Annotated in this window: 59 protein-coding genes and 2 pseudogenes (1 of these 61 cut by a window edge); 51 read left to right on the forward strand and 10 right to left on the reverse strand. The window is 60.3% G+C overall.

Translation table 11 applies throughout. The annotated features are described in order from the left end of the window. The 27 genes from PSCI_RS20410 to PSCI_RS20535 form a co-directional block, all read left to right on the forward strand. Positions 1–172, forward strand: partial view of an HNH endonuclease gene (locus tag PSCI_RS20410; protein ID WP_045490558.1) — the 3' portion only. The gene continues 143 nt to the left of window position 1, outside the view; only the last 172 of its 315 coding nucleotides appear in the window; its start codon lies off the left edge, out of view; it ends in the stop codon at positions 170–172. 162 nt (positions 173–334) lie between these two features. Further along, positions 335–865, forward strand: a complete 531-nt coding sequence (locus PSCI_RS20415; protein ID WP_045490560.1) for a P27 family phage terminase small subunit — start codon at positions 335–337, stop codon at positions 863–865. Continuing rightward, positions 828–2,630, forward strand: a complete 1,803-nt coding sequence (locus PSCI_RS20420; RefSeq protein ID WP_045490561.1) for a terminase large subunit — start codon at positions 828–830, stop codon at positions 2,628–2,630. Before PSCI_RS20415 ends, PSCI_RS20420 begins: the two co-directional genes overlap by 38 nt. Beyond that, positions 2,627–2,815, forward strand: coding sequence for a hypothetical protein (locus PSCI_RS20425; protein WP_045490562.1), 189 nt, complete (start codon positions 2,627–2,629; stop codon positions 2,813–2,815). The genes PSCI_RS20420 and PSCI_RS20425 overlap by 4 nt, the downstream gene beginning before the upstream one ends. Before the next feature lie 2 nt (positions 2,816–2,817). After that, entirely contained in the window at positions 2,818–4,089 is a 1,272-nt protein-coding gene (locus PSCI_RS20430; protein ID WP_045490563.1) for a phage portal protein, read from the forward strand. Continuing rightward, positions 4,086–5,039, forward strand: a complete 954-nt coding sequence (locus PSCI_RS20435; protein ID WP_045490564.1) for a S49 family peptidase — start codon at positions 4,086–4,088, stop codon at positions 5,037–5,039. The genes PSCI_RS20430 and PSCI_RS20435 overlap by 4 nt, the downstream gene beginning before the upstream one ends. Before the next feature lie 61 nt (positions 5,040–5,100). After that, positions 5,101–6,417: a phage major capsid protein gene (locus PSCI_RS20440; protein ID WP_045490565.1), complete on the forward strand. Its 1,317-nt coding sequence runs from the start codon at positions 5,101–5,103 to the stop codon at positions 6,415–6,417. A 49-nt stretch (positions 6,418–6,466) separates the two neighbouring features. Beyond that, positions 6,467–6,700, forward strand: a complete 234-nt coding sequence (locus PSCI_RS20445; protein WP_045490566.1) for a hypothetical protein — start codon at positions 6,467–6,469, stop codon at positions 6,698–6,700. Positions 6,701–6,702: 2 nt separating this feature from the next. After that, positions 6,703–7,254, forward strand: a complete 552-nt coding sequence (locus tag PSCI_RS20450; RefSeq protein WP_045490567.1) for a hypothetical protein — start codon at positions 6,703–6,705, stop codon at positions 7,252–7,254. 1 nt (position 7,255) lies between these two features. Beyond that, positions 7,256–7,576 (forward strand): phage head closure protein, encoded by a 321-nt coding sequence (locus tag PSCI_RS20455; protein WP_052483449.1) that lies wholly within the window; start codon positions 7,256–7,258, stop codon positions 7,574–7,576. Between the two features lie 6 nt (positions 7,577–7,582). Next, a complete protein-coding gene (locus PSCI_RS20460) occupies positions 7,583–8,053 on the forward strand; it encodes an HK97-gp10 family putative phage morphogenesis protein (RefSeq protein WP_045490568.1) in 471 nt (156 codons plus the stop codon). Positions 8,054–8,059: 6 nt separating this feature from the next. Next, on the forward strand, positions 8,060–8,407 hold the full coding sequence (gene gp17 / locus PSCI_RS28265) for a tail completion protein gp17 (RefSeq protein WP_052483451.1): 348 nt from the start codon (positions 8,060–8,062) through the stop codon (positions 8,405–8,407). Between the two features lie 8 nt (positions 8,408–8,415). Next, complete coding sequence (locus PSCI_RS20470; RefSeq protein WP_045490569.1) at positions 8,416–8,901, forward strand: phage tail tube protein; 486 nt, start codon at positions 8,416–8,418, stop codon at positions 8,899–8,901. Next, positions 8,888–9,352, forward strand: a complete 465-nt coding sequence (locus tag PSCI_RS29195) for a phage tail assembly chaperone (protein ID WP_144403293.1) — start codon at positions 8,888–8,890, stop codon at positions 9,350–9,352. The genes PSCI_RS20470 and PSCI_RS29195 overlap by 14 nt, the downstream gene beginning before the upstream one ends. A 50-nt stretch (positions 9,353–9,402) precedes the next feature. After that, on the forward strand, positions 9,403–9,675 hold the full coding sequence (locus tag PSCI_RS20480) for a phage tail assembly protein T (RefSeq protein WP_197540955.1): 273 nt from the start codon (positions 9,403–9,405) through the stop codon (positions 9,673–9,675). A gap of 68 nt (positions 9,676–9,743) precedes the next feature. Further along, on the forward strand, positions 9,744–10,154 hold the full coding sequence (locus PSCI_RS20485; protein WP_045490570.1) for a hypothetical protein: 411 nt from the start codon (positions 9,744–9,746) through the stop codon (positions 10,152–10,154). A 171-nt stretch (positions 10,155–10,325) separates the two neighbouring features. Beyond that, a complete protein-coding gene (locus PSCI_RS28765; protein WP_084710050.1) occupies positions 10,326–11,018 on the forward strand; it encodes an HNH endonuclease in 693 nt (230 codons plus the stop codon). Between the two features lie 57 nt (positions 11,019–11,075). Then, positions 11,076–14,348 (forward strand): tape measure protein, encoded by a 3,273-nt coding sequence (locus PSCI_RS20490; RefSeq protein WP_045490571.1) that lies wholly within the window; start codon positions 11,076–11,078, stop codon positions 14,346–14,348. A gap of 26 nt (positions 14,349–14,374) precedes the next feature. Then, positions 14,375–14,725: a phage tail protein gene (locus PSCI_RS20495; RefSeq protein WP_045490572.1), complete on the forward strand. Its 351-nt coding sequence runs from the start codon at positions 14,375–14,377 to the stop codon at positions 14,723–14,725. Continuing rightward, positions 14,722–15,405: a phage minor tail protein L gene (locus tag PSCI_RS20500; RefSeq protein ID WP_045490574.1), complete on the forward strand. Its 684-nt coding sequence runs from the start codon at positions 14,722–14,724 to the stop codon at positions 15,403–15,405. The genes PSCI_RS20495 and PSCI_RS20500 overlap by 4 nt, the downstream gene beginning before the upstream one ends. 5 nt (positions 15,406–15,410) lie before the next feature. Beyond that, on the forward strand, positions 15,411–16,166 hold the full coding sequence (locus PSCI_RS20505; RefSeq protein WP_045490576.1) for a C40 family peptidase: 756 nt from the start codon (positions 15,411–15,413) through the stop codon (positions 16,164–16,166). Then, positions 16,163–16,750, forward strand: a complete 588-nt coding sequence (locus PSCI_RS20510; protein ID WP_045490578.1) for a tail assembly protein — start codon at positions 16,163–16,165, stop codon at positions 16,748–16,750. The genes PSCI_RS20505 and PSCI_RS20510 overlap by 4 nt, the downstream gene beginning before the upstream one ends. 8 nt (positions 16,751–16,758) lie before the next feature. Next, positions 16,759–20,040, forward strand: coding sequence for a host specificity protein J (locus PSCI_RS20515; RefSeq protein ID WP_045490580.1), 3,282 nt, complete (start codon positions 16,759–16,761; stop codon positions 20,038–20,040). Between the two features lie 8 nt (positions 20,041–20,048). Continuing rightward, positions 20,049–20,363 carry a hypothetical protein gene (locus PSCI_RS20520; RefSeq protein ID WP_045490581.1) on the forward strand — a complete coding sequence of 105 codons (315 nt, stop codon included), beginning with the start codon at positions 20,049–20,051 and terminating at the stop codon, positions 20,361–20,363. Beyond that, complete coding sequence (locus tag PSCI_RS20525) at positions 20,360–21,040, forward strand: hypothetical protein (RefSeq protein WP_045490583.1); 681 nt, start codon at positions 20,360–20,362, stop codon at positions 21,038–21,040. The genes PSCI_RS20520 and PSCI_RS20525 overlap by 4 nt, the downstream gene beginning before the upstream one ends. A 57-nt stretch (positions 21,041–21,097) precedes the next feature. Then, positions 21,098–21,697 (forward strand): hypothetical protein, encoded by a 600-nt coding sequence (locus PSCI_RS20530; protein ID WP_052483453.1) that lies wholly within the window; start codon positions 21,098–21,100, stop codon positions 21,695–21,697. A 1-nt stretch (position 21,698) separates the two neighbouring features. Next, positions 21,699–22,247, forward strand: a complete 549-nt coding sequence (locus PSCI_RS20535; RefSeq protein ID WP_045494665.1) for a tail fiber assembly protein — start codon at positions 21,699–21,701, stop codon at positions 22,245–22,247. A gap of 7 nt (positions 22,248–22,254) precedes the next feature. On the opposite strand, the gene PSCI_RS20540 is transcribed toward PSCI_RS20535, so the two are convergent. Continuing rightward, positions 22,255–22,434 (reverse strand): hypothetical protein, encoded by a 180-nt coding sequence (locus PSCI_RS20540; RefSeq protein WP_045490585.1) that lies wholly within the window; start codon positions 22,432–22,434, stop codon positions 22,255–22,257. A gap of 155 nt (positions 22,435–22,589) precedes the next feature. Between PSCI_RS20540 and PSCI_RS20545 the strand changes: the two genes are divergently transcribed. Together PSCI_RS20545 and PSCI_RS20550 are read left to right on the forward strand one after the other, a co-directional pair. Beyond that, positions 22,590–23,135 carry a glycoside hydrolase family 19 protein gene (locus PSCI_RS20545; protein WP_045490587.1) on the forward strand — a complete coding sequence of 182 codons (546 nt, stop codon included), beginning with the start codon at positions 22,590–22,592 and terminating at the stop codon, positions 23,133–23,135. Continuing rightward, positions 23,132–23,647, forward strand: a complete 516-nt coding sequence (locus tag PSCI_RS20550; protein WP_231906449.1) for a lysis system i-spanin subunit Rz — start codon at positions 23,132–23,134, stop codon at positions 23,645–23,647. The genes PSCI_RS20545 and PSCI_RS20550 overlap by 4 nt, the downstream gene beginning before the upstream one ends. Positions 23,648–23,694: 47 nt before the next feature. Here PSCI_RS20550 and PSCI_RS20555 read toward each other — a convergent pair whose 3' ends face one another. Continuing rightward, the gene (locus PSCI_RS20555) at positions 23,695–24,027 is read right to left on the reverse strand and encodes a type II toxin-antitoxin system RelE/ParE family toxin (RefSeq protein ID WP_045490589.1); all 333 of its coding nucleotides are present in this window, start codon (positions 24,025–24,027) and stop codon (positions 23,695–23,697) included. 2 nt (positions 24,028–24,029) lie between these two features. Further along, on the reverse strand, positions 24,030–24,290 hold the full coding sequence (locus tag PSCI_RS20560; protein ID WP_045490591.1) for a type II toxin-antitoxin system Phd/YefM family antitoxin: 261 nt from the start codon (positions 24,288–24,290) through the stop codon (positions 24,030–24,032). Positions 24,291–24,397: 107 nt separating this feature from the next. Here PSCI_RS20560 and PSCI_RS29850 point away from each other — a divergent pair. From PSCI_RS29850 to PSCI_RS20585, 5 genes and pseudogenes are all read left to right on the forward strand, one after another. Then, positions 24,398–24,742: pseudogene (locus PSCI_RS29850) on the forward strand (glycoside hydrolase family 19 protein); the annotation flags it as partial. A gap of 483 nt (positions 24,743–25,225) precedes the next feature. Next, positions 25,226–25,420: a hypothetical protein gene (locus tag PSCI_RS20575; RefSeq protein WP_045490593.1), complete on the forward strand. Its 195-nt coding sequence runs from the start codon at positions 25,226–25,228 to the stop codon at positions 25,418–25,420. A 111-nt stretch (positions 25,421–25,531) separates the two neighbouring features. Continuing rightward, positions 25,532–25,708, forward strand: coding sequence for a hypothetical protein (locus tag PSCI_RS29455; protein ID WP_158497593.1), 177 nt, complete (start codon positions 25,532–25,534; stop codon positions 25,706–25,708). 50 nt (positions 25,709–25,758) lie between these two features. After that, on the forward strand, positions 25,759–26,070 hold the full coding sequence (locus PSCI_RS20580) for a hypothetical protein (RefSeq protein ID WP_045490595.1): 312 nt from the start codon (positions 25,759–25,761) through the stop codon (positions 26,068–26,070). A 185-nt stretch (positions 26,071–26,255) separates the two neighbouring features. Next, a complete protein-coding gene (locus PSCI_RS20585; protein ID WP_045494673.1) occupies positions 26,256–27,257 on the forward strand; it encodes a GTP pyrophosphokinase in 1,002 nt (333 codons plus the stop codon). A 243-nt stretch (positions 27,258–27,500) separates the two neighbouring features. Here the strand turns inward: PSCI_RS20585 and PSCI_RS20590 are convergent, their stop codons facing one another. Next, positions 27,501–28,460, reverse strand: coding sequence for a hypothetical protein (locus tag PSCI_RS20590; RefSeq protein ID WP_144403296.1), 960 nt, complete (start codon positions 28,458–28,460; stop codon positions 27,501–27,503). 390 nt (positions 28,461–28,850) lie between these two features. After that, positions 28,851–29,537 (reverse strand): annotated as a pseudogene (locus PSCI_RS20595) (SOS response-associated peptidase). Positions 29,538–29,636: 99 nt separating this feature from the next. Here PSCI_RS20595 and PSCI_RS20600 point away from each other — a divergent pair. The 4 genes from PSCI_RS20600 (at position 29,637) to PSCI_RS20615 (ending at position 34,403) form a co-directional block, all read left to right on the forward strand. Beyond that, the gene (locus PSCI_RS20600; protein WP_045490598.1) at positions 29,637–30,068 is read left to right on the forward strand and encodes a LexA family protein; all 432 of its coding nucleotides are present in this window, start codon (positions 29,637–29,639) and stop codon (positions 30,066–30,068) included. Then, positions 30,055–31,335: a Y-family DNA polymerase gene (locus PSCI_RS20605; protein ID WP_045490599.1), complete on the forward strand. Its 1,281-nt coding sequence runs from the start codon at positions 30,055–30,057 to the stop codon at positions 31,333–31,335. Before PSCI_RS20600 ends, PSCI_RS20605 begins: the two co-directional genes overlap by 14 nt. Positions 31,336–31,515: 180 nt before the next feature. Further along, on the forward strand, positions 31,516–33,570 hold the full coding sequence (locus PSCI_RS20610; RefSeq protein ID WP_144403297.1) for a nuclease-related domain-containing protein: 2,055 nt from the start codon (positions 31,516–31,518) through the stop codon (positions 33,568–33,570). Between the two features lie 470 nt (positions 33,571–34,040). Beyond that, complete coding sequence (locus PSCI_RS20615; RefSeq protein ID WP_045490600.1) at positions 34,041–34,403, forward strand: hypothetical protein; 363 nt, start codon at positions 34,041–34,043, stop codon at positions 34,401–34,403. 10 nt (positions 34,404–34,413) lie between these two features. Here the strand turns inward: PSCI_RS20615 and PSCI_RS20620 are convergent, their stop codons facing one another. Next, the gene (locus PSCI_RS20620) at positions 34,414–35,355 is read right to left on the reverse strand and encodes a hypothetical protein (protein ID WP_144403298.1); all 942 of its coding nucleotides are present in this window, start codon (positions 35,353–35,355) and stop codon (positions 34,414–34,416) included. 1,088 nt (positions 35,356–36,443) lie between these two features. On the opposite strand from PSCI_RS20620, the gene PSCI_RS20625 reads away from it, so the two are divergent. From PSCI_RS20625 to PSCI_RS20635, 3 genes are all read left to right on the forward strand, one after another. After that, a complete protein-coding gene (locus PSCI_RS20625) occupies positions 36,444–36,854 on the forward strand; it encodes a DUF2946 domain-containing protein (protein ID WP_045490603.1) in 411 nt (136 codons plus the stop codon). A 66-nt stretch (positions 36,855–36,920) separates the two neighbouring features. Beyond that, entirely contained in the window at positions 36,921–39,080 is a 2,160-nt protein-coding gene (locus tag PSCI_RS20630; RefSeq protein WP_045490604.1) for a TonB-dependent receptor, read from the forward strand. Between the two features lie 59 nt (positions 39,081–39,139). Then, positions 39,140–41,230, forward strand: coding sequence for a TonB-dependent receptor (locus tag PSCI_RS20635; protein WP_084710052.1), 2,091 nt, complete (start codon positions 39,140–39,142; stop codon positions 41,228–41,230). Between the two features lie 86 nt (positions 41,231–41,316). Here PSCI_RS20635 and PSCI_RS20640 read toward each other — a convergent pair whose 3' ends face one another. Further along, positions 41,317–41,865 (reverse strand): cysteine hydrolase family protein, encoded by a 549-nt coding sequence (locus PSCI_RS20640; protein ID WP_045490606.1) that lies wholly within the window; start codon positions 41,863–41,865, stop codon positions 41,317–41,319. A gap of 260 nt (positions 41,866–42,125) precedes the next feature. Between PSCI_RS20640 and PSCI_RS20645 the strand changes: the two genes are divergently transcribed. From PSCI_RS20645 to PSCI_RS20660, 4 genes are all read left to right on the forward strand, one after another. Further along, a complete protein-coding gene (locus PSCI_RS20645; RefSeq protein ID WP_045490608.1) occupies positions 42,126–43,112 on the forward strand; it encodes a GlxA family transcriptional regulator in 987 nt (328 codons plus the stop codon). A gap of 542 nt (positions 43,113–43,654) precedes the next feature. Then, positions 43,655–44,854 carry a tyrosine-type recombinase/integrase gene (locus tag PSCI_RS20650; RefSeq protein ID WP_036193295.1) on the forward strand — a complete coding sequence of 400 codons (1,200 nt, stop codon included), beginning with the start codon at positions 43,655–43,657 and terminating at the stop codon, positions 44,852–44,854. Positions 44,855–44,993: 139 nt separating this feature from the next. After that, complete coding sequence (locus PSCI_RS20655; protein WP_197540956.1) at positions 44,994–45,323, forward strand: type II toxin-antitoxin system RelE/ParE family toxin; 330 nt, start codon at positions 44,994–44,996, stop codon at positions 45,321–45,323. Beyond that, on the forward strand, positions 45,320–45,637 hold the full coding sequence (locus PSCI_RS20660) for a helix-turn-helix domain-containing transcriptional regulator (RefSeq protein WP_036193290.1): 318 nt from the start codon (positions 45,320–45,322) through the stop codon (positions 45,635–45,637). Before PSCI_RS20655 ends, PSCI_RS20660 begins: the two co-directional genes overlap by 4 nt. Positions 45,638–45,872: 235 nt before the next feature. On the opposite strand, the gene PSCI_RS20665 is transcribed toward PSCI_RS20660, so the two are convergent. Together PSCI_RS20665 and PSCI_RS20670 are read right to left on the reverse strand one after the other, a co-directional pair. Continuing rightward, the gene (locus tag PSCI_RS20665; protein ID WP_036193288.1) at positions 45,873–47,618 is read right to left on the reverse strand and encodes an ATP-binding protein; all 1,746 of its coding nucleotides are present in this window, start codon (positions 47,616–47,618) and stop codon (positions 45,873–45,875) included. Next, complete coding sequence (locus PSCI_RS20670; protein ID WP_197540957.1) at positions 47,615–48,988, reverse strand: SIR2 family protein; 1,374 nt, start codon at positions 48,986–48,988, stop codon at positions 47,615–47,617. Before PSCI_RS20670 ends, PSCI_RS20665 begins: the two co-directional genes overlap by 4 nt. Before the next feature lie 339 nt (positions 48,989–49,327). Between PSCI_RS20670 and radC the strand changes: the two genes are divergently transcribed. The 6 genes from radC (at position 49,328) to PSCI_RS20700 (ending at position 54,708) form a co-directional block, all read left to right on the forward strand. Further along, positions 49,328–49,834 (forward strand): RadC family protein, encoded by a 507-nt coding sequence (gene radC / locus PSCI_RS20675; RefSeq protein WP_036193286.1) that lies wholly within the window; start codon positions 49,328–49,330, stop codon positions 49,832–49,834. A 243-nt stretch (positions 49,835–50,077) separates the two neighbouring features. Next, positions 50,078–50,428, forward strand: a complete 351-nt coding sequence (locus tag PSCI_RS20680; RefSeq protein WP_036193284.1) for a DUF2958 domain-containing protein — start codon at positions 50,078–50,080, stop codon at positions 50,426–50,428. A 65-nt stretch (positions 50,429–50,493) separates the two neighbouring features. Beyond that, a complete protein-coding gene (locus PSCI_RS20685) occupies positions 50,494–50,772 on the forward strand; it encodes a hypothetical protein (RefSeq protein ID WP_036193283.1) in 279 nt (92 codons plus the stop codon). 709 nt (positions 50,773–51,481) lie between these two features. Beyond that, positions 51,482–52,306 (forward strand): DUF932 domain-containing protein, encoded by an 825-nt coding sequence (locus PSCI_RS20690; RefSeq protein WP_019396530.1) that lies wholly within the window; start codon positions 51,482–51,484, stop codon positions 52,304–52,306. A 78-nt stretch (positions 52,307–52,384) separates the two neighbouring features. Then, positions 52,385–54,436: a ParB/RepB/Spo0J family partition protein gene (locus PSCI_RS20695; RefSeq protein WP_045490613.1), complete on the forward strand. Its 2,052-nt coding sequence runs from the start codon at positions 52,385–52,387 to the stop codon at positions 54,434–54,436. 62 nt (positions 54,437–54,498) lie between these two features. Next, a complete protein-coding gene (locus PSCI_RS20700; protein ID WP_036193281.1) occupies positions 54,499–54,708 on the forward strand; it encodes a hypothetical protein in 210 nt (69 codons plus the stop codon). 133 nt (positions 54,709–54,841) lie between these two features. On the opposite strand, the gene PSCI_RS20705 is transcribed toward PSCI_RS20700, so the two are convergent. Further along, complete coding sequence (locus tag PSCI_RS20705; protein ID WP_036193280.1) at positions 54,842–55,276, reverse strand: hypothetical protein; 435 nt, start codon at positions 55,274–55,276, stop codon at positions 54,842–54,844. Positions 55,277–55,994: the final 718 nt, after the last annotated feature.

Here is a 55,994-nt window from a genome sequence, read left to right on the forward strand (position 1 = left end):
GCATCGCGGCGATATGGGGCTGTTCTGGGATCGCAACAACTGGCAGCCCTTGTGCGAGACCTGCCACAACTCGTGGAAGCAACGGCTGGAGAAATCCGGGCGGCAGGTCGGTTGCGATGCAGCGGGCCGGCCGCTGGACCCCGGCCACCATTGGAACCGGCCACGGGCCTGATTGGCCGGCCATTTTCCGGCGTGCCGAGGGTAGGGGGGTCATAAAGTTTTTGGCCTTTTTCACATAGACCGAGTCCTCCACTCTCCTTGCAAAATGCGGGAAAAATGGGGGGTGGCCCCTTGAGGCCTGGGGGCTTATTCCGTACAGATAGTGAGGTTTTACATGGCCGGTAATGGCAATTCAGGCCGTCCGGCTAAACCGGCGGTGGTGCACCTGCTGACAGGCAATGCCAGCAAAAAGAACGTCAAATCCCTGCTGGATGAGGTCCAGCATCCGCCAGTGCCCGTAGAGGCGCCTCCAAGGCCTGACTGGCTGAGCGAAGAGGTGCTGCGTGAATGGGATCATCTGATCCCCGATTTGCTCGCCCTGGGCCTTGTATCGCGTGTAGACGGCCAAGCCATCGCCGAGTACTGCCAGGCCAAGGTCGAGTGGCGCAAGTTCAACACCCTGATCGAGCAGATGAACGACAAGATCGCCTCGGGCCACCTGGGCGATGTGCAGGTGTACAAGTCCGGCGCTGCCGACATGTCGATCTGGCGCAAGCTGCGCAACGATGCCCACCAGAAAGCCGACCACATCGGTCGCCAGTTCGGTTTCACGCCCTTGGCTCGCAGGGCGCTGAAGCTGGTTTCCCCGCAAATGGACCTGATCCCCAATGAGCCAAGAGACGCCGCCGCCAAGTACTTCAGCTGAAGTCGACCGGGCGACGGACTTCGCCCTGGCGGTGGTGAAAAAGCAACGGTTGGCCGGTCCAGATGTACGCCGCGCCGCCCGGCGTCATCTGCGCGACCTGCGTCACGGCCACAAGCGCGGTTTGCACTGGGATCTGAGCGCAGCGCAGTTTGCCATCGGTTTTTTTGAAGACGTGCTGGTGCTCAACGGCGGCGAGTTCGAAGGCAAACCCTTCCTGCTCGCGCCCTGGCAAGCGTTCATTGTCGGCAGCCTGTTTGGCTGGAAACGCGCCGACGGCTACCGGCGCTTCCGTACCGCCTTCATCGAAACCGCCAAAGGCTCCGGCAAAAGTCCGCTGGCCGCCGGTATCGGCCTGCTGGGCCTGGTGGCCGACAACGAAGCGCGTGCCGAGGTCTACGCCGCCGCCACCAAGCGCGACCAGGCGATGATCCTGTTTCGCGATGCCGTGGCGATGGTCAAACAGTCGCCATCGCTGTCAGCCCGGATCGAGATGTCCGGGCGCAACGAAAAGATCTGGAACCTGTACTACGGCAACACCGAGTCGTTTTTCAAACCGATCAGCGCCGATGAAGGCCAGTCCGGCCCGCGTCCGCATGTGGCCTTGCTCGATGAGATCCACGAGCACCGCAACGGCAACGTGGTGAACATGGTTCGCGCCGGGACCAAGAGTCGCCGTCAGGCGCTGATCGTGATGATCACCAATAGCGGGTCGGACAAGAACAGTGTGTGTTGGCAGCACCATGAACTGGGCGTGCGGATTTGCAAGGGAGAGGAAGACAACGATGCCTTTTTCGCCTTTATCTGCAGCTTGGACAAGGGCGACGACCCGTTTACCGATGAAAGTTGCTGGTCAAAGGTCAACCCCAGCCTGGATTTCATTCAGGAAGGCCAGACCGACGGCATTCCCGGCCGCCAGTACCTGCGCGAGCAGGTCAGTGATGCCCGTGGCATGCCCAGTAAAGAAGCCATTACTCGCCGGCTGAATTTCTGCGAATGGACCCAGGCCATCTCGCCTTGGATTTCTTGGGAAGTATGGGACCAGGCACGTGAACCCGTACCGATGTCGGTGCTGCGCAACCGGCCGTGCGTCGGCGGCCTGGACCTGGCCAGCACCACCGACCTGACCGCCTTCGTGCTGCTGTTCTACCCGACCTATGAAGACCCGCACTGGCGGTTGCTGCCGTATTTCTGGATTCCCGATCACCAGCTTGAAGAGCGGGAGCGGCGTGACAAAGTGCCGTACTTGGCGTGGATCAAGACTCGCGATATGGAAACCACGCCGGGCCGGGCGATCAGCAAGTTGTACATTCTGCGGCGTCTGCAAACCATCTGCGCTTACTTCGATGTGCGCAAGATCGGCTACGACCGTTGGCGCATCGAGGATTTCATTCAACTGGGCGACGATCACGACTTTCAGTTGCCGCCCATGATCGATTTCGGTCAGGGCTATATGTCGATGGCACCGGCCGTCGACGAATTCGAGCGGCGCCTGCTGGGTGTTGATATGCCTGTCATGCAGAGCAGCAGCGATGCGCAACGTGTCAGCGTCGAAAGCCTGCGCCACGACGGCAACCCGGTGATGACCTGGTGCGCGGGCAACACCGTAATCAAGGCCGACGAAGCCAACAACCGCAAGCCCGACAAAGCCAAGGCCACCGGCCGCATCGACGGCATCGTCGCCGCGCTAATGGCTACCGGTATCAGTGGCTCAATACCCGTAGCCGCCAGCGGCACCTCCATTTACGACCAAGGAATCGGCATATGAACCTCATCGCACTGCTGGCCTGGCTGGCCGGCGGGCTGGGCTTTGGCCTGCTGATCGGCGGCATCGCCCTGATCCACATCCCGGCCGCCTGCATCATCGCCGGGCTGTGCCTGCTGGGCTGGGCGTACCTGGCCGACCGGGCAGCGGCCGGTGTACCGCGCAAAGCTGGCAACGGGAGTGGTTGAGCATGTTCTTCAGCAAGCAACTCAGCCCGGACGACGGGCTGGTGTCGGACGGCAAAAGCCGCTTCTGGCAAAGCCTGATCGGCTCGTCGCGATCCTCGGCCGGGGTCAGAGTCACCGCCGACAGCGCGCTGGCCCTGACCGTGGTGCAAAACTGCGTGACCCTGCTGGCCGAAAGCGTCGCGCAGTTGCCGCTGGAACTCTACCGGCGGCTGGGCGACGGCAAGCGCGAGGCGGCGATTCATCACCCGCTGTACGACGTGCTGCGCTACCAGCCCAACCCGTGGCAAACGCCCTATGAGTACCGCGAGTACAGCCAGCTGGCGGCGGGCATGCGTGGCAATGCATTCAGCTTCATCGAGCGGGCCGACAACGGCGCGGTGAAAGCGCTGTACCCGCTGCACAACGACCAGATTCAAGTGCTCAAGGGCACCGACCTGCTGCCGTGCTACCGCATCGGCGGTCATGCGCCGCTGCCCATGCGCCTGATTCACCATGTGCGCTGGCACACCCGCAACCACTACACCGGCCTGTCACCCATCGAGCTGCATGCCGACGCGGTGGGGCTGGCCCAGGCGGTGCGTCAGTACGCGGGCAAGTCGTTTGCCAACGGCACGGCGGTCAGCGGCGTGATCGAGCGGCCCAAAGAGTCGCCTGCCATCCGCGACATGGAAAGTATCAACCGGATCCTGGATCAATGGGGCGAGAAATTCGCCGGTATCGATAACGCCAAAAAGGTCGCCTTGCTGCAAGAGGGCATGACCTTCAAACCGGTGTCGATGAACAACGTCGACTCCGAACTGCTGGGCATCATGAAAGCCACCGGCCTGGACGTGGCGCGGATCTACAAGATCCCGCCGCACATGGTCAACGACCTCGAAAAAGCCAGCTACAACAGCCTGGAACAGTTGCTGATCCAGTACGTGATCTTCGCCCTGATGCCGTGGGTCAAGCGCCACGAGCAGGCGATGATGCGCGACTTCCTGCTGGGCAGCGAACGCAAGGACTACTTCATTGAATTCAACCTGTCCGGGCTGCTGCGCGGCGACCAGAAAAGCCGCTACGACGCCTACGCGGTCGGCCGCCAGTGGGGCTGGCTGTCGATCAACGACATCCGCCGCCTGGAAAACATGCCGCCGGTGGCCAACGGCGACAGCTACCTGCAACCGCTGAACATGGTCGACGTGACCCACAACCCGGCCAACCCCGATAACCCCGACGTCCGCGCCCGGCTGGAACAGCAGCGCGACGACATCCTGAGGATGCTTGGCGCATGAAACACCACCTCCGGGTGGCCAGCCTGCTGTTCAACCAGCCGCTGCTGACCACCCCTGACTTGCTCGACCTCGCCGTGCGTTGGGCCAACCAGACCCTGAGCCTGAACATCATCAGCCTGCACACCGCAGGCATCAGCCAGGGCGCACAGATGATGTTCGATGACGACGACCGCGAACAGCAGGCCCAGCGCCGTGAAGAACAGCGGCTGAAGGTCATCGCCGAAACCGGCATCGAAGTGATCCCGGTCAGCGGCGTGCTGGTCAGTCGCGGCAGCCATCTGGCGGCCTGCGAAACCATGACCAGCTACGAAGACCTGCGGCGTTCGCTCAGCCGCGCCGTGGCCGATCCGCTGGTCGAACGCATCGTGCTCGACATCGACAGCCCCGGCGGCAGCGCGGTCGGGGCCTTCGAACTGGCGGCGGACATTCGCGCCGCCACGGCGATCAAACCGATCACCGCGCTGGTCAACTTCATGGCCTATTCCGGGGCTTACCTGCTGGCCGCTGCATGCACCGAAATCGTCGTCAGCCAGACCTCCGGGGTCGGTTCCATCGGGGTGATTGCCAGCCACATGGACCGCTCGAAAATGGAAGAGGGCATGGGCGTCAAAGTCACCACGGTCTACGCCGGGGCGCACAAAAACGACCTCAGCCCACACGAGCCGCTTACCGCCCAGTCGCTGCAGGTGCTCAACGAACTGGTGCAAGACAGCTACCAGATGTTCACCCAGCAGGTGGCCGACTACCGCCACCTCGACGTGGCCAAGGTCATCGCCACCGAAGCGGCCTGCTACCGGGGCGCCAAGGCCATCGCCATGGGCCTGGCCGACCGCATGCAGGCACCGCAACAGGCGCTCGACCAACTGAGCCAAGGCATCGCCCTGCACCGGCAGCAACGCCAACGCATCAGCCTGCAAGCCCGCGCCTGCGCCATCGCTGCCCGACTCTGACCGCGTTCACGGCCGCACCATCCACCGCCCTCAGGGCGGTTTTTTTATTCTGGAGAGACCCATGTCCCTGGTTACCCAATTGCGCAGCGAACGCGCCAAACTTAACGAGCAGATCCAGGCGCTGGCGCGCATCGAAGCCGACGGCGGCGTGCTGGATGCCGAACAACTGACATCCTTCGATTCACTCAACAGCGCCTTCAACACGCTGACCGACAAACTCAGCCGCGCCGAGGCCGCCGAACGCACCGCGCTGGCCAGTGCCGTGCCGCTCAGCGAAGGCGCACAAGGCATCACCAGCCCACCGGCCGGTGGCATCAGCGGCCCATTCACAGCCAAGCCGATTCCCGGAGCCAACATGGCGCAAATGGTCCGCTTGCTGGCCGCAACCCGTGGCGATCAACAGGCCGCCGCAAAAATGGCCAGTGACGGCGGCATGAACCCGGAAATCGCCATGGCCCTGAGCACTGTGACCCCCGGTGCGGGCGGCGTGCTGGTGCCGCACAGCTTTTCCAGCGAAGTGATCGAGCTGCTGCGGCCCAAATCGGTGGTGCGCAAACTCGGCGCCGTGTCGTTGCCACTCAATAGCGGCAACCTGACCATTCCGCGCATCAAAGGCGGGGCGATTGTCGGCTACATCGGCAGCGAAGAAGACGTGCCGGTCACCGACCTGAATTTCGACGACCTCAAACTGTCGGCCAAGAAACTGGCCGGCCTGGTGCCGATCAGCAACGACCTGCTGAGCTATTCCGGTACCAACCCCAACGTTGACCGGCTGGTGGTCAACGACCTGACGGCTGCGGTGGGGCTGGCCGAAGACCTGGGCTTCATTCGCGGCGCCGGGACCGGCAACCTGCCCAAAGGCCTGCGCTTCTGGGCACCGGCGTTCAACATCATCACCTGCCCGCCGGACAAAGAGCTGCACATCGTCGAAATGGCCCTGTCGGCGCTGATCCTGCGCCTGGAACAGGCCGACGCGAACATGCTGATGCCGGGCTTCATCATGGCCCCGCGCAGCAAACGCTGGCTGGCCGCGCTGCGTGACGGCAACGGCAACAAGGCCTACCCGGAGCTGGACCAGAACCTGCTCAAAGGCTTCCCGGTGGCGACCACCACCCAGGTGCCGATCAACCTCGGTGAAAACGGTGATGCCTCGGAAATCTACTTTGCCGATTTCGCCGATTGCTTCATCGGCGAAGACGACGACATGGTCATCGACTTCAGCAAAGAGGCCACCTACAAGGACAACGCCGGGAACATCGTCAGCGCTTTCCAGCGCGACCAGACCCTGGTGCGGGTGATCGCCAAGCACGACTTTGGCCCCCGGCACATCGAGTCGGTCGCGATGCTCACCGACGTGGTCTGGGGCGCCGGGCTGTGACGTCATCCACGGCCCGCACTGGCGGGCCGATTCCATTGCGAGGTAACCCATGTCCAAAGTAATCATCACCTTTGCCAAACACTGGCGCGGCTACGCGGCGGGCGAAACCGCCGGTTTCGACGAAGCGGTCGCCCAGACCCTGATCGATGCCGGTGTCGCCACCGAGCATGAGGGCGGCAAGAAACAACGCCGCCCGGCCAAGCCAACGAGCAAACCGGCTGCGGAAACCCGACCTGAACCGGCGACCCCGGCCGCACCTGCCGACAACGACGAGAAACCCTGAGCATGGCCCGGCGCATCGCTTACACCGGCGAGCCGGTGCTAAGCCTGGATGAAGTCGCCCGGCAATGCCGCCTCGATGCTGAAGACATGCAGGCGGCGCTGATCGAGCAGGTGATCATTCCCGGCATCACTCAACAGGCCGAAGCGCTGGCTGGGGCGGCGGTGCGCGAGGCCGAATATCAGGAACACTGGCCCGCGTCATACGCCAGTGGCCGGGTGCTGGAAATCGGTCAGGTCAAAGCCATCGTCAGCGTCTGCCAGGTGCAGGCCGATGGCAGTGAACAGCCGCTGAACGTCGCCACCCGACTGGTACACAGCGCCAAGGAAACCCGGCTGCTGTTTCCCGCCGGGCGTCCAGCAGGTGAATTGTCGATCCGCTACCTGGCTGGCACCGATCTGGATCGTCACCCCGGCGTGCGCTCGTGGTTGCTGATGCACGCGGCCACCGCGTACGAACACCGCGAGACCGTGGTCACCGGCCAGACCCTGGCCAAGCTGCCTGGCACCTTTCTCGACTCGCTGCTCAGCGAAATCACCTTACCCGCGAGGTTCTGACATGGGCGCAGGCCACTACCGGCACCGCTGCCAGCTGTACCGCAACGAGCCGATCCGCGACCCGCTAGGCGGTGACACCGACCGGTGGGTGCTGGTGCGCGCGTTCTGGGGTGATGTGCGTGCTGTCAGCGGCCGCAACTGGCTGGCCGCCGCCCAGCACCAAGCTGAGGTCACCGTGGAAATCCACTGCCGACCGCTGGCGGCGCTGGCCGGCATGCGCGTCGCACACGACACACTGACCTACCAGATCGAACAGCCACTGCTCGACCGGGGCCGCCACCGGCTGCGGCTCATGTGCAAAACGGTGACATCCATAAGGTGAAGGCGGATGGCTGAAATCTCCATGAACATCCTCGGCCTGGGCGATCTGCAGGCCGACTTCGAACGGCTGGCCAAGGCCACTGGCGAGCGGGTCTTGCGTGACGCAGTAATGGCCGGGGCGCGAGTGGTGCGCGACAAAGCCCGCACCTCGGCACCGGTGCGCACCCGCAAACTGAAAAAAAACATCATCGCCAGCCGCGCCGGTCAGGCGCACAACCAAGGTGCTGCCACCGCCGGTATCCGGGTCAGACGGCCCACCGGCAAAACCACCCGAGCGCTCAAGCGCGGCAGCAAGCCGGGCAAACGGCTGAGAACCGAATACGCCTCGCCGTTCTACTGGAAATTTCTGGAGCTGGGCACCTCGAAACTGCGCGCCCGGCCCTTCATCCGCCCGGCCTGGGACGGCAGCCTGCCGCAGATCGAAGGCGCGGTGCGCACCCGGCTGGCCGACGCCATCGACAAGGTCCTTATCAGGTAACCACCCATGATCGAAACCCACATCGCGGCGCGCCTTGGCGCACTGGCGGGCGGTCACGTCTACCCGGAAATCGCCCCGCCTGACGCACCGGTGCCGCGCATCACCTGGCTGGGCGTCGGCGTCGCCACCGGCTGGGTGCTGTCCGGCTGGGACGGCTCGCAAGACGCCACCCTGCAAGTCGATGCCTGGGCGGGCAACAAACTGTTGGCCCTGGAGTTGGCCAATGCCGTGTTCGAGGTCATGACCCGACCCGGCCCGGGCTTCACCGTCGGCCAGGCCCAGCGCTTGCCCGACGATTACGAATCAGACACCCGGCTGTTCCGGGTGAGCTGGGAATTCATGCTGCAACCGTAGGAGGCCCCATGGCCAATCAGGCGACCAAAGCCAAATTCGTCAAAACCCAGGGCACGGGGCTCGGCGTCTCCACCGACACCACCCTGGACCCGAACGACGAACTCATCGAGTGGGCAGACCTGTCCGTCACCGTCAAACAGCCGCAGTACCAGGGCGGCCAGTCCGATGAAATCGAAGTCACCACCCTGGCCAGCGAAGCCAAGGAGTTCACCGTCGGCCTGGCCGACAACGGCACCTTCACCATGAGCGGCAACTGGAAAATCGAAGACAAGGCCCAGACCGTCCTGCGCACCGCCCGCGACGATGGCGAGCCACGCGCCTTCAAGGTCGACTTTGCCGACGGCAGCAAATCACGCTTCCTCGGCCTGGTCACCCAGTTCACCTGGGACGCCGCACCCAACGGCACCGTCAGTGGCTCCTTCAACGTGCGCATCACCGGCAAGGTCAGCTTCACGTCGCCCGCCGCCGCAGGAGCCAACCATGCCGCGCAATAACCCCACCGACGCCAACCTGCGCCGCCTGGCCCTCGACCCGCTGCGCAACTTCAAACACCAAACCCTCACCGTCGAACAATGGGACAACGCCCAGGTCATCGTCCGCGCCCTGAGCGCTGGCGACTGGCTCGACTACCGCAAACGCACCACCGAACTGATCACCCAGGCCCGCCTCGACGCCGGGCTGCCAACGCTGGTCGACGACGAGGAAGACGACTCGCCGCTGCCCGCCGGGTTCTCGGCCACCGCACTGTACGCCTTCGTCCTGATCCGCACCCTGTTCGACGCCACCCACAACCGGGTGTTCGAAGACCAGGACCTCGACGACGTCACCGCCGCCTTCAGCCCGGTCCACGACCGGCTGGTGAGCAAAGCCTTCGAACTCAGCGGCGTAGAAGCGGGCGGCGACAGCCAACCGGCCGACCCGGTGGACCTCGCGGGAAACGCCTGACCCAGGAACCGGGGCTGGCCTTCCTGCTGACCCTGGCACTGCGCCTGGGCATGACCCTACACGACCTGCGCGAGCGGCTGAGTGCTGAGGAATTGTTTCTATGGAAAGCCTACGACCGCGAGTCGCCAATCAGCGACCGGCGTGGGGATGTGCAGGCGGCGATAGTGGCGGCTGCGGCGTTTCAGGCGCAGGGGGCCAAGGTTGTGGCTGCGGATTTGATGCCGGAGTGGCATGTGACCATCGATATGCCAGGTGACACTGAAACTGATCAAGGGGAGTCGGCGTTTAAGACGTTTCTGAAAAGCGCGTCAGAAACGTCCTGAACTGGCCGGGCAGGCTAACAAAGGGGGGATGCCGGGCTATTTTTCGATCTTCATTGAAGGAGGTCACCATGCGTTTCATGTTGCTAGCGTTTGTTTTGATGTTTCTCTCAGGGTGCGCCACTGACCCGATTCCGGCCGAGCAGGCTGACCCGGTGGCCCGCGACCAGATCTTCGCCAATCATCGCCAGCCCTCGGTTCCATACGGGACGCTTTGGGTCACGAGAGACACCGGATTTATCGGCTCTGCCTGCAGGGCTCTCATTTACATCAACGGCACCCATTCGGCCTCGGTCTGGGCGGGCGAGACCGCGCGCTTTTACCTGCCCGTGGGCGCCCATATCATCGGCGCCAACTCGTCTACCTTCTGTGGTGGCGGTCTGAAAGAGCGGCAGGTAGAGGTCAAGGCCTACCAAGAGCACCGCATGCGCATTTCCATCGACACATCCATGAGCATGGATCTGGCGCCGACGGCTTACTGATATGTTTGGGCGCTTTTGTCTGGTGTCGAACATTATGGCTGCGTGTCGCCACCGTTGACTGAGGTGGCGATGTGCAGGCGGCAATAAAGCTTGTGTCCTTGATGTTACTGAGCTTTGGAAACGTGAAGAAGCATCCTATGATCATGTCTTGATCATTACGTAGCTCAATCTATGTCACTAGAAGATGATTTCCACGAAGAAATGCGCGATGTCTATCAGTCTGCTGGTAATGAGCTGAATTATTGGGCAAAGAGGTTCTGGCCCGCAGTAAAAAGAAAAGGAGCTTTACAGTATGTCCGGGAGAAACTCAAATCGCCACAAAGGGTACCTGAGGGTGGCTTGCAAGCCCTAATAGAGGCAGGTCGATCCGATCTCAGCATGGAGGCAAGAGTGCTCAAACCTAAGTACAGGTCACTGTTCAGCGAGGCCGAGCTGGATGAGGCTCGTATGCGCCTGGATGCCATTCCAGACTATGCCAGGCGCAAACCTACGCCGCCAGACGAGATTTATCCTGATGAGCTTAAACCCGGGCTTCCTTACTTTGAAGGGGCTGTGAGACAGCGCATTGTTAACGTGTATGAGCGCAATGAAAAGGCTCGGGACAGTTGTTTGGAAAAGAAGGGGTATGACTGTTCAGTCTGCTCGATGAACTTTGAGAAAATATACGGACAGATCGGACACCAGTTCATGCATGTACATCACTTGATGCCCCTCGCTACGATTAGAGCTAGTTACGAGCTGGATCCGGAAAGACATCTCGTACCTGTATGTCCCAATTGTCACGCTATGCTGCATCGATCTTCGCCACCGCTATCAGTTTCAGAACTCAAAGCACGTATCGCAAAACAGTCGGCTCTGAGGTAGTCATCTTCTGAAAATACTCGCCCGCATCCGCGGGCTTTTTTTCGTCCGGAGAATCCCATGTCCAGCAACACCCTGCGCTCGCTGATCGTCAGCGTCTCTGCCGAGACCGGCGCCTATCAGCGGGAGATGTCGCGGGCGTCGCGGATGGGGCAGAACTACCTGCGCACCATTGCCGACGGCAATCGCCAGGCCGCTGCCGGTTGGCGTTCGCAGCAGTCGGCGATCAATGCCCAGAACACTGCCATGGTGTCGTTGACCGGCAGCGTCGGTGCCTATGTCAGCACCATGGCCGGTGCGTTGGCGTTGGGCAACCTGGCCACTCAGGCCGATGCCTGGAATGCGGTGAATGCGCGGCTCAAGCAGGCGTCGAGCAGTACCGAGGACTTTGCCAATAACCAAAAGGTGTTGTTCGGCATCAGCCAATTGACCGGCACCGCGTTCCGTGACAACGCCACGTTGTTCAGCCGCTCGGCGGCATCGATGCGTGAATACGGCTATGCGTCGACCGATATTCTCAAACTGTCGGAGTCACTGGCGCTGGGCCTGCAACTGTCGGGCAGTACGGCGGGTGAGGCGTCGTCGGTGATCACCCAGTTTTCCCAGGCGCTGGCCCAGGGCGTGCTGCGCGGCAACGACTTTGTCTCGGTGAATGCCAACGGTGACCGGATCATGCGCGCCCTGGCCACCGGCATGGGCGTGGCCCGCCGTGAGCTGAAGGGCATGGCCGATGACGGCCTGCTGACCATCGACAAGATCGTGCCCGCGCTGGTCAGCCAACTGGACGTGCTGCGCAAGGAATACGCCGCCATGCCCAACTCGGTGAGCGGCGCGACCACCGCCATGGGCAACGCCTTCCAGCGCTGGGTCGGCGATGTGGATGGCGCGACCGGCACCACCCAGGGGCTGGTCAAGGTGATCAACTTCGCTTCCGAAAACATCGATACCCTGGTGCGGCTGCTGGCCGGTGCGGCGATCAGTGCGTTCGGGCGCAAGATCGCCGGGCTGGCCCAAGGCATGCTGGAGCAGGCCGCTGCATCGCGGGCGGCGCAGTCGGCAGAAGTCGGGCGGAGCCGGGCGCAGGTCGATGCCACCGCGACCCTGGCCCGTAAGGCCACTGCCGAAGTCGCCGCCGCACGCACCCAGGTGGCCATGACCCGTGGCACCGACCAGCACGCCGCTGCGCTGAGTCGTTTGCGCCTGGCGCGGCTGGCCGACCTGCAGGCGACTCAAGCGCACACGGCGGCGCAGATCGCCAATGCTCGCGCCACGTCGGTGCTCGGCAACGCCACCCGTAGCCTGATGGGCTTTGTCGGCGGGCCGGTGGGCCTGGGCGTGATGGTTGCGGCCACGGCGGCCAGCTTTATGCTGTTTCGCAACACGGCCAGCCAGGCGGCCAGCGCGGTGGTTGATCTGCAGAAGCCGATAGCCGATCTGCGCAAGGAATGGGAAGGGCTGGGCGCCGCGCAACAGCGGCCGATCCTCAGTTCGCTGGAACAGCAGCAAAAGCAGGCCAAACAGAAGGCTGCCGAGATCCTGCGCGAGATGCAGGCGGTTGCCCAAGGGGCATCCGGCAACTATCGCGGCGGGCAAAACTTCGAAGCGTCGATGTACGAGCGTGCCGCAGCGGCGCGCAACTTCGGGCGCGGGATCAAGGGCGGCCTCGATGTCGACACCGCCACCCAGTGGATGGTCGACTCGATCAAGCCCACCGATGCGCTGAAAGAGCGCTTGCAAGGCCTGGCCGGCCAGTACCAGACCACCATCGAGCGGGTGCATGCGGCGCGGGCGCAGATGACCGAACTCAACGGCATCATGGCCCGCGCCCAAGACAACGCTGCGGGCCTCGGCGCCGGGCTCAACAAGATTCAGCCGCCCAGTGCATCGACAGTCGGTGCCTGGAAAAAACGCATCGAGGCGCTGCAAGACCAGACCGACAAACTCAACGACCCCACCGAACTGGGCGCGGTCACTCGTCAGGGCGAGCGCGACAAGCTGGGCCAGACCCCGGAAGGTCGCGCACTGCTGACACAGACCCAGGATGCGGCGCGGCTGCTCGACCTGACCATCGCCCAGCAAAAGGCCCGGGAAGAGGGCGCGCGCAAGGCCCGCGAAGCGGCAGCGACCGCCCAGCGCGAAGCCAAACAACTGGACGATCACTACCGGCGCACCTTGCGCACCCTGCAAGAACAGGCCGAGGTGCATGGCCGCAAGACCGAGCTGGCCAAGGTCGAATACGAAACCCGCCAAGGCGCACTGACCCAGCTCGATCAGGCCAAGAAAGCCGAGTTGGAACGGGCCGCCATCGCCCTGGACCAGCTCAACACCCAGAAGGCCTACAAAGACCTGATGGCCAGCGTGCACAAGCAGGAAGAGGGGCTGTTGCTCACCACCCGCAAGCGCTTCGAAGAACTGCAGAACCTGCGTCGCCAAGGCGGGTTGTCTGCCGATCAGTACCAGCAGGGCGCCGAGGCCATCTCCAAGGGTTCGATCAGCGAGGCACCGCGCTACGCCGGGCTGGATGCCTCGGTGGGCGGTCCAATTGGCGAAATGATCAAGGCGGCTGAAGCCGAAACCGCGCTGAAAGCCTGGCATGAAAAACAACTGGCCCTGCAGGCCGACTTGCATGCCCAGAAGCTCAGCAGCGAACAGCAATACCTGGACCGGGTGTTTGAGATCAACCAGATGAACCAGCAACGCCTTGAAGACATTCAGGGCGCGTACAAGGTGGCGATGTTCAGCACCTTCAGCGAACTGTCCGGGCAGGCGGCCGACATGGTTGGCAAGATCGCCGGTGAACAGTCCGGGGCGTACAAAGTGTTGTTCCTGGCGCAGAAGGCCTTCGCCGTGGCGTCGATCATCATGAACGCGCAGATTGCCGCCGCTAAAGCACCTGCAGAACTGACGCTGGTAGGCGGTATTCCGATTGGCAAGGCGCTACTGGCCGCCGGTTACGCCAATGCCGGCATAGTCGCGGGCATGACCCTGGCCGGCATGGCCCACGACGGCATCGACAACATTCCCAAGGACGGCACCTGGCTGCTGCAGAAGGGGGAGCGAGTAGTCGATGGCCGCACCAACCGCGACCTGAAACAGTTCCTCGACAAGGCGCCGCAGGCCACCAACCAGAGCCAGACGGCGCCGCAGATCCACATCAACATCCGCTCCGATGGCGGCGGTGGCGAGGTGGACTCGACCCAAGGCTACGAAGCGCTGGGCCAGGCGCTGCTGGCCACGGTGCGCAGCGAAATGCCCAAGATCGCCCGTGGCGTGATCATTCAGGAAAAGGGCCAGAACGGCCTGCTGGACCCGCATAACCGACGCAACGGCTGACCGGCCAGCGCTCAGGAGAACCAAACTTGACCGAGCTCTTCACCTGGTCGCCGCGGATCAATTCCAGCGGCGATACCCAGGCCAATCTGCTGTCTTCGCAATTCGGTGACGGCTACAGCCAGCGGCTGTCGGTGGGCATCAACAACCTGGCCGCTGTCTGGTCGGTGTCGTTCACCGGGACCGAGGCGTACCTCAAACCGATTCAGGCGTTCTTCATCCGCCACAAGGGCGCCCGGCATTTCCTGTGGACGCCGCCACTGGCCGAGCAGGGCCGCTTTATCACCAGCGGTGGCTGGCAGTTGCAGCCGCACGGTAAGCAGCGCTTCACCCTGAGCACCACCTTTCAGCAGGTGTTCGTGCCGGAGGACGCGCCATGATTACCGCTGACGACCAGAAGCTGGAGCCGGGCGCGCTGATCCAGTTGATCGAACTGGACGGCGAATCGCGGGGCATGGGCGTGTTGCGTTACCACGCCCATCAGCAGGCCGAGCCGATCCACTGGCAGGGTCAGCAGTACCTGCCGCGCCCGTTCGAGGTGGCCGGCTTTGGCCGGGGTGTCGAGGGCAATACCACTTCGCCGACGCTGAAGATCGGCAACCTCGATGGTCTGGTGACCGCACTGTGTGTGCAGTTCCAGCACCTGTGCGGCATTCGGGTGATCGTTCACCAGACCTACGCCAAATACCTCGACGCCCACAACGTTCCCGGCGGCAACCCGGACGCCAGCACCCATGAACGGCTGGACATCGCTTACATCAATCAGCCGACCCGCATATCCCGCGAAGAGGTGGTGTTTGCCCTGGTACCGCCGACCTCGGTCAAGGGCCAGAAGCTGCCCGGCGGGCAAATCTCCAACCGCTGCGAATGGTGCCTGTGGGGCGAATATCGCGGGCCGGACTGCAACTACACCGGCTTGCGGATGTTCGACCTGGACGGCAACCCGGTCGACGACCCGGCCAAGGATCGCTGCGGCGGCCGGGTCAGCGACTGCGAACTGCGCCACGGCAAAGGCAACCCGCTGCCGTTCGGCGGCACCCCCGGCGCCTCAATGGTATGAACCCGATGAATAAAACCGTGATGCAGCAGATTCACCGTCACGCCGCTGCCTGCTACCCGCAGGAATGCTGCGGCGTGGTGATCCGCGAGCGTGGCCGGGCGGTGTATGTGCCGTGCCGCAACGACGCGCAAACCCCCAGCGAGCATTTCATCCTCAACGCCCAGGACCAGGCCGATGCCGAAGATCGCGGCGCGGTGCTGCTGATCGTGCACAGCCATCCCGACACCCCGGCGCAACCGAGCATGGCCGACCGGGTGAGCTGCGAGCTGCACGAAGTGCCGTGGCTGATCGTCAGTTGGCCGTCGGGCGAGGTCGAGCAGTTTCAGCCCTCGGGATATCAGGCGCCGCTACTGGGCCGCGCCTTTGCCCACGGCCTGCTGGACTGTTACGCGCTGTGCCGGGATTTCTACCAGCGCGAATGGGGCCTGACGCTGCCCAACTACCCGCGCCGCGACGGCTGGTGGAACAACGGCGAGAGCCTGTATGAGCGCTACTACCGCGAGGCCGGTTTCTACCCGGTCAACGAGCTGCGCAAGGGCGACATGCTGGTCATGCAGATCAACGCCCCGGCACCCAACCATGCCGGTATCTACCTGGGCGATGGCCTGCTCAGCAGCCAACCCGAATTGCACCCGGCGCCGGGCACCTTCCTGCATCACCGCTACAACAAGGCTTCCAGCCGTGACGTGTACGGCGGCATGTGGGCCGACTGCACGCGGCTGATCCTGCGCCACGAACGGGCGCCGCAGGTGCTGCCATGAACCGCCGTAGCGACGACCCGCCGGTGATCGAGGTGCGGCTGTACGGCGTGCTCGGTACGCGCTTCGGCCGGGTTCACCGGCTGGCAGTGCGTTCCGGTGCCGAGGCGATCCATGCGCTGTGCGTGATGGTACCGGGCTTCAAACGCTTCCTGCGGCTCTCGGAAGAACGCGGCCTGACCTTCGCGGTGTTTCGCGGGAGGCACAACCTGCAGGAAGACGAACTGCCCATGCACTGCCGCAGCCTGGCGCCGATCCGCATCGCTCCGGTGGTGGTCGGCAGCAAATGGGGCAGCATCCTCTCGGCCGTGGCCGGTGTGGTGCTGATCGCCGTGGGTTTATACACCGGGCAATACCAGTTGGCCGCCATCGGCGCCGGGCTGCTGCTGGGCGGTGTCGCGACCATGATGGCGCCGTCACCGGCCGGCCTGCTCAATCAGGAAGAGGACGGCAACAAACCCTCCTATGCGTTCGGCGGCGCAGTCACCACCACCGCCCAGGGCCGCTGCAAGCCGTTGCTGTATGGCGAGCGCGACATTGGCGGGGCGGTGGTCTCCGCCGGAATTTACGCGGAAGATCAGCAATAGGATCAGTGATGCATAACCACAATACTGCGCCGATCAGCGGCGCCAAAAGCGGGGCCAGCAAGCCCTACCAGCCCTACAAAGCCCCCGACACCGCGTTGTCCATCGCCACCGCCAAGCTGCTGTACATCCTCAGTGAAGGGCCGATTGTCGGGCCGGTCCACAGTCACCGTTCGGTCAAACTCGACGGCACGCCGCTGGTGGCCCCCGATGGCAGCGAGAACTTTCCCGGCAGCCGCTGGGACTTTCGGCCTGGCACCGTGGATCAGGACCACATGCCGGGCTTTCCGGCGATCGAGAACGAAATCACCCAGGGCCTGCCGGTCGAACTGACCTCGGCCACCGCCTGGACCCGGGCGATCAACGACGCTCAGCTGTCAGCGGTGCGCATTCGCTTGTCCTGGCCGCAACTCTGGGAACTGCGCAGCAATGGCGACCAGATCGGTTACCGCATCGAGTACGCCATCGATCTGTCGGTGGATGGCGGCAGCTTCATGCCGTACCTGACCGCTGCGGTGCACGACAAAGGCACCAGCGAATACGAACGCAGCCACCGCATCGAACTGCCGGACGGCTTTAACAGCGCACTGGTCCGCGTGCGGCGCCTGACCCCCAATCGCAACGACAGCAGCTTTGCCGACGTGATGCGCATCAAGGGCTTGACCGAGGTGATCGACGCCAAGCTGCGCTACCCGAACCTGGCCGTCGGTGCCTTGCAGTTCGATGCCTCGCAGTTCCAGAACATCCCGAAATTCAGCGTGCGCGCCCGTGGCCGGATCATCCGCGTGCCGAGCAACTACGACCCGGACAGCCGCGTCTACGTCGGCCCGTGGGACGGCAGTTTCAAGCTGGCCTATTCAAACAACCCGGCCTGGGTCTGGTACGACCTGCTGTTGCACCGCCGCTATGGCCTGGGCCGACGCATCAGCCCCGACATGGTCGACCGCTGGACCCTGTACGAAATCGGCCGCTACTGCGACGTCATGGTGCCCGATGGCAAAGGCGGGCAGGAGCCGCGCATGACCACCAACGTCTACCTGCAGGAGCAGGCCGAGGGTTACGCGCTGCTGTCGGACCTGGCCAGCGTGTTCCATGGCAGCAGTTGCTGGAACGGCTCGATGGTCACCCTGGTGGCCGACATTCCCGGCAGCGAAGACGGCTACGTGTTCAGCCGCTCCAACATCATCGGCGAATTCGAATACGGCGCCGCCGCCTGGCCCGACCGGCACACACGGGCGCGGGTGTCCTGGGACAACCCGGACAACGACTACAAGACCGAACAGACCCCGGTGACCAACGACGAACTGATCGGCGTGCTCGGCCATCGCCAGCTCGACGTCGCCGCGTTTGGCTGCACCTCGGAAGGCCAGGCCATGCGCCATGGCTTGTGGGCGTTGAAGTCCGAACAGTTCGAAAGCTGGTCGGTGACCTTCACCACCGGCATGGAAGGGCGCAACGTCGAGCCGGGGCAGATCATCTGCGTGGCCGATGAGCTGTTTTCCGGGCGGCCCAACGGTGGCCGGATCAGCGCGGCGAGCAACCGGGTGATCACCCTCGACCGCGACGTGCAGATCCAGGCCGAAGACCGGCTGATCGTCAACCTGCCCAGCGGCAAGCCCGAGGGCCGGATTGTGCGGTCGGTGAACGGCCGCAAGGTCACGGTCATGGCCGCCTATTCCGAAGTGCCCGAGGCCGAAAGCAACTGGTCAGTGGAAAGCGCCGACCTTGCCGTGATGCGCTACCGGGTGCAGACCATCGAGCCGCAAGGCCTGCATCAGTACCAGATCAGCGCGGTGCAGCACGAGCCGAAAAAATACGACGCCATCGACAACGGCGCGCGCATCGAGCCGCAGCCGATCACCATCATCCCGCCCGGCGTGATGCCGGTGCCCAAGGGCATCGAGGTCACCGCGAGGGAGGTGATTTCTCAAGGCATCGCGGTCAGCACCCTGCGTATCAGTTGGCAGGCGGTGGAGGGCGCCGTGGCCTACCACGTCGAATGGCGCAAGGACGGCGGCCACTGGATTCGTATGCCGCGCACCGGCAGCCTGGGTGTTGAGGTCGAGAACATCTATGCCGGGCGCTACGTGGCGCGGGTCAGCGCCATCAACGCGCTGGAGGTCGCCTCGCTGTGGGGCACCAGCCTGGAGGTGATGCTGGGCGGCAAGACCACACCGCCGCCAGTGGTCGCGTTTCTGCGCACCACCAGCAAGGTCTACGGCATCGGCCTAGAGTGGGGCTTTCCCGCCGGTGCCGAAGACACCCAACGCACCGAGGTCTGGCACAGCAGCACCCCGAGCCGCGACGATGCCCGCAAACTGGCCGACTTCGCCTACCCGCAGGCGCGCCATGACCTGGACGGGCTGGCGGCCGGGGCGCGCTTCTACTACTGGGCGCGGCTGGTCGACCGCACCGGCAACCTCGGTGGCTGGTATCCGCAGGGCGTCGGCGTGTCTGGCCAATCGAGCACCGACAGCGACGAATACGACGACTACTTTGCGGGCAAGATCGGTGAGTCGGCGTTGGGCGACCACCTCAATGAACGCATCGACCTGATCGACGGCCCGCCAGACCTGCCCGGTTCGGTGAACGGCCGCCTGCAGGTGGTCACCGGCGACGTCGAGGCCATCTCCGAACGGGTCGATGGCGTGTTCGCCAAACTCAACCCGCCACTGGCCGGTGATGAAGGCAGCCGCGCGGGATCCAGCGCCTTCGTCGGCGTGTGGTCCGAACAGTCGGCACGCATCGAAGACGGCATTGCCACCGGCAAGCGGGTCGACACGGTGCAGGCCAAGGTCGACAACAACGCCGCCGTGGTGCAGCAGGTCAGCCAGGCGGTGGTCGACCTGGAAGGCAAGGCGTCGGCCATTTGGTCGGTCAAGTTGCAGGTCAATCAGCACGGCCAGTATGTGGCCGCCGGTATCGGCCTGAGCATCGAGAACACCGACGCCGGTCTGCAGAGTCAGTTCCTGGTCAGTGCCGATCGCTTTGCCGTGGTCAACAGCATCGAGGGCGGGCCGACCATGGCGCCCTTTGTGGTGCAGAACGGCCAGACCTTCATCAGCCAGGCGCTGATCGGCCACGGCTGGATCAACAACGCCATGATCGGCAACTACATCCAGTCCAACGACTACGTGCCCGGCGTGCAGGGCTGGCGGCTGGATAAGGCCGGGGTGCTGGAGTTCAACGGCAGCGTGCCGGGCGGTGGTCGGCTGGCGATCAATAACCGCGCCGTGAAGGTGTTCGATGCCCGCGGCGTTTTACGTGTCCAACTGGGAGACTTGCACGCATGAGTTATGGCATGAGGATCTGGGGCGAGGACGGCCAGCTGCAGATCGATGAAGGCTCGTTCACCCTGCGCGTGGTGCTCTCGGAGGTCGTGACCTTCGGCGCACACCGCGAGGTCCGCGCCTTCCCGGTACCAGGCTGCCATCCGGGCAATGCGGTGGCCATCGTCATCCCCTTGGGACCGTACGATCACGCCCATGCCCGGCAGTTCGAAACCCAGATGAACCACGAACAGGCAGAAGTCGCTAACTACATGCGCTACTGGGGCGAAGGCCCGCACACCGCCAGCGGCTCGATGCGCTTGCTGGTCATGAGGTTCAACGGATGAGCGTTGGCCTGAGCTTCAGAAACGACCACGATGCCGTGGTGCTGGATTCCGAATATTCGCGGCTGTGCGTGATCGCCTCGGGGCGTTATCAGCCCACGGAGGAGCACGGGCTGGGCTCGACCACCTGGTTCCCGCGCATCGTCACCACCGCCGAACCGCCGCTGGTGTTCGTGCGCCCCGACACCGTCGGCGCCATCGCCAGCCTGTGCTTCATGCAAGTGCTGGGCGAGCCTGGTCGCTGGTCCGGGTTCTACGTGCGGGCCACCTCGATCCACACCGCACAACCCAACGGCCGCTATTTTGTCGCTGCCTTTGCAGCCCAGCCCGTAGCGCGTTTCGGCCTGCGCTTGTTCGCTGGCAACGGGCAGTTACTGTTCGACTCCGGGACGCCCTGCGCGGTCTTCACCCGCTCGTTTCAGAACTGGACCTACACCCATTCTGACCGCAGTGAAACCGGCAGCTACCGCAACTATTACCAGATCCCGTTTCACTTTCCCGAGAACGAATACCTGCTGATCAACTCGTTTGGCATGCCGCTGCTGTCCGGCGACAACGTCGGCCGGGTGCTGTCCAGTTGGTGGGACTTTCCGGGGCGGCGGATGCTGGCCATTACTGAGGCCTTCAGCAACCCCTTCGACTTTCACCTGCCGGCAGTCTTTGCACGCATGCACCACTGACCGGTTAACCGCTACCGAGCCCGCCCTGTGCGGGCTTTTTCATTTGCAGGAGCAGATATGCCACAAAAGATCATCGAACTGGGCCAACTGCCTGACGGTATTGGCGGCGACACCAACCGCAGCGCCAATGTGAAGTGCAACGAGAACTTTGCCGAGCTGTACAAGACCGCCACTGAGCAGTCAGCAGCAACGGTAGCGCTACGCACTAAAACCCAGGATCTGGAGAGGACACGAGCCAGAAACGGTGTGAACAAAGACATCAGCGCTTTGGAAGGTCTCACCACCGCGCTGAGCGTCCAGCAGGGCGGCACCGGGGCCAAGGATGGCAAAACGGCCTGCAAGAACATCGGGGCGATGATGCTGTCTGGCGAAAACGTTTCCCGCGGCACGGTCCTGGATAACGGCCACATGCCTGCGATCGCATTGATCGAGGGGGATAACACATTAATAGGCCCGCTGACCATTACCAACGCCGGTAACCAATATGCGAGCTGTGTGCTGACGCTGCACCGCAAGGGCCATTTCGCCTGCTTCGTAGGCCTGGACACCGATAACCAATTCAAGATCGGCGGCTGGTCCATGGGACGTAATTCTTACGTGATCTACCACAAAGGCAACACCACCCGCGCCGCCGACGGCACACTCAAGGCACTCTAAAATGGCAAACGCAGCAATCAACATCATGGGTGACGGCTCAACCTATGACGTCGTGACCATGGGCGGCGACGTCGCGGACATCCAGACCCGCCGGATCAATACCGGCGTGTACGAAGTCACTGGCACCCTCGGCATGGTCCCGCCACCCGACGGCTGGGGCACCGTCACCAACCCCGTCGATCAGATCAACGCCTCCTTGACCTACCAGGACAGCGTACTGACCCTGCACACCGTCGACCACGAGGAGCAACCGATCGATATCCCCAGCAAAGTGACCTTACACATCCTCGTGCCCGACGCACCACCCCCGCAATACGACGCGCCGCCGGCACCCGATCCGCATGACGACCTGGAGCAGGTTTACAGGCAGCGCCGGGCACATGCCGACGCGGTGATCCAGTCGCTGCAGGATCTGATCGATATAGGCGAGGGCACGGCGGAGACTGAAGAGCGAGTGCTGGATTGGAAGCGCTATCGGGTGGGGTTGAACCAGATCGCCCATTTGCTGCCGGGGCAGGGCGATATTCAGTGGCCGGTGCAGCCTGAGTGAACGGGGTTCACTCAGTCGCCGGTTCTGACTCGAGCGGGTAGCGCTTGGCTTCGTAGCGTTCAATCTCGGCACAGAGCCTTTCCAGCTCGTCGCCTTCCGGCGTATGACTTGGCGATCCCCACAGCGCATCCGCCCGGGCGAGTGCCGCCTGCAGATCCGCATCACTGCTGATCGGTTTGATTTCCACCTGCTGAGCTCCTTGCAATGCATGGACTGTGCAAGCGCCTGCCAGACGATTGCGATCACTCAGTCTTGCACGAAAACCCTGCCTGCTCGACCCACGCCTTCACGTTTTAACCGCGACCAAGCCGCCCTGAGCGGCTTTTTCCATTGGAGAACCCTATGGCGATTACCGCGCAACACCTGCTGCAGATCCTGCCCAACGCCCGCCCAGTCGCGGGCATTTTTGTACCTGTGCTAAATGCGGCCATGAACCGCTATGCGATTGTCACGCGCCTGAGAGTGGCTGCGTTCATCGCCCAGATCGGCCACGAGTCTGGCCAGTTGCGCTACCTGCGCGAGCGGGGCGGCGATGCCTACCTGGCCCGCTACGACACCGGCCGACTGGCAGCACGCCTCGGCAACACCCCCGAAGCCGACGGCGACGGCCAGCGCTATGCCGGACGCGGCCTGATTCACCTGACTGGCCTGCGCAACTACCGGGCTTGCTCTGAAGCACTGGGCATCGACTTTGTTGCCGAACCGCAACGCCTTGAAGAACCCGTCCATGCCGCCATGTCGGCCGGCTGGTACTGGGCAACCAACGGCCTGAATACCCTGGCCGATCACCGCGAGTTCGAAACCATCACCCGACGCATCAACGGCGGCCTGAACGGCCAGACCGAACGACTGGCCTATTACGAACGCGCCCTTGAGGTGCTGCCTTGACCCTGCCAGCCATGGCCTACGCTGTGGCCATCACCCTCATCATCACCGCCTCAGCCACCGCGACCTGGCAGATCCAGGACTGGCGTTACGGCCAGCAACTGCAAACCATCGCCCGCCGCCAGGCCGACACGCTGGCCAAGCAGGCGAATACCGCCTTGGATCAACAGCGCAAAAGCCAGCAGCAACGCCTGCAACTGGAGCGGCAGATCCAAGCCCAGGACGACATCCACTACAAGGAACTGACCGATGCAAACACTCGCCAAGCCCGGCTGCGTGATCGCCTGGCTACTGCTGACCTGCGGCTGTCAGTCCTACTCAATACCACCCCCAACCAACCCGCCGGTGTGCCCACCACCCCCCGCACCCCCGAGCTGGCTCATGCAGCCCCAAGAGCCGAACTTGACCCCGCGCATGCTCAACGAATTATCGGCATCACCGAGGATGGTGACCGGGGATTGAGGGCGTTGGCGGCTTGTCAGGCGTATGTCAGGGCGATTGGCGGCGGGGGATAAGATCGCAGGATGGATCGGCCAGGCGAGGCTCCTGGCTCGATGGTGACTCAGATTTTCTGGGTCAGAACCCTTTTCGTCAGGTGCCGACTGAAATCCATTCGGGTGCCGATCAGCATGCGGATATAGACAATCCTGTCATCAAACTCATAAATCACTTTCGTCTGTCGTACCAGCCTGAACTTGATGTTGGTCACGCCGAACTGCTTCAGCTCGTCAATGTCCGCGCCGTGTTCAGGGTTGGCCTGAATGTTCCGGAACGCTTCCTTGTACTCCGCATTCACCGTCTCCCAAACGCCCTTGCCAAACTGGTCGTTCACGTACCTTTTCACATCCCTGAAGTCGTCCTTGGCGCTGTCAAGGATGACGATTTCTCTCACCACGTTCAGTCGTCCATCTCATCCAGAAAAGCATGCGCGTCACTGAACTTGCCTTCCTTGATTTCCTTGCTGCCCAACGCAAGCAGCTTCAGCAGAGCCAGCGTCTCTTGCTGGCTCTCGTACTCGTTGATGTCCATGACCACCATCTTGGCTTCGCCATTCTGAGTAATGATGATTGGTTCAGGATTGACGGCGAACTCCTTGACGATTTCGGCGGCACTGGTCTTCAAATAGGTGATGGGTCTGATGTGGCTGGCCAGGGACATTTTGGGCTCTGCCTTTTGTGGTGGGGTGGAGGACAGAATGAGGTCTGAATTCTGTCCTGTCAAATGGGGTGAGTGTGCTGTGGGGGCCGAAATGGGAGGGTGGTGGAGCTGGCTGCTTAGGCCAGATCGGCCACGAGTCTGGCCAACTGCTTTTTTTGCGCGAACGGGGCGGTTCCAGCTACCTGGCCAAGTACGACACCGGCCGCCTTGCTGCGCGGCTCGGCAACACCCCAGAGGCCGATGGCGACGGCCAGCGTTATGCCGGCCGGGGGCTGATTCACCTCACCGGGCTGCGCAACTACCGCCTTTGCTCAGAGGCGCTGGGGATCGACTTCGTGAGCCAGCCGCAGCTGCTGGAACAACCGAATCACGCGGCCATGTCTGCCGCCTGGTACTGGGCCGTCAATGGCCTGAATACCCTGGCCGACAACCGCGAGTTCGAAACCATCACCCTCATCATCACCGTCTCAGCCACCGCGACCTGGCAGATCCAGGACTGGCGCTACGGCCAGCAACTGCAAACCATCGCCAGCCGCCAGGCCGACACGCTGGCCAAGCAGGCGAATACCGCCTTGGATCAGCAGCGCAAAAGCCAGCAGCAACGCCTGCAACTGGAGCGACAGATCCAAGCCCAGGACGAGATCCACTACAAGGAACTGACCGACGTAAACACTCGCCAAGCCCGGCTGCACTTGACCCCGCGCATGCTCAACGAATTATCGGCATCACCGAGGACGGTGACCGGGGATTGAGGGCGTTGGCGGCTTGTCAGGCTTATGTGAGGGCGGTTGGTGATGGGGAGTGATGCTTTCTGAAGATGCTTTTCGCAGTTACAAATTTAGCTCGAAAAAGCTTCTTGTTTGACCCTTAAAGGGTCATAATTGCACTCAAGGGGGACGCAAAACGCGCCGCCCGACACCCGAAAGGAAGCCCAAATGTTGCATGATGATCGTCAGAATCTGGAGTTGGAAAAGCTGCAGATCGAGAGCCGGAAGCTGCTGATTGAAACTCGCAAGCTAATGGCAGAAGAGAAGAAACTTAAGCGCGAAGCCTTCTGGTATCCATTTCTGGTAGGGGCGGGCTTGATAACCGCAGCCGGTGCACTGATCAAATTGCTGGATTTCACCTAACCCAACGGCCCCGGAAATCGGGGCCATCTCTCTTGAATTTTGACGGTTAAAGGTTCACATTTACCCAAGAGGGTTTGCTACTGGCAATCCCGCCACCCCATGAGGATGACCATGAAAACGCCTAATTCGAAGGATAACGCCCAGCTCAGCGCCGAACTCGCTGATCTTGACGCCCGGATGAATGCCAAGGAGTCGTTTGCGGAGCGTGTCGGCCTGATGCCGTTCGCAGCGGGTGCGTTGGCCGCGCTTATCGCCTTGATCGTTGCGCAGTCCATTTCCCACCTGTAAACCTACCGTTTAGCTCAAGCCCCCGGTCTACGGGGGCTTTTGGACTTCCTATGCAACGTATCGAACACTATGCCCCCCCCACGGCCGAGGATTTGGCGCGCTTGAAATCCGCGTTGGGTTTCACCAGCGCACAAATGGCCGATCTGGCTGGCCTGGCCAAAGGTTCTCAATGGCGCAAGTACACTGGCAGAACTGAAGATAGGGTGATGGGCATGCACATGCACTTCTACATGGCCGCGCTCTTGACCTTGCCTGCGGAAATGCTGGCGCAGATCGTCGAGAAAATGCGTGAGGATGGTGCGGATGTTGATTTGGGGTTGTTGCCAGCAGAGCTAGGCGGTATGGCCGCGAGCGAGGAGTAGGCAACAGTTGGTATTTTGACTCGCAATTGGCTTGGCCTCCAAAATATCGGATTTACTAGGTATACATTTTGTCTGTTTCAGTTATAGTCAGATGAATGTCACTCTTCAATGTGAGTAAGTATAGGCCCCAGGCAGCTCGTATCTGATTTTTAGTTATGGTTTCCATTGTTGGAGTGGTTTTCGTTATGGCTGAGCTTCGTGCCTCTGATTTTATTTTGCAGTATAGAGATATTAAACCAAAGCTTAAGCGGTTAGAAACTAATTTTCTAACCGCTTTGAACGATATGGTTGTTCAGGAAGGTATACCTATTTTTGCAATTGAATCTAGGATTAAAGAGGAAGATTCTCTTTTAGAGAAGGTTGCGAGAAAGGGATACGAGGCGAGGTTTGAAAGTGTAGAAGATCTTTGTGGTATTCGAGTAATCTGCTACTATCAGGCTGATATAGATAAACTTTGCAAGTTGATTGATGACGAGTTTCACGTTATCTCTAAAGAAGACAAACAGGATGAGTTAGGAGATAGTCAGTTTGGCTACAGGTCGTTTCATTATGTCGTAAAGTTAAAGGAGGAATGGTTGGCTCATCCATCGGCCAGAGGTCTTGATGGATTCAAGGCAGAAATTCAGGTAAGAACTATGCTGATGCATACTTGGTCTGCTATTAGCCATAAGTTGCTTTACAAAAGAGTGTCTGACGTGCCACCGCAGTTGCTCAGAAAGCTGAATAGGCTTAGTGCTCTTATTGAGTTGGCAGATGAGCAATTCGACTCTATAAAAGACATGAAGGTAGAGTACAAGAATGACTTTTCTAAGTTGGATCAGGGCTTTGATAATCTTGGTGATCTGAATTCTGACAGTCTGCTGGCTTTGCGAGATATATACTTTAGTAAGCGAGAACATGATGATAAGTATATCCCTGGTTTGTTGGAGGATATAAGAGATGCTGGATTTGACTTGAAGGACTTGGCTAAAAATATTGAATATGCGATGCCAGTTTTGGAGGAGCTGGAGAGGGAGTCTGCAGAGTACAAAGAACTAGAGCTGCCTATGTGGAGCTTTTCAGGTGTGATAAGGGCTGTTTTGGATCTTACTAGTGATCAATTTTTTTATGGGCGCGAGCATATGTTGCCGGATTATATCAAGGCTTCTAGGCATAAATATCGAGACATCCTAAAAGCGCAAAAGTAGGCGGGTGGTACGAGATTTTTCCAGCGCACGTATAGGGGGTAATATTCTCATAAAATGATCTGGTGGGGGTTAGATATCTATTGTTTATTGATGCGGTATCGGTGGCCGGTTTTAGGTGTTTTTAACTAGCGCCTTGTTTTTTTTGGTTTTAAATTCGATGCTCAAAGTTGCTGGGTGCGTTGGTGGATTAAAGTGTAAAAGACTAATTCAGGCGGATTCATATCTACGGCTTAAGTAGCGATATTACACGGCTCTATCTAGGTATGATATGTTTCGGTTAACCCGCTCCATCACTGCTGCATTAATCTGCATGACCTGCGCGGGAGTCGCCCCATCATGATCCCTTATCCACTTCACAAGATGATCCAGGTTAAACGCCATACTGTCGCCCGGTATCGGTGTGAGAACCGGTGTGCCGTCTCCACTCAAGCTCATTAACCAACGCCGATGTCGAATAACCGCTGAGGCGACCTTGTCCGCGATCTGGTTGGCCATTGATACATCCAGCTCCACTGCCTGCGCACCTGCTTCGATCAGTGAACGTCTGCAGCGTGACACGTAGTCTTGGACCAGATCATGGCACTCTTCCCGGACGTAGACGGGCAGTCCCTGCTTAGTGAGCTGGCTGTCCACCTCGGTCAGCCAAGCGCTCAACGCCGTAGCATTCTTGGTGGGTGCGATCAGACAGAGTCGCAGCACATCGTCTGGGCTTATCGCTTGGTAATCACGCCTGCCGAATCGCAGGGTGAGCCTTGATCCATCACTGAGCAGGCCCATCATTGAGCGGGCGTTTCCGAGTTCCAGCGCCTTGGCCACATCGATGGCCACGTACCACCTGATCGCACCGACCTGCTTGAATCTGAAGCTGTTGCCGGCATAGCTCAGGTGCATGTCGTAAGTTGATCGTCTGGCCCCTGTGTATTCACCCCAGATACCCCAGAGCTTTGGAATGGCTTCTGTCCGGAGTCTCTTGAGGTGAGCGCGAGTGATTCTGTGTTTACAAATTGGTTTCAAGTGCGCAAGCCATAGCCCAAGTTGCGCCAGTGGCAAGCAAGGTTCCGGACTGGCGTCATCTGCCAGCAAATTTGAAACGCAAGGGCGCAAGGCAGCGCTGATATAGGCATCGCACCAGACCAACCCCAGCGCATTGGTAACGGCAGGTAATGATAGGTAGGGCGCATTTTGGTGATCGATCAGCGCCAATCTGGAGAACTGGCAGTCAATGTCTGTTGGAATTATTTTGCATCGTCCTGGCATATTCACGACGTCCTTTCAGATGTGGCGGTCTTTTTGTGTTGGCTTTGTCATCGCCTGAGCCCAACTCTAATCCGTGCACCCGAGTCGTAAAAGCTGCCATGAGGGCGGGTCAGACTTCGTTTGGATTCTCCAGCCTCAGAAGTTCGCAGCAGTAGCCACGTCTTATGGATTTGATTCTTCGGGATATTTTCAAACGTCTGATGAGCAGAGCTGATAAATCCGAATGGGTTGTGAGAAATTTCAACTCCGTATGCGCGAATAAACTCGCGCATTTATCAGGCTACTCTGACGGGGGCTGCTGCGGTCTCTGAAGGCTTTCTGAGGCTCTGGAGCCGACTACGCAATCCGCTCGATGAGTTTCGGTCCTTGGTTCTTTATATTCCCAACTGCAGCGCTCACTGGGTACCACTCAAAGTCCTCAATTGGCCTGCTGTTCTTGGTCAGCTCAAGCGCCCGTTCTGCCGACAGATCTTCTTGCAGCCATTTGCGGGCATCCTCCGGGCTGAGTACCACTGGCCGACGGTCGTGAATGTCCAGCATGCCTGCATCGCTTGCATCCGTGATGATCACGAAACCGTCGCTTTCGCGGGGCGGTAACTCGGTGTGCACTTGAGCCAGGGCAGCGAAGAACATTGGTTCTCCGCTCTTAAGCCTGATGAGTTAGGGCTGTTTCTTCTTCGGGTCGTCAGGATGCTTGACCCATTCGAACCAGTTGTTGGCGGGCGCGAGTGCGCGGCCTGTTGGCCATAGCTGTTTGAAAAACTTCCCACCGGCCACTGTTTCAACCCGGGCATTGATCGGGGCGGGTCGTTTCCCGTTCGCCCAGTGCGGTGCCCATCCCCATTTCACCTTGTCCACTCGCAAGCCACCTTCGGCGCCACGAATCAGCTCAACCCGTGTGGTAGGTGCGACGTTGTAGCGGTTGATCGGTTCGTGGTCGTAGCCGTTGATGATCACAAGATCCAACTCAAGCTGGCGCAGATATGTGTCCATGTCTTCGTAGATCGAGTAGCGGCCGCACATGATGTCACCCGTCGAATTTTCCTACATTCAAGATTGACCACGGCCGGCTGACAGAGTTAACTGTATATACATACAGTACCTCACAAAAAAGGCATTATCATGAGTGTGACCATCCTTGGCCCTTTGGCTGAAAAGGGCGCCAAGCTCCCGTATCTCTCGTCTTTGGTGGCTGCCGGGTTTCCCTCACCCGCAGCGGATCACATCGAAAAACACATCTCGCTCGATGAGCTTTTCGACATACGGGCGCCCCACGTGTATTTGGTCAAGATCGAAGGCGACAGCATGGAGGGCGCTGGCATCTACAGCGGTGACCTGGTGATCGTGGATCGCAGCCTGTACGCCGAGCATGACGACATCGTGGTGGCGTCATTGAACTCCGAGCCGGTTTGCAAGCGCCTGCACATGCGGGATGGGGCAGTGGTCCTCAAGTCGGAAAACAGCAAATATCCGCCGCGACATGTCCTAGAGGGTGACGACCTGATCATCTGGGGTGTGGTGAAGTACAGCGTGCGCGACCATGACAACACGTGACAGAACATTCGCCCTGATCGACTGCAACTCGTTTTATGCGAGTTGTGAGCGCGTATTTCGCCCGGACCTGGCTAAGACCCCCATAGTCGTATTGAGCAACAACGATGGTTGTGTGATTGCCAGGTCCTACGATGCCAAGCGCTACGTGAAGATGGGCGCGCCGTACTTTCAGATCAAAGACGACCTGCGCCGTCACGGCATCATCGCTTTCAGCAGTAATTACGCGCTGTATGGCGATATGAGCGAGCGGGTGATGACCATCATCGAGTCGATGGTACCGGCGGTCGAGATTTACAGCATTGACGAGGCGTTTGCGGACCTGACCGGTATCCAAGGTGACCTCACAGCCTTCGGCCGCAAAATCCGCACGGCGGTGCATCGCTGCACGGGCATACCGGTAGGTGTCGGCATCGGGCCAACCAAAACGTTGGCCAAACTCGCCAACAACATGGCCAAGAGGCTTCAAGCCCACACTGGCGGTGTCGTCGACATCAGCGAATTGCATAAAAGGAATTGGGTGCTGCGCAACAGCAAGGTGGGGGAGGTGTGGGGCGTTGGCAAACGCATGCAGGCCCACCTGGAGGCAATGGGCATCATTACCGCCATGGACCTTGCCAACGCGGATGCCTGGAACCTTCGTCAGAAATTCAGCGTTGTGATCGAGAAAACGGCCCGGGAGCTGGCCGGTACCGCCTGCCTGGACCTGGCAGAAGCAGAACCCCCAAAGCAGGAAATCTGCAGCAGCCGCATGTTCGGCACCCGCCTGACCGAGATCCAGCCGGTCAAGGAAGCCGTGGCCACCTACGTATCAAGGGCTGCGGAAAAGCTCCGGGCGCAAGGCTCGGTTTGCAAACGCATGCGGGTCAGCATCAGAACAGGCATGTTCAATCCCGATGAAGCCAGGTACGCGCAAGGCGCGCTTGTAGAACTGCCGTACCCCACCAATGACACTCTGTTACTGACCAGAGCCGGTAGTGAAGCCGTTGAGCGGATCTTTCGGCCGGGCTTTCGCTACAGCAAAGCTGAAGTGTTGTTACTGGATCTGCGCCAGCCGGGAGAGTTTACCGGCGACCTGTTTGCTGCGAGGCAATCTCTTGGCATTGATCGGGTCATGAGTGTGATGGACGAGATTAATGGACGCTGGGGCAGGGGCACCGTGCGTTCTGCAGCAGTGCCCGCAGCACCTGACTGGGCGATGAAGCGGGAGTTGATGAGCGGGTCTTACACGACCCGTCTTGATCAGTTGTGGACGGTGAAGTGCAACTAATTAGTTTGGTATAATGGCGCCTATAAGATTGCTTTCGAATTGGATAGTGTGCGTAATTAGTTGGAGGAGGCTTGAAATTTATCGCTTGTCAATGATGGCTTAAATGTGTTTCTTAATGTCCTTGTTTTTGCGAATGCGATTTGTGGCTTTCTAGGTTTTCTATTGGTTAAGAGGTTGGGTGTGAAATTAAATAAAGGTTTTTTGTTAAATATGGCTCGTAAAAATAAACTTTCGCATCCGACTTCGAAATCGGGCCTGAATAAGAAAGAATGGGCGGAAGCGATTCAGAGCGCTGGGTTAGCCAATCCAATAGATAAGTCGATCGTTGAGACTGCACATTGGTTGGCTCTCCATTTTGAAAAGCTTGAATTAACTAGAAAGCACTATAAGCTTGAGCAAGGATGCTCTGTTGACCTAAAAGAGATTTTAAGTGTTCATTTGGCGGCAGCGAACTACGGGTTTATGCAGGTCTCGAAACAGTGCCAGTTAGCGTTCGACACTGATAGGGCGTCCAGCTTGGAGCAGCTAATAAGCTATAAAACATCTCTTACGCAAGATGGTTCAGAAGTGCTAGCCAGTCAAGTGGTAGCGGTCAGGCTGGATAGCCTATGCCCGGCAATCTACCATGCCCTGCAAAATAAGGACGATCTGAAAGGTGCGTATAGTTCATTGGGTGAGGCAGCTCCCGGATATGATAAAGCAACCTTTTTGATTGCGGAGTTGAAGTGCTCTCAGATATATACAAACTGTGCAAATATTTGGCAGGATGTTTTGTATGGGGATGCGTTTTTCGGACATATGGCTAGGCAGAAAGCGATAATTGTTTCTAAGCTAAATGATTTGGGGAGAATGCGGGCTATATGTGATTTTCGGCGAGAGCACCACAGTGGTGCTGCGTTTATAGAAATGGGACGCGTGGGGCGTAATGAGGTTTTTTTATTTGATGTGAATTTTCCGCTTAAATATATAAGGCTTCAAGATGGGGGGCTGATAAAGACGTGTTTTTTTTGTGAGGCTGATGAAGAATTCCAGAACTATGCCAGAATGCGGTGGTTTGAACCGGCAGCTCGTGTTGAGGCATATATCGTTCAGATGTTTGATTTGAAGGCTCCTAGTGAGCCGAATATTACGCTTGGAAATATTTTGTCGGTTTGGTTTCATCTTGCGATGATAGCGCATCAATTTTATGAGCGCAGTAGGTATGGCGATCTAGAAAAATTTGAAGATATTTCAAACTACTGTTTATGGTTGAATCGAACTGAATTGGAATTGGCGCTCTCTACAGTTACGGATCTACCAAGGTCGACCGTCTCATATTTGATGGAGTTGTTAACTTATCGTGCGAAAGGTTTGCAGGATGACTTGTGGGTAAAACCTCTGGTAGAGATCGATGGTGATATCGCATTGTCAGTCAGTGCGCTTATTTCCTCAAATCTGAAAAGAAATGTAGATGCATGGCTTCCTATAGTGGATCCGAAATCAAATTTACGAGGGAAGTACTTCGAGAAGTACATGGTGAGGGTTATGGAGGAGTGCGCTCAAAGCGACTCGCCGATTGCAGGAGAACTCAGATGGACAGGCTCTGTAAATCTCAAATACGGTCATGCACTGGAAGAGATCGATTTGACGTTTGCTTTTGGGCATACAGTAGTTGTTGTTGAGTTGCGTAGCCGGAGGATGCCTATTACTCCGCTGGATTATCATAATGCAATTCATGAGAAAGAAAGCGGGCTTTATAAAAAAGTAGAGCAGGCACGTCGCAAGGCGGAATATGTCAGGAGTAACCTAGAGCTTTTCTGCAAGGAATATTATCCTCATTTAAGTTCGGACCTTTCAAAGGTTGTAGTTCATTCTCTGGTTGTTATAAATGATACGTTTCATGCGGGATTTCCCTGTGAGGGAGTTCCGGTGCTTGATGAACATCTATTTAAGCACTTTCTGAGGGACGGTAAGGCCAAGTTTTTGGCGAGAAGTCCCGTGGATTTTCGGTTTTCTATTGTGCTTTATCGTGATCTAATTGGTGCGGAGAATTCTTTTCTTCAATATGCGATGAAGCCTACGTTGATTGAAGTGAATGAGCGTATGATTAAAGAGGTTGAGGTAATACACTCCATTTCTGATGGGGAGCCTGAAATGCATTGGTATTCATATGAAGTTGTGGAGCCTGAAAGTGATAGTTTAAAATTGGAGCTTCTTAAAGGTTTGAGTGTCGGAGAGTTGGTCGAACATCCTTGATGTGAGTTTAGATGAATGTCAGATCGTGGTGGTCTGCGGATAAGAGAGTGTTCGTGGGGGGAACTATCCAGCCTGAGAATAGTGAGACACTCTATGACGCCTCTCAACATAAACGATTGATGTGGGCGGGCGTTGATTTTTTATCGGTAGCCACCTTGGGAAGCGAAAAAGCGTTCCAGAACCGCGAATCAGCCCCCCGTATTCATTGGGTTTCGAGGTTGCCGTGCCTACCCCGGTTCGGGAATCCAAGCACGCTGGGAAGCCCGGAAATCAAGGGTTTACATCGAGGATTGCAAATCCGTTAACGCCGGTTCGATTCCGACCTCGGCCTCCACATTCGAAAGCCCCGTAGATCAAGGTCTACGGGGCTTTTTTGTTCGTCTACCGGATTTTTCAAATCGTGCATTTGGGGCAAATTTGGGACGCCGCAAAAAATTGCATGTCCCAGTGCCCACGGCAAAATCCGGTGCATGGCTACTTTCGAACAGCGCCCTAATGGCGTTCGCGCCCTGAGCGCTGGCGACGGGCTCGACTACCGCAAACGCACCACCGAACTGATCACCCAAGCCCGCCTCGACGCCGGGCTGGCGCTGCTGGCCGACGACGATGACGATGATTCACCGCTGCCCGTCGGCTTCTCGGCCGCCGCACTCTACGCCTTCGTCCTGATCCGCATCCTACCTACACAATGCACCGAGATGATCGCTTATCGACGTTGCGCCTTATTGTCTTCAACAGTTGAAGTCATCCGTCGTAATGCCCGTACCCGCGGGCCTTTTTCCGTCCGCGCATGCCCACACACGAGCTCAGCAGGGTGTTACTTGAAGACTTGAAGCTGCTTGCTCAAAACGGCGGTGACTCAGAGTAAGTCTGTTTTGTGAATGCCTCATCGAAGTGATTTTGGGTGGCTTGTTCAATTTCAAAATCCATGGGGTTATTGAGGGTTGAGTCGATGGTTGAGTTGTGACTGGCAAACCACTTGTATGCGATGGGTATGGCTGACCAATTTGTCGTAGAGAAAAATTTTTTCCGGGCATCAATGGCTTGATCTTTGAGCGCTCTGTTGATGTCCCGAGTAAATTCTGCCACTTCACGCTCGAGCTCTACGAGCAAGATGGGTTGAAGGATGGATATACCTTTTTTGTAGTTTTCGGCAGCCTCGGCCAAAGTGTTATGAACTGTTTTTTTCTTTAAGGCAAATGTGTCAAGCATACTTTTCGCAGTATCACAGTAAAGCGTTATGTTCGCTGAGGTTATGCATGGAGTATTTGATGCGTTTGAAAACGTATGGTGGTGCATGTTTCGATGCACTTGGTCAATGACTTTATCAGGGCCAAGGTTGATGGGCTGTGGTAGCCAACGAGTGTCCCGACAAAAACTAACGCATCTTGAGTACAGCTCATTCATGATTGGGTCGTATGTGCCGAGTCTCTCGCACGTACTGGTGAAACCCTTGGCGAGACCTAAATTGTTCATGTGGGCGGCATCCATGCTGTCCCACCCTGTCGCACTTAAATCGTCTGGCTGAACCGAGTCTTTCTCAAATGGGTTGCCAGTCTTCAGCCGGGCACCCGTATCAACCTGATGGGTGGCGTGATCTACGATGGCTGAATTAGGATCGATGAATTCGCCGTGAACCTCTGCCAGATAATCACAGGCAATTTTGATATGAAAGCAGAACATAAAATAATAACGCATGCGGTCTGCAGAGTGTCTTAGCAGAAGCATGTTCAGCGCGCCGCTTTCCATAGGAGCCGTAGGTGAACGATCTGACATCTGTCGCATATTTTTTCTTCCGCTGAATGAGCATGGATATGAGCGCGTGCCTTCAGCAAGGCTATGTCAGCCGCTATTGGAGCGTCAATTTTTTTCAAAGGGTTGGTGGTGCTGGCGCTTTACAGCTCTGGCAGCGCTGGCTCAAGTCGGCATCGCCGGGTCTGGCGACACAAAATTGCTCCGTAACCACACTCAGTATCAGAAGCGTACACTGAGGAATTTAGTCAAACGTTTGTTCAGCTCATTTATCAAAGGTCACTGTGCCTATGTCATAACAGCTTTACGATTTTCTAACCTGTCCCGCGTTTATTTTATCTGCTCTCAACGTGTCGAGAGGCAGCCAATAACCGCAGAAACGCGTTCCCATCAAAAGTTTTCGGATATCTAGCATCCTGCGGACGGAAGATCGGCTATCGAACAAACTTTTCTTGCGCAGGGTAAAGACATACGGCGATGTGCAGTACGCCAGCGGGCTTTGGAAAAGCATAAGAAAGGCAGGCAATGTTCAGGGAGAATTTCAGTTTTTGGTCACGCCGGACGAATCGATATTTGAAGGCTCTTTTATCGGTTCGTCCTACTTACATGTGATGCTGCACACCTCTAATCCGCCGCTTCAATCTTTCCCTGATGCCTCATCAGGCCAAAGAGGTCCTAGGACTACTGCCTCTGAGACTAGGCTTGAGGCTTTCCAGTCGAGGATCGCACGGGCACGACAAGGGGGCTGGCAGAGTTGGCGACCAATCCCTCTTGGGATTTGCCATGGCCATACGACAAAATAACTAGCCGGGGGCAAGCGAAGTGCCGCTTCGGCAGGCCCCCGGAAATGGGCTGCGTATCGATTCCGACCTCGGCCTCCACATTCGAAAGCCCCGTAGACTAACGTTTACGGGGCTGTCTGGTTATCCAGTCGAACAGGCGTCGGGGCTGTTGGTGAAATACCCCGTGTATTGCTTAAAAATCTCCAGCCGTTGTGCAGATTCTTCTTCCTCTAGAACGCCATGGCGCAAGATCGCATCGACACGCTTAACGCAAGACCCTGTCAATTTGCCGCATCAACCCGCTGCAACTTTTTCTCATCTGGTGATAAAGTCGCCGCCATGAAAATGGCCCGCACAGACCGAACCCTGATTGCATGGATGCTTTACGCCAGCGTCCTGTTCAGTCTGTTCGCCTGCAGCATCCACCACGGCCAGATGGCCGGGTTGGCGCTGAGCGGTTTGAGCGGTGGTTACTGCGCCATGGATGCCAGCGGCGGCATGGGGCAGGGCAGTGACGATGCGGGTCAGATGCAGAATGCTGCGGCGCAGTTTTCCTGCCCGCTGTGTTCGACCTCCGGTATGGCCCTGGCGATCAGTTCCATGGGCTGGCAAGTTCCGGTCATGGCGCAAGGAGCGCTGTCGCCGGTCGTGCAGCGCAGTTGGGCGCAGCCACCGCCGCGCTATCTATGGCCCTCACTCAATCCCCGCGCTTCCCCCTCCTTTTTCCCCGCAGTGAATCCAACCGTCTGATTCCGTCAGGCTGCGCGCTTTTGCAGTCGGAATCGGCTTCACTTGTTCGCGTGGAAACCGTTGCACATGAAAATTCGAAACACCTCACTGGTGCTGCTGTTGGGCACCTGCAATTTGTCTTGGGCGCAGGATGCGGCGCTGCAAATCGACCCCCTGACGATCCAGGCCGATCAGGAGCAGCCATCCGGTTTGAGCCTCGACCAGCCGATCAAGACCGCAAGCCAGCTTGGCCTGAGCGCGCGCGAAACGCCCGCCTCGGTGAGCGTGGCCGACCGGCAGGTCATAGAGGCTCGTGGTGCCAGGGACACTCAGGACATCATCAACGGCATGACCGGTGTAAACGCCTCGGCTAACCCCGGCTATGGCGGCTTTGTGGCTTATCGGGGCTTTACCCAGAATCAGGTCACGCAGCTCTACAACGGCATCAATCTGGGTTACAGCAGCGCGACACGCCCGGTGGATGCCTGGTTGGTCGACCGGGTGGAACTGATCGGCGGCCCTTCGAGTTTCCTGTCGGGGGCCGGCGCCGTTGGCGGATCGATCAACACCATCAGCAAACTGGCCAGCCGCGATGCGCAGTTGTTTGAAGGCCGGTTGCGTTACGGCAGCTTCGATGAGTCGGAAGTCGCGCTGGGCTTCAATCAGGCGTTGGGGCGGCCGGGCGCTGATGTCGGGCACTATCTGCGCATGGACTTCAGTCGCGGTGGCAGTAATGGCTATATCGATCGCAATAAACGCGAAACCAATAGTTTTGCGCTGTCCCTGCTCAGTGATCTGAGCCCCGACCTCAGCCATACCCTGGCGCTTGAGTACCTCCAAGACCAGGAAGACAGTCCTTACTGGGGCTCACCGATTCTCAACCCGGTTGGCAGCACCATGAAGATCGACAAGCGCCGCCGTTTTGAGAATTACAACTCGGCCGATGGCCGTTATGAGCAACGGGTGCGTTGGCTGCGCTCGATCCTCGACTACCGGCTCACAGCAGACACCAGCCTGCAGAACACGCTGTATCACTACGACGCGCAACGCGACTACCGCAACCTGGAGAACTACCGCTACAACGCCAGCAATACCCAGGTCATTCGGTCGGCTCCCTACCTGCAGCGCCATGAGCAACAGGTCTTGGGTAACCGCCTGCAATTGCGCCACGACCAGGCGTTGCTTGGCCTGCCGAGCCAGTGGGCAATGGGCCTGGATTATTCGGTGATGCGTCAGGATGTCTACCCTACCAGCGGCTCGGCCTCCGATAGCGTCGATCCGGATCAGTTCGATGCCGGCAGTTTCTACGCGATTGCAGGCATGGGCGCAGGGCTCAAGAAGCAGCGCAAACATGAAATCAGTACGCGTTCGGTGTTTGTCGAAAACCGCCTCGAACTGACCGAAAAACTGGCGCTGCTCACCGGCCTGCGCTACGACCATCTGGACATGGAGGTCACCAACTACGGCGCAGTCTCGGCCACCAGCCCGGCCTGGTTCGAGCGTCGCTGGGAACCGCTCAGCGGCCGGGTAGGGCTGTTATATGCCTTCAGCCCCAGCGCCAATGTGTACCTGCAATACAGCACCAGCGCTGACTTGCCGGCTGGATCACTGGCCGCCGCCACCTATTCCAATGTCGGCTTGTTCGACCTGTCCAAGGGCGAGCAATGGGAGTTGGGCAGCAAGTTTGATTTCCTCGACGGGCGAGGCTCGGCAACGGCGGCGTTGTATCAGATCGTGCGCCGGGATTTTGCCGTACGCGACTCGGTCAACCCCAACCTGACCGTACAGGCCGGGCAGCAAACCTCGCGCGGTATTGAACTGGCAGGCAAGCTGCAAATCACGCCGCAGTTGCTGGCAGAAGCCAATTACACCTACGTGGATGCCAAATACGATGAATTCAACGAAGCGGCAGGTGGCGTTTCGGTTTCCCGCAAGGGCAATAACCCGATCAATGTCCCGGACAGCGTTGCCAACCTGTGGCTGACCTGGAGTCTTGACGAAGGCTGGCAGGTCGGTGCCGACAGTCGCTATGTAGCCTCGGTGTATGCCGATAACGCCAATACCCTCAAGGCTCCGGCCTACACGCTGTTCGGCGCGTTTGTGCGTTATCGGCTGGACCGGCAGACCAGCGTCACCGCACGACTGCGCAACCTGACTGACGAGGTCTACGCCAAGCAGGCTTATTCAAGCCAGTACTACATGGGCGCGCCACGAACCTTCGATGTGACCCTGGACGTACGTTTCTGATCGCCTGCCGCCTGGCAGGTGCCGGGTTGGCTACAGCTGCATTTCTCAAGGACTTTACAATGCCTGTCTACGCTTCTGAATACACGCTCAACACCCGCTTGCGTCTGCTTGACGTGCGCAGTCGCCCGCTGCTGATATCCGCTCTGTTTGCCCTGTCACCCTTGAATCAGGCGCTGGCTGATGCCTCGACTGCCGGTGCGTCACTGGTCACCCTCGGCGCCGTGACGGTGACCGGTGATCAGGCCGGCCCGCTGGCCAGTCGCAGCATCCTCAGCTCGGTGGATGTGGTCGGTGCCGACCTTCTGGAAAAGCAACCCGTGCAATACAGCTGGGAGCTGTTCAACAAGGTGCCGGGGGTGATGCTCACTCAATTCAACCAGGGCACGACCTCAGGCAAGTTGTCGTTCCGTGGTTTCAATGGTGAGGGCGAGGTCAACGCGGCCAAGCTGTTGATCGACGGCATCCCGAGCAACACCAATGATGGCAACATGCCGTTTATCGACATGGTTTTTCCGCTGGAAATCGACAGTATCGAAGTGGTGCGCGGCACCAACGACCCGCGCTACGGCCTGCACAACATTGCCGGCAACGCCACGATCAACACCCGCCAGGGCGGTAACGACGGCAAGCTGCGCGTGCGCTACGGCAGTTTCGACACCCGTGAGGTGCAACTGGTCAAAGGCATCGAGTCCGGTAATTGGAGCCAGAACTACGCCATCAGCTATCAGGGCAGTAATGGCTATCGCAGCCATGCCGATGCTGAACGCATGAGCTTTGCCGGCAAGTGGTTTTACACCGCTGATGACGGTGCCTGGCGTGCGGGCCTGATTGCCCGGCATTACAAGGTCGATGCCGACGAGGCCGGTTACCTGAGCCGCACCGACAGCCGCGACCGGCCGCGCCAGTCCTATGCCAATAACGCCACCGATACCGGCGAGCGGGAAATGAACCAGCTCAGCCTGCACCTGGATGCCAGCCTCACAGAAGACCTGAGTTGGGCAACCAAGGCGTATGTGAACACCTTCGAAGACCGTCGCTGGACTCAGTACTGGCGCACCAGTGCGCAGCAAGAGCGTTATAGCGATGAAACCCAGTACGGCGCCTTGAGCAGCCTGACCTGGCGGCCCCAGATCGATGTGCTGCACGGCTTTGCCCTGGAAGGCGGGGCCGAGGTGCAGCGCCAGGAAAACCAAAGCCTGCGCTATCGTACCTTGCTGCGCAGCCGCACAGCGCAGACCCGTGATCAGCAGTTCGATCTCAACATTTATGGCGCTTATTTACAGGCGGTGATCGAGCCGATCGAATCACTGAAGATCATTCCGGCCTATCGGGTCGACAAACTCTACGGTGGCTACGTCAACGGCCTGAGCGGCGAGCATGCTGACGTCAACGACTATGGCTTGATTCGTCAGCCCAAGATCAGCGTGGTCTGGTCGCCCTGGGAGCAGGCCAGCCTGTACGCCAACTGGGGGCGCAGCTATCAGGTGGGTGTCGGTTCTGCGGCTTATCGTCTGGCGACTCAGGCCGATGACCTCAAACCCTCAATCAACGACGGTTGGGAAACCGGCATCAAATTCCGCCCGGCGGCCTGGATCGACGGGCGTATTGCCTACTGGGAGCAGAAGGCGTCTGATGAGGTGCAGCGCAAACTCAACGACGCGGTGGGCGACGCCGAGAACGTCGGCCAGACCCTGCGTAAAGGCTGGGATGTGCAGGTCAATTTGTATCCCACCGAGACCACCAGCCTGTGGCTGGCGTACTCGCGGCAGTTCTCCGAGATCCTCAAGCCCAACCCGAACCTGCCCGCCAGCAAGGGGCAGGAGATGGACCATGTGCCACATCACCTGTACTCCGCCGGCTCGACCTGGCAGTTCACCCCGAAGCTGCAGCTGTCGGCTTGGGCCAACGGCCAGAGTGACTACTACCTGGAGCGTACCAACAGCACCGGCACGTTCGGCGCCTACACCTTGTTCAACCTGGGTGCGAGCTACCAGATCACGCCAACCCTGAGTGTTGATCTGCAAGCCAAGAATATCACTGATCGCTACTACGAATACGCCTGGTACGACGACAGTGCCGGCGTTCGGCAGTCGCTGCACGCCCCGGGTGATGGTCGTTCACTCTATGCCGGCCTGACGCTGGATTTCTGACCCTGTATGTCCACCGCGCGCTGCGCGGTGGACGACCATGATTCAGATGACCGTAAACTTCATCTGTCAGACATCGGCACTCGCCATCACTGGGCCGCGAGGTAATCGTCCACAGATTTGACCCTGGCGTAACCGAACTCAAAGGCCGCCATCATTGCCGCGTGGGTTTGTGCTGCTGGCACGGTTACACCGCCAAAGGTCAGGTCCAGCGTGGCGCAGGCATCATGCAGCACGGTCACTGGATACCCCATGTCGGCGGCTGCGCGCACCACAGCATCGATGCACATATGACTCATCGCACCGATGACCAGCACTTCCTGCACGTTCGCGGCGTCCAGTTGCTGTTTGAGATTCGTCTCTCTGAAGGCGTTGATGTGGTGTTTAACAATGACCGGTTCATCGCCTTCAGGGGCGACCGCCGACTGGATCTGCACGCCATTGGAGCCCTTGGCGAAGATGGGAGAGGCCTCATCCTCGGACTCGTGCCTTACGTGAAAAATCGCAATACCTATATCACGTGCATGGCTGATGACCCGCCCGGCATTGGCGACAGCGGCTTCGATACCGGTCAAAGGCAACTTGCCGGTGGGCAGGTATTCGTTTTGCAGATCAACGACTATAAGGCCTTTTTTCATGAGCTGGCTCCGGCAGGATGGTCAGGGCGACGCTGTTGTCAGTGGCATCATTGTTGATCAGCCCCTTGGCGGTGCCCAGTGGCCTGAATGACATTAATCGATATAATCGGGCCAATCTGTTACCCGGCATGCCTGTGTAGAAGCGGCTCTAGCCGCAATACATTCACTTAGGTGCTTTATGCCTCGGTGGGAGCGAGCTTGCTCGCGAAGAGGCCGGTAAAGTCACAGCATCTGCTGCCAAGCATCGATGAGAGGAAAACATGCTATCGATCCGTGTTGCCGTTCTGGCATTTGATGGCGTGAGCCTGTTCCATCTCTCAGTGCCGGGAATCGTGCTGGGCACCGCTCAAAGTGCCGTGGGTGAAGCTGGTTACGAGGTTCGTTACTGCGCAGAGAAGCCAGGCATGGTGAATACCGATCAAGGCGTTGGCCTGGCGGTCGCTCATGGTCTGGAGCTGATGGAGACTTCTGAGGTCATTGTGATTCCGGCATGGAGCGATCAAGCGGTCGCAGCCTCGGCAGCACTTGTCAGCGCGCTGCAACGTGCCGATACCGAAGGCAAGCTCATCATCGGACTCTGTCTTGGCGCCTTCCTGCTCGCAGAAGCCGGCCTGCTCGATGGCAAAGAAGCAACCACTCACTGGGCGTGGCGCGACGAGTTTGCGCGGCGTTTTCCTGAGGTTCGGTTCAGGCCCGAAGTGCTATATGTCAGTGCCGACAACATCCTGACCTCCGCAGGAACCGTGGCTGCAATTGACTGCTGCCTGCATTTGATCCGCCAGCGTCTTGGGGCCGATGTGGCTAACCGCACCGCGAAAATGCTGGTCACGCCGCCACACAGGCAGGGCGGCCAGGCGCAGTACGTTGAGCATCCTGTGCCGCAACTGCCCAGCGAGACTCATTTGTCTGACGTATTGGCCTGGGCGCGAACGAACCTGAGCAGTGATCTGTCACTCGATGCGTTGGCCGGGCGGGCGAGAATGAGCCGGCGCACCTTTACTCGCAAGTTCAGGGAGGCGACTGGCAGTACCGTTTCTAAATGGCTGAACGCCGAGCGGGTTGCCAGAGCGCAAGAGCTGCTGGAAACCACTGACTTGTCTATTGAGTGCGTGGCCGGTGACTCTGGCTTTGGAACGCCGTTATCACTGCGACAGCAATTCGCTATTCATCTCGGTACGTCGCCTTCTGAGTATCGGCGTGCGTTTTTTCGCGAAATGCATCCGGGACGTGAGGTTAACGCCGGTTAGTCAGTAAACGGTTAGCGGGCGCTGGCCTTGACGAACGAGGCACGAATTTCAGGCAAAGAAAAGCCCGCGATGGGGGAGCGGGCTTAAAAGAACACACTTGGATTCGCAGTTACTGTAACCGGGGGGTTGTGAAAAACCTGTGAACGCGATGAGGCACTGAGCGATTATTTGGAGCAACGAGCTGGAAGATAGAGATTGGCAGAACGCCAGAGGGAGGGGTAAAAACTGGAATTGCGGCACGATCTCAGAATTGCGGCAATTTTCTTTCCGTTGCAGATCAGAAAATTATGCCTGAAACCCTTGTGTTATCTATGGTGCCCCGAGCCGGGGTCGAACCGGCACGTCCAAAGAACGAGGGATTTTAAGCCAGAGCATGGCATCCGCACCGGGCTACCGATGGGCTTGGATGAGGCTTGCTGTAGCAGGTTTTCCCCCAGGCCAATGCCTTCGATCATATCCCGGTGCGCGATGCAAACCGCCCCGGTTCCCCTCCGCCTGGCTCCTAGCCGGCCCCTGGAATCGGGACCTATCAGGAGCACCTCATGGCGAAAATCAAACTCACCAAGTCCGTCGTTGACACGGCGCAGGCGCAAACCTGCGACGTGGAACTCCGGGATACGCTCGTTCCGGGCTTCTTGTGCAAGGTTACACCAACCGGGCGCAAGGTCTTTATGGTTCAGTACCGCACGAACTCCGGCGTGCGGCGCAAGCCGGCAATCGGCCAGTTCGGCGAGCTGACGGTCGAACAGGCCCGGTCGCTGGCACAAGACTGGCTGGCCGAAGTCCGGCGCGGGGGCGACCCCGGACTCGACAAGGCCGAGGCCCGCAAGGCGCCGACGGTCAAGGAGCTGTGCGGCCGGTTCATGGACGATCACTCCAAGCCGCACAACAAGCCCAGCACGCAGGCCGGCTACCAGTACCAGATCGACAGCTTCGTCATCCCAGCCTTCGGCAGCAAGAAGGCTCACGAGGTTACGCGCAACGACATTACCGCGCTGATGAAGCGCATGGAGAAGTCCCCCACCCAGGCCAACCGCGTGCTGTCGCTCGTCCGCAAGATGTTCAACCTGGCCGAGCTGTGGGGCTATCGGCCCGATGGCTCCAATCCCTGCCGTCACGTCCCCAAGTACCCGGAAAAGGGTTCGACCCGGCTCATCACCGACGACCAGATGACCAAGCTGTTCGCCTATCTGGAGAAGGCCGAGGCAGAAGGCTTGGAGCACCCCATCCACCTGTTGGCCGTCCGGCTGCAATTCGAGTTCGCGGCGCGCATGTCGGAAATCCTGCTGTTGCAATGGGATTGGCTCGACCTGCCCAACGGCCGGGTGGTCTGGCCGGACAGCAAGACCGGTGATATGTCCAAGCCGTTGAGCGAGGAAGCCCGCCGGCGGCTGACCAATGCCCCCCGCTACGGCGATTCGCCCTATGTCTGCCCGGCGATCCTCGACCACAGCAAGCCCCTCAGCACCCATACCTACTATCAGGCTTGGCGGCGCATCCTTGACCGTGCCGGGGTGCCGAAGGTCGGCACCCACGGCATCCGCCACCGCTCGGCGACGGACATTGCCAATTCCGGTGTGCCGCTCAAGGTTGGCATGGCGCTGACGGCGCACAAGACCGTGGCGATGTTCATGCGCTACGTCCATACCGAGGACGATCCGGTGCGGCAAGCGGCCGAACTGGTGGCGGCCCGGCGCAAGACGATCACGGGTGCGCAGCGCCCGGCAGAGCTAGAAGCATGAGAAGGACACTGCCCACTGCGGTTGCGCGGGGAGCTGCCGCAGCCTGCCAACAAGGAAATCCGAGACAGTGTCTCGGAAATGTGGGCGCCGGCTCGCCCCTTCATCCTTGACTTTCATTCGTCTATAAACGAAAATGACCATGTACCGAATCGAGCACTACCTCACGGCCGACGGCCAGAAGGATCTCTACACCGACTGGCTGCGGCGCTTGCGTGATGCCCAAGCCAAGGTGGCGGTCATCCGTCGCGTGGCCCGTGTCGAGCAAGGCAACTTCGGTGACCACAAGTTTTGCCGCGATGGCGTGTGGGAGCTACGCATCGACGTGGGGCCAGGCTATCGGGTGTATTACGGCTTGGCGGGCCAGCGGCTGGTGCTGCTGCTGTGCGGTGGCGACAAGCGCACGCAGGATGCGGACATTGACCGGGCGGTGGACTATTGGCAGGACTGGCAACGGAGAACCGACGAATGAGAAGCAGACCCCATGACGAGGCGATGGCCGAGCTGTACCGCAGCGATCCGGCGCTCGCACTGGAAGTCATCAACAACATCCTGGCCGATGGCGACCAGGCCGAGCTGATGACCGTGCTGCGCCAGCTTGCACAGGCAGTCGGTGGCGTGCAGGCGGTGGCCGAACAGGCTCACCTGAACCCGACTCAGCTTTACCGCACGCTGTCGCCGAAGGGCAATCCCGCCCTGAACAGCCTGACCGCCATCCTCAAGGCGATGGGCCTGCGCTTGGCGGTGCAGCCACTGCCTTCGCCGCCGTCCGCGCACGTGGCTTGACCCTCGGCGGGAAAGCGCCCGCCGATTCTCGTATCACTGATACGACAATTTCTCCCGTTCATGCCCTGGTGTCAGCTTGGGCGTCCCGGCGCGCCGCCGGCGCGCTGTCTTACTGCACATCAGGCCTCGCTGTACGAGTCTCGCCCCCCAGCGGGCTTCTTCATCGTCGGCAAGTTCGACTCACCGCCGTTAATCCTCAAATCATTCGGCAGCCTACTCGAAATTCAGGCGATCCCTATACCTTCCAGTGGGTCTGGTAGTTGGGACCGTCAGAAAAAGGCTTCGCGCTCGGCGGGAAGACTTGAATGGTCAACGGGATGGGGAAATCGGCGCCGATGATCGCAGCCTCGCCGGGCTTCAGATTGGGCAGAAACGACGATGCCGATCGGTCGATTTCGCCGCAGGCGCGTTCGACAACCTCGCGGTCCCGATCATTCGTGAGCCGATGTACCACGAGTGTTCCCATCTGGCTCAGAACACCTTCCGTTATGTCGCGTGGGCGCTGAGTTGACAGACAGATATTGAGTCCGTACTTACGGCCCTCTTTGGCGATCAACTCGAATGCGTCCAGGCGGGCAACCGCGTCATCGGCTCCGATATGCCGCCCGAGAAAGTTGTGTGCCTCATCGACGATGACGACAACAGGGCAACTCTTGAATGCGCCATCGCGTGCCATGTTGAGAAGATGCCGTCCGATCACGTTCGCGATGATCTCGCGCGCCTTGAACTCAAAGGCAACGCCACTCAGGCATATCCGAAGCAACCGATCTTCGTTGGAGACGAAGGATGAGATGCTTTCCGTCAATGCAGGAGCCTTCGACTTGAAGACACAGTCGAAGGACGATGAACTGAGAATGCCGCTAATGCGCGACATCAAGGACAGGCAGTATGAGACCTCGCCCGAGTCGCCACCCCATTTTGTGGTGTCTTTTGATCCCCGGGCCACGCCGAATCCGTCCGGGTAAACGCACTCCTGCTCGATCTGTGAAACGAGCTTCCACACGTCGAACGCTTGCTGTGGATCATCAAGTTTCTCCGCGATGCCAGCCTTGGCTTCTTCGGTCAGGATCGGGACCTTAGACTGATCGATCTTCTTGATAATCCCGCCTGTCGCAACATGAGGAGCGAGAGTGGCGAGTCGAAGGCTGCGAATCGCCGCACGCAGTTTCGGCCCCTGAACCTTGCCAGCAGGCTCGAACAGCGCGATAAAGTCCGACTCCATGAAGGACGTATGCGGCAACGAACAAGAAGCAGAAGACTTCGCAGTGCTGACCGGCGCACCCAGGTGAAGATTTGAGACGTGTTCTCCGTCGAACCCGCGATATTCCCCCGTCGCGTCCAAGAGGATGATCTTGGTCTTGTAGCGCAGGCATTCTTCAATGATCCGAGCGGTCGTCCAACTCTTGCCGCCGCCAGTGGCGCCCAGAATCGCGCAGTGCCGGCCGAACAGTTTCTCCGGCTTGACCGACACGTAGCTTTCAGGCGCGACATCGATCGAGCCCAGCTTGAGAAGGACGTGGCTCGCTTCGGTCTCCGCCGCCTCCATGAACTTCGGTAAGTTGGCGATGAAGCTGTGCGGCGCAGCGTAAACGCGGTCGCCCAAGCGAGGATAGGAGTCAACGCCCGCCGAGATTCGAAGTGAGTCCATTGCGATGGAGCCCAGCAGTTGGATCGTCCCGATGCCGTCCAGATCCGGCACCCTGCCATGCGAGGTGTCGATCAGGCGCCTGTCGGCATCTGGCAAATGGATCTCGACCACCCGTCCAAGCAGGAGGTTGATCTGTCCCTCGATCAGGACGAACTCTCCAACCTCACCTTTTCCGTATCGGCCACCCAGAAAGTGGGAACCGCTGGGCGAGCCCGCCTCGTTGAGGTTGAACTTCACCACCTGGGCGGAAACGGAGCACAACTGGCCAACATACAACTCCGGTCGGAGCAATCCGCGCGGAAAAGCGTCGGTGACGTCGAGCGCGGTACTCATGTCGGTTTGACCAGCGACTTGATGTCGCGCGTGAGCCGCTGCGCGGGCGTCAGCGATTTGAGGTCCGGAATCATCTCGGCGAACTCGCTGAACGTGGCATTGATCAGCCACACATCCTCGCCCTGTTTAGCGAGGCTGTAGAGCGCATCCCAGTATCGGTTGTTTTCCTTGGGCCGGGAGGTCAGGTCGTCCGCCGAGGGATTGACGATGATCAACCGCAAATGCGGGTTGGTGCGGACCGCCGCGACAATAGGTTCAGACAAGTGATCGTCATTGAAGCCGAACCCCGAGACAATGAGGCAGGTATTCGGTTCACGCAGCGCCGCCAGGTACTGGGAGATCAGTTCCAGGTGCGGTTGTACGTAGGACTGTTGGTATTTTCCTTTGGCGGGATAGATGAGACAGGCCGTTTCCGGTGTTGGATCGGTCTTGATCTCGATATCGCCCGAACTGGACTGATCCCAGTTGACCGAACCATGCAATTTGTAGAGGTGAAACACACCCTCCAGCGGATTGCCGACCTCATCGCCGGTCGAAGGTCGGCGGACGATGTCGTATAGGAAGAACCGCGGGTCAAATTGCCTGGGCTGCGTGAACGAGAAACCGTCGAGCAAGACCAGCCCCTGCTTGCCAGCAGCGCGCTCAAAGCACAGATCGTAGTTCGTCGTGAACAACTTCATCCGCGAGTCGCGGACGCGGCGACGAGACAGTCGATGTAGGAACGTGCGATGGCTCGCCAACTTTGAATCGTCGGCTCCATTGAGAAAAGCGGAGCACTTCTTCAGGATCACGGCCTTTGAGGCGGATACGAATTTTTCGACCTGCTCGCTCTTCTTGATCTGAAGGTATGCGTCACACCGTGAAAGAAGGGCCTCGATGTTCTCATGTTCGACGGCAGTCTCATAGCCGATCTCAGAAATGACAGCTTCAGCCTGCTCGGTCGGCTTCCGCTCATCCTTTCCAGTGTCGGGATTCGAGTTCACGCAGTGGTCCCACAGCGTCCACATCGAAGGACCGTTGATCTCTCCCAGAGATGTTCCACTTCCTGCGAGTGCAACCACATGTTGCATCTGAAGCGAGGACAGCAATACCGCCTTCAGTTCTTCGCGCGCTGCGGCGGCCTCCGACAGCATCTGCTGCCTCTTGGCATCATCGGCCTCGCCAGCCGCGTCCGGCCTGAGCGCCTTCCAAGTGCCGGCTTCCGGACTGAAGAAAAGTTGTTGACCGAAGGTGGTCGGCTGTGGCGTCGTCATGTCGTCCCTACAGATGTATTTGGATTCTTCCGGATACCCGATCGCCCCGGACTTGTCCTTTGGAATAGTAACAAAGCGCTTCGCACATTCTGGCCGACCCGCGGCCCCAATATCCATGAAAGCCAAGGCCGTGCGTCCCGGCGCGATGCGCCGTCTGGTTCGCGGGCTGCGCCCCGCGCCTCGTGCCGAGTCGCGGCCATTCGGCTTTGACCCCTGACGCCTCCGGCCCTCTCGGGCCTGCGCGCTCCGCTTGCCCCCAAAGCCGACTGTGTGCAGTGGGCGGGTGTGGGCGGTCTTGCTGTTCCCTTCACCGTATCACGGCGTTCTCGCTGTCAAGGGCGGCGCGCGCCATGCGCGCTTGCGTCCTCGCGGCCGTCTAGCGACCCCTGACTGCTTGCGCTGCGCCGTGCTGGCGCCGGTTCCGGGCAATTCCGCCCGAGCAACCGGAGCACGATCATGTCGCAACTGACCCTCTCACTCGATACCCCGCTGATGGTGCGCGATGGCCGTGGGCGCTATCGGCCGGCGGACGCCGACCAGATTCTGGAAGCCGCACGCCAGGTTATCGAACAGAAGATGCAGCGTGGCGCCGAGTTCACTTCGCCGGTGGTGGTCAAGGACTACCTGCGCGCCAAGCTGGCCGGCTTCGAGCACGAAGTCTTCGCGGTGTTGTTCCTCGACACGCGCCATCGGCTGATCGACTACGTGGAGATGTTCCACGGCACGATCGACGCCGCCGAGGTGCATCCGCGCGAGGTGGTCAAGCTGGCGCTGCGGCTCAATGCGGCGGCGGTCATCGTTTCGCACAACCATCCGAGCGGGAACCCCGAGCCGAGCGCGGCCGACAAGGCGCTGACCTCGCAGCTTCGGCAGGCGCTGGCGCTGGTGGACGTTCGCACGTTGGATCACATCATCGTCGCGGGAAGCCGTACCACGTCATTCGCCGAGCGCGGCCTGCTTTGACCTTTGGGGGCTTCGGCCCCCATTTTTTGCTGCGCCCGGCGGCGCAACTCCGGCCCTCGCGGGCCTGCGCGTGCTGCGCACTTGCCGAAAACCGGGCTGCGTGGAGGTGTGAGGGAGGCGGTCTTGCTGTTCCCTTCATCGTGCCACGGCGTTCTCGCCGTCAAGGGCTGCGCGCCGATGGCGCTTGCGTCCTGGCGGCCGTCGTTGACCCAAATCCGCCCGGCAACCTTTCAGGAGTTCACCATGAACAACGCACTCATCACTGACGAACAGCGCATCGTGCTGCTGGCCAAAGGCCGCGAATCGCTGGAGAACCCGGACTTCGATCCGGCCCCCGTGGTCAAGCTGTTCACGCCGGACGCCGGCGCGACCTGGCTGCTGACCGAGATTGATCCCGACGACCACGACCACGCCTTTGGTCTTTGCGACCTGGGCCTGGGTGCGCCGGAAATCGGCTGGGTCAGCCTGGGCGAACTGACGACTGTGCGCGGCGGGTTGGGCCTGCCGATCGAGCGTGACCTGTCTTTCCGGGCCGAGAAGCGATTGAGCGCCTACGCGCGCGATGCGCGGCTGGTCGGGCGGATTGCTGTCTGACCCGGCCCTGGGAGCGCCGCAAGGCGCTCCTTGCGCTTTCTTGACCATCGAAGGAGATCAATGCCATGAGCAGCCATCACGACTACATCATCGAGATCACCGCGCAGCACGATGCGCTCAAGCCGTTCGCGCCAGAGAACGGCCAGCCCTTGCGCTTCAAGATCGGCGACGCGGTGATCTACACCAACGAATACGGCGCGCGGTTTCGGCGCCGCGTCGCCGGGTTCTACCAGCCCGCCGGGCTGTCTGGTCTGTACGCGCGTGGTGCGCGCTACCTGCTGGACTCGTCATCGCCGTGGATGCCGGTGTCGGAATCCAGCCTGCGTCCTGACGACTCGGCGTGATGCCTTCGCGCCCCTTCCGGGGCGCTGCGCGCTTCGCTTGCCTCCGGGGGAAAGCCCTGCGGGCTATCCCCGCCGCGCAATGCTTCGCGCCCCTCAAAGACCGCCGAACCGGCGGCGCCGGATCGGCCAGATCGCAGCCGCCGCTGTCGAACCTGTTTCCCGATGACTGGCGCATGAGCTTGTGCATCGAGCATTGAAGGCTGTGCGTCCCCGGCCAAGAAACATGGCCGGTCGCGCTGTCGTGCGCGCTGCGCATCGAGCCGCCTGCGGCGTCTCGCCCCTTCCGGGCTTCCATCGTTCCCTCGCTCCGCTCGGCTGACGCCTCCGGCCCGGCTTCCAGATCCGGGCCTGCGCGCTTCGCTTGCCGTGCGGTCGGCGTGTTGAGGGGCCGTTGCCTTGTCCAGCCGTCTCCCCTGACTTCATCACCTTCACCGCGACTGTAGCCCGCGCCCGTGTGCCGTCAAGGCGCGCAGGGCCGTGTCCTCGCTTCGCTGCGGGCCGCACCAACCCTGCGCTTGCCTCCTTGACGGCACCCGTCCGCGCGCTCCTGACCGTCGCGGGCGATGAACTCAGGAAAGACGGTGGCAACAGGGCCAACCGGGTTCCTCGTGCCGACCGCACCAAACAGCCGAAAGGCTGGGCTCCGAATCTAGGAATCCGGTGTGCGGTGTGAACAGCAAACCCTTCTTTCTTTGTCAGGAGAAATGCCATGCAACTCGCATCCCGCTTCGCTTCCCGTTCTCCGGTGCTGCGTTCGGAACGTCCCTTGTCCGATGACCAAATCCGGGCCGTGGCCCCGTCCATCTTCGCGGAGGCACCGCACGAAAGCCGCTCCGAGCGGTACAGCTACATCCCCACCGCGACCGTGCTGCAAGAACTGCGCGGGGAAGGCTTCGAGCCTTTCATGGTGACGCAGACCCGCGTGCGCCACGACGACCGCCGCGACTACACCAAGCACATGATCCGCCTGCGTCACGCCAGCCAGATCAACGGCCGCGAGGCCAACGAAATCATCCTGCTGAACTCCCATGACGGCACCAGCAGCTATCAGATGCTGGCCGGGATGTTCCGCTTCGTTTGCAGCAATGGCCTTGTCTGCGGTGACACCGTGGCCGACGTGCGCGTGCCCCACAAGGGCGACGTAGCCGGGCACGTCATCGAAGGCGCTTACGAAGTCCTGCACGGCTTCGACCGGGCGCAGGAATCCCGCGATGCCATGCGCGCCATCACGCTCGACGCCGGGGAATCGGAAGTGTTCGCCCGCGCTGCGCTGGCGTTGAAGTATGACGAGGACAAGCCCGCGCCCATCACGGAATCGCAAATCCTGATGCCGCGCCGCCATGACGACGACCGCCGCGACCTGTGGAGCGTGTTCAACCGCACGCAGGAGAACTTGACCAAAGGCGGCCTGTCCGCTCGCGCCGCAAATGGCCGCCGCCAGACCACCCGGCCCGTGCAGGGCATCGACCAAAGCGTGCGCCTGAACCGCGCCCTGTGGCTGCTGGCCGATGGCCTGCGCCAGTTGAAAGCCTGAATCCCCACGCGGCAAGGGCAGGCAGCAGCCCTTGCCGCTTCTCTCGCTGCTGCATCCCAACCGCAAGGAGTTATCACCATGAACGCCGTACCCAAAACCGAAACCGTCGCCATCGAAGCCGCCGCACCGCTGGAAATGGCCGACCCGTCCAAGAACCTGATTCTGGTTCCGCTCTCGCAGTTGCTGCCGCGCCGCTCCAAGCGCAACGCCCGCAAGATGCCGCGCCTGTCCATCCCCGAACTGGCCGCGAGCATTGCCCGCATCGGCTTGCTGCAAAACCTGATCGTCATCCTTTCCGCCGATGGCGAGACTTACGAGGTGGTGGCCGGTGATCGTCGCCTGACCGCCTTGAAGCTGCTGGCGAAGAAGAAGCGCATTCCCGCCGACTACGAAGTGCCGTGCCTGCTGGTGCCCGATGCTTCGGCCCGTACCGTCAGCCTCGCGGAAAACCTGATGCGCGAGCAGATGCACCCCGCCGACCAGTTCGAGGCGTTCGCCGCGCTGGTCAAGGAAGGTCGGCCCATCGAGGACATTGCCGCAGACTTCGGCGTGTCCCCGTTGGTGGTGCAGCGCCGCTTGAAGCTCGCCCACATCGCGCCGCGCCTGATGGCCGACTACCGCGCCGGAACCGTCACGCTGGAACAGTTGATGGCCTTGACCATCACCGACGACCACGCCGCGCAGGAAGCCGCGTTCTATGGTGCGCCGGAATGGCAGCGCAGCCCGTCCAAGCTGCGCGAGCGCCTGACCGAGCGCGAAATCGACGCCACGCACGCGCTGGTGCGCTTCGTCGGGCTGGAAACCTACCAGCAGGCAGGCGGCGGCATCCGCCGCGACCTGTTCGCGGAAGGCGATGCCGGAACCTACCTCACCGATACCCCAATGCTGGAAACGCTGGTGCGCGACAAGCTGGCAACGCTGGCCGAGGACGTGCGCGCCGAGGGCTGGGCATGGGTGGAGGCCGTGCCGCATCTGGCCTATGAGGAACGGCAGGCGTTCCAGAACGCCCCGCGCCATCGTCGCGAGCCGACCACCCGCGAGGCCCGCCGCATCGCCTCGCTGGAAACCCGCCTCGAAAAGATCGACGCCGAACTGGAAGAAGCCTGCGACGCCGAAGACGAGGCCAAGGCCGAGAAGCTGGAACAGCGGCGCGATCAGGTGGTCGGGGAACTGCAAGACGCGGAGGAAGCCTTGCAAGGCTACGCCCCCGAGGTGCGCGAGGTGGCCGGTGCCATCGTCACCATCGACCGCAACGGCGAGGCCGTCATTCATCGCGGCCTGCTGCGTGAGGCCGAGGCCAAGGCGCTGCGCACGCTGGAAAAGCTGCGGCGCGGTTTTGGCAGCACCGAAGGCGAAGCCGCCAACGACGAGCACGAGAACGCCGACGACGCGCCCAAGGCTGCGAGCCTGTCCGACCGGCTGGCGCAGCGGCTGAGTGCCCACCGCACGGCGGCGCTGCAAATCGAAGTCGCACGGCATCCGCACGTCGCGCTCGCCGCGCTTGTGCATGGCATGGTGCAGACCGTCTTGCAGCCCGACGCCTACGGCGATGGCCTGCCGCTGGGCGTGCGCCTCACGGTGCAAGACCGGCTGGAAGGCATGGCCCCGGACTGGCCGGAATCGCCCGCCGCCGTGGCGCTGCGCGAACTGCAACAGGTGGCAGGTGTTGCCTTGCCGGAGGACAGCGCCGAACTGTTTGCCGCGCTGCTGGCGAAGCCGCAAGACGAACTGTTGCGGCTGCTGGCCGTGTGCGTGGCTTCCACGGTGGACGTGGTGACGCCCCGCGCCACGACGCACCGGCCCGGCGAGGAACTGGCGCAGGCCGTGGGCCTCGACATGGCCGCATGGTGGAAGCCGACCGCAGAAGGCTACTTCAAGCACGCTTCCAAGGCCGCGATTCTGGATGCCGTAGGCGCGTTTGCACCGGAATCCGTCACCCGGCTGGCGAAGCTCAAGAAGGCCGACATTGCCAGTGAGGCCGAGCGGCTGGCCGATGGCACGGGCTGGATGCCCGCCATCTTCAAGGCCGCTGGCCCGCAGGATGCCGCGCAGGAAGAAAGCCCGAAGCAGGACGCCCCGGAGGATGCCGAAGCAATGGCGGATGAACCCGCCGAGGCGCTGGCCGCTTGAGCCGCGCCGAAGGCAAGCGCCCCGGCCTCGACCGGGGCGCTTCGCTGCAAGGAGAAGCCCCCATGACCCGCACCACCACCAGCCGCCCGCGCATGGCGGCGATCTACGCACCCGGCACCGTACGCGCCCGCCGCTGGCACGGCGCAGACGACGTGCGCGGCTACCGCCCGCCCTCGGGCTGGTCGGCCCGCGCCGACCTCACCGACATTCATCCCATCACGGGCCGCACCTTGCCGCGTGCCGTGTGGTGGCTCATCGAGACGAAGGAATAACCGCGATCAGCACCGCGCCCATGCCGTACCGTCCTGGGCGCGGTGGACGCAAAATCCGGGCGCGGCAGTGGCCGCGCCCGGTGTTCAAGGCCAACAACCGAATCAGAACGCCGCTGCCTTCGCGGCGGCGGCATCAGACGATGCCGTGCTGCCTCAGCAGCGCCTGTTCGTCACCTGATACCCAGCCGAATATCTTGGGTTCGCCGTCAAGCTGCTGCATCAGGTAATGAACGTCGAAGTCGATGGACACGTCCGGGGCTGCGCCCCGGTCATAGGTCGCCGTCCAGGCGACGTGCGCGAGGCAGTGGTGGTCGTCGATGGGGTCGATGCGAACCCCGCGCAGCATCATGTCCTTCGTGCCGAGCTGGCGGTAGCGCTCGAATCCTTGGCGCATGACCTGTTTCAGTTGCTCGTCGTTCTGGCCTGCCATGACCCCGGCTGGCGAGGCCGCGATGAAGGCAGTGGCGTAGGACGAGGCGACCTGCTCCATGTCCGCTTCGTTTTTCAGTCCTTGGCGGAAGAAGTGCTGGTATCGCTTGAAGAACTCATGGATGCGCTTTTCTTCCATCGGTGCTTCCTTGGGCGTGGGCTTCGCTGTTCGTAATCGTCATGTTAGGGCGTGTCGGCGCACAGCGCCGCCGGGCTTTCGGGCTGCGCCCCGTGCCGTCTTTGCCGTCACGGCCATTCGGCTTCAATCCCTCACGCCTTCGCGCCTGCGGCGCTGCGCGCTTCGCTTGCCTCCAGGGGAAAGCCCTGCGGGCTATCCCCGCCGCGCGATGCTTGGCACCCCTCAATGCCGCCGAACCGGCTGCGCCGGATCGGCCCGGCCAGCGCCCCGCCGCGATGGACGGGGCGCTGGCGAACACGCTGGCGCTCGCTGCGGCAGGTTGTGCAGGTGCGTGCCGTCCTCAACGCTGGCGGTTCCTGCCCATCACGTCACGAAGGACGGTTCACGGACGACCCGCCCGGCATCGCTATGGAGCTTCCAAGCCACGCCTCAAGACCGGCGCCGCAAGGTGTGGCGTGGGCATTCTCGCCTGTCGTTTCGGGGTTGACCTGGCCCGCGTCAGCGGGCGAGCCGGAGAAGCCTTCGGGCGGGGATGCCGAGTCGGCCCTATCTCCTTTCGGAGCGGTTCGGCCCAAGGCGTCCTTGTCTCGTTGTGAATCCTGGCGGGGGGCGCGGCTGCGCCTCGGGCTTCATGGCTGCAACCGTCCGGCGAAAACAATTTCCCCGCCGCTGCGCGGCTTCCTCGCGCGGCAAATTCTTTTCGCCTCCCGGCTCTCCA

The sequence above is a fragment of the Pseudomonas sp. StFLB209 genome, assembly GCF_000829415.1.
GTDB lineage: Bacteria > Pseudomonadota > Gammaproteobacteria > Pseudomonadales > Pseudomonadaceae > Aquipseudomonas.

Bases quoted from the DNA above. Each gene is read 5' to 3' on its own strand.
- PSCI_RS29195 (WP_144403293.1), top strand. From the start codon at position 8,888: ATGCCGCGCAATAACCCCACCGACGCCAACCTGCGCCGCCTGGCCCTC.
- PSCI_RS20690 (WP_019396530.1), top strand. From the start codon at position 51,482: ATGCAACTCGCATCCCGCTTCGCTTCCCGTTCTCCGGTGCTGCGTTCG.
- PSCI_RS20490 (WP_045490571.1), top strand. From the start codon at position 11,076: ATGTCCAGCAACACCCTGCGCTCGCTGATCGTCAGCGTCTCTGCCGAG.
- PSCI_RS20415 (WP_045490560.1), top strand. From the start codon at position 335: ATGGCCGGTAATGGCAATTCAGGCCGTCCGGCTAAACCGGCGGTGGTG.
- PSCI_RS20420 (WP_045490561.1), top strand. From the start codon at position 828: ATGAGCCAAGAGACGCCGCCGCCAAGTACTTCAGCTGAAGTCGACCGG.
- PSCI_RS20505 (WP_045490576.1), top strand. From the start codon at position 15,411: ATGAATAAAACCGTGATGCAGCAGATTCACCGTCACGCCGCTGCCTGC.
- PSCI_RS20435 (WP_045490564.1), top strand. From the start codon at position 4,086: ATGAAACACCACCTCCGGGTGGCCAGCCTGCTGTTCAACCAGCCGCTG.
- PSCI_RS20700 (WP_036193281.1), top strand. From the start codon at position 54,499: ATGACCCGCACCACCACCAGCCGCCCGCGCATGGCGGCGATCTACGCA.
- PSCI_RS20620 (WP_144403298.1), bottom strand. From the start codon at position 35,355: ATGCGACAGATGTCAGATCGTTCACCTACGGCTCCTATGGAAAGCGGC.
- PSCI_RS20660 (WP_036193290.1), top strand. From the start codon at position 45,320: ATGAGAAGCAGACCCCATGACGAGGCGATGGCCGAGCTGTACCGCAGC.
- PSCI_RS29455 (WP_158497593.1), top strand. From the start codon at position 25,532: ATGAAAACGCCTAATTCGAAGGATAACGCCCAGCTCAGCGCCGAACTC.
- PSCI_RS20585 (WP_045494673.1), top strand. From the start codon at position 26,256: ATGGCTGAGCTTCGTGCCTCTGATTTTATTTTGCAGTATAGAGATATT.
- PSCI_RS20500 (WP_045490574.1), top strand. From the start codon at position 14,722: ATGATTACCGCTGACGACCAGAAGCTGGAGCCGGGCGCGCTGATCCAG.
- PSCI_RS20680 (WP_036193284.1), top strand. From the start codon at position 50,078: ATGAACAACGCACTCATCACTGACGAACAGCGCATCGTGCTGCTGGCC.
- PSCI_RS20430 (WP_045490563.1), top strand. From the start codon at position 2,818: ATGTTCTTCAGCAAGCAACTCAGCCCGGACGACGGGCTGGTGTCGGAC.
- PSCI_RS20510 (WP_045490578.1), top strand. From the start codon at position 16,163: ATGAACCGCCGTAGCGACGACCCGCCGGTGATCGAGGTGCGGCTGTAC.
- PSCI_RS20450 (WP_045490567.1), top strand. From the start codon at position 6,703: ATGGCCCGGCGCATCGCTTACACCGGCGAGCCGGTGCTAAGCCTGGAT.
- PSCI_RS20650 (WP_036193295.1), top strand. From the start codon at position 43,655: ATGGCGAAAATCAAACTCACCAAGTCCGTCGTTGACACGGCGCAGGCG.
- PSCI_RS20635 (WP_084710052.1), top strand. From the start codon at position 39,140: ATGCCTGTCTACGCTTCTGAATACACGCTCAACACCCGCTTGCGTCTG.
- PSCI_RS20480 (WP_197540955.1), top strand. From the start codon at position 9,403: ATGACCCTACACGACCTGCGCGAGCGGCTGAGTGCTGAGGAATTGTTT.
- PSCI_RS20525 (WP_045490583.1), top strand. From the start codon at position 20,360: ATGAGCGTTGGCCTGAGCTTCAGAAACGACCACGATGCCGTGGTGCTG.
- PSCI_RS20645 (WP_045490608.1), top strand. From the start codon at position 42,126: ATGCTATCGATCCGTGTTGCCGTTCTGGCATTTGATGGCGTGAGCCTG.
- PSCI_RS20665 (WP_036193288.1), bottom strand. From the start codon at position 47,618: ATGAGTACCGCGCTCGACGTCACCGACGCTTTTCCGCGCGGATTGCTC.
- gp17 (WP_052483451.1), top strand. From the start codon at position 8,060: ATGATCGAAACCCACATCGCGGCGCGCCTTGGCGCACTGGCGGGCGGT.
- PSCI_RS20515 (WP_045490580.1), top strand. From the start codon at position 16,759: ATGCATAACCACAATACTGCGCCGATCAGCGGCGCCAAAAGCGGGGCC.
- PSCI_RS20625 (WP_045490603.1), top strand. From the start codon at position 36,444: ATGAAAATGGCCCGCACAGACCGAACCCTGATTGCATGGATGCTTTAC.
- PSCI_RS20580 (WP_045490595.1), top strand. From the start codon at position 25,759: ATGCAACGTATCGAACACTATGCCCCCCCCACGGCCGAGGATTTGGCG.
- PSCI_RS20425 (WP_045490562.1), top strand. From the start codon at position 2,627: ATGAACCTCATCGCACTGCTGGCCTGGCTGGCCGGCGGGCTGGGCTTT.
- PSCI_RS20655 (WP_197540956.1), top strand. From the start codon at position 44,994: ATGTACCGAATCGAGCACTACCTCACGGCCGACGGCCAGAAGGATCTC.
- PSCI_RS20545 (WP_045490587.1), top strand. From the start codon at position 22,590: ATGGCGATTACCGCGCAACACCTGCTGCAGATCCTGCCCAACGCCCGC.
- PSCI_RS20615 (WP_045490600.1), top strand. From the start codon at position 34,041: ATGGCTACTTTCGAACAGCGCCCTAATGGCGTTCGCGCCCTGAGCGCT.
- PSCI_RS20535 (WP_045494665.1), top strand. From the start codon at position 21,699: ATGGCAAACGCAGCAATCAACATCATGGGTGACGGCTCAACCTATGAC.
- PSCI_RS20575 (WP_045490593.1), top strand. From the start codon at position 25,226: ATGTTGCATGATGATCGTCAGAATCTGGAGTTGGAAAAGCTGCAGATC.
- PSCI_RS20445 (WP_045490566.1), top strand. From the start codon at position 6,467: ATGTCCAAAGTAATCATCACCTTTGCCAAACACTGGCGCGGCTACGCG.
- PSCI_RS20460 (WP_045490568.1), top strand. From the start codon at position 7,583: ATGGCTGAAATCTCCATGAACATCCTCGGCCTGGGCGATCTGCAGGCC.
- PSCI_RS20685 (WP_036193283.1), top strand. From the start codon at position 50,494: ATGAGCAGCCATCACGACTACATCATCGAGATCACCGCGCAGCACGAT.
- radC (WP_036193286.1), top strand. From the start codon at position 49,328: ATGTCGCAACTGACCCTCTCACTCGATACCCCGCTGATGGTGCGCGAT.
- PSCI_RS28765 (WP_084710050.1), top strand. From the start codon at position 10,326: ATGTCACTAGAAGATGATTTCCACGAAGAAATGCGCGATGTCTATCAG.
- PSCI_RS20705 (WP_036193280.1), bottom strand. From the start codon at position 55,276: ATGGAAGAAAAGCGCATCCATGAGTTCTTCAAGCGATACCAGCACTTC.
- PSCI_RS20640 (WP_045490606.1), bottom strand. From the start codon at position 41,865: ATGAAAAAAGGCCTTATAGTCGTTGATCTGCAAAACGAATACCTGCCC.
- PSCI_RS20695 (WP_045490613.1), top strand. From the start codon at position 52,385: ATGAACGCCGTACCCAAAACCGAAACCGTCGCCATCGAAGCCGCCGCA.
- PSCI_RS20520 (WP_045490581.1), top strand. From the start codon at position 20,049: ATGAGGATCTGGGGCGAGGACGGCCAGCTGCAGATCGATGAAGGCTCG.
- PSCI_RS20440 (WP_045490565.1), top strand. From the start codon at position 5,101: ATGTCCCTGGTTACCCAATTGCGCAGCGAACGCGCCAAACTTAACGAG.
- PSCI_RS20600 (WP_045490598.1), top strand. From the start codon at position 29,637: ATGAGTGTGACCATCCTTGGCCCTTTGGCTGAAAAGGGCGCCAAGCTC.
- PSCI_RS20630 (WP_045490604.1), top strand. From the start codon at position 36,921: ATGAAAATTCGAAACACCTCACTGGTGCTGCTGTTGGGCACCTGCAAT.
- PSCI_RS20485 (WP_045490570.1), top strand. From the start codon at position 9,744: ATGCGTTTCATGTTGCTAGCGTTTGTTTTGATGTTTCTCTCAGGGTGC.
- PSCI_RS20605 (WP_045490599.1), top strand. From the start codon at position 30,055: ATGACAACACGTGACAGAACATTCGCCCTGATCGACTGCAACTCGTTT.
- PSCI_RS20670 (WP_197540957.1), bottom strand. From the start codon at position 48,988: ATGGATATTGGGGCCGCGGGTCGGCCAGAATGTGCGAAGCGCTTTGTT.
- PSCI_RS20560 (WP_045490591.1), bottom strand. From the start codon at position 24,290: ATGTCCCTGGCCAGCCACATCAGACCCATCACCTATTTGAAGACCAGT.
- PSCI_RS20470 (WP_045490569.1), top strand. From the start codon at position 8,416: ATGGCCAATCAGGCGACCAAAGCCAAATTCGTCAAAACCCAGGGCACG.
- PSCI_RS20455 (WP_052483449.1), top strand. From the start codon at position 7,256: ATGGGCGCAGGCCACTACCGGCACCGCTGCCAGCTGTACCGCAACGAG.
- PSCI_RS20530 (WP_052483453.1), top strand. From the start codon at position 21,098: ATGCCACAAAAGATCATCGAACTGGGCCAACTGCCTGACGGTATTGGC.